Annotated in this window: 51 protein-coding genes and 1 tRNA gene (2 of these 52 cut by a window edge); 38 read left to right on the top strand and 14 right to left on the bottom strand. The window is 64.2% G+C overall.

Translation table 11 applies throughout. The features are described 5' to 3' along the window. Window positions 1-654 precede the first annotated feature (654 nt). Window positions 655-1,806, bottom strand: coding sequence for a ceramide glucosyltransferase (locus tag V8U06_RS15745; protein ID WP_427141457.1), 1,152 nt, complete (start codon window positions 1,804-1,806; stop codon window positions 655-657). Window positions 1,807-1,973: 167 nt separating this feature from the next. After that, window positions 1,974-2,519, bottom strand: a complete 546-nt coding sequence (locus V8U06_RS15750) for a cysteine hydrolase family protein (protein ID WP_427141458.1) — start codon at window positions 2,517-2,519, stop codon at window positions 1,974-1,976. 101 nt (window positions 2,520-2,620) lie between these two features. On the opposite strand from V8U06_RS15750, the gene V8U06_RS15755 reads away from it, so the two are divergent. Further along, complete coding sequence (locus V8U06_RS15755; protein ID WP_427141459.1) at window positions 2,621-3,580, top strand: GlxA family transcriptional regulator; 960 nt, start codon at window positions 2,621-2,623, stop codon at window positions 3,578-3,580. Window positions 3,581-3,588: 8 nt separating this feature from the next. Here V8U06_RS15755 and V8U06_RS15760 read toward each other — a convergent pair whose 3' ends face one another. The 3 genes from V8U06_RS15760 to V8U06_RS15770 all read right to left on the bottom strand — a co-directional run bounded on the left by V8U06_RS15760 (window position 3,589) and on the right by V8U06_RS15770 (window position 7,040). After that, window positions 3,589-4,989 (bottom strand): protein kinase domain-containing protein, encoded by a 1,401-nt coding sequence (locus V8U06_RS15760; RefSeq protein WP_427141460.1) that lies wholly within the window; start codon window positions 4,987-4,989, stop codon window positions 3,589-3,591. Between the two features lie 3 nt (window positions 4,990-4,992). Beyond that, entirely contained in the window at window positions 4,993-5,733 is a 741-nt protein-coding gene (locus tag V8U06_RS15765) for a metallophosphoesterase family protein (RefSeq protein ID WP_427141461.1), read from the bottom strand. A 101-nt stretch (window positions 5,734-5,834) separates the two neighbouring features. Beyond that, the gene (locus V8U06_RS15770) at window positions 5,835-7,040 is read right to left on the bottom strand and encodes an NAD(P)/FAD-dependent oxidoreductase (protein WP_427141462.1); all 1,206 of its coding nucleotides are present in this window, start codon (window positions 7,038-7,040) and stop codon (window positions 5,835-5,837) included. Window positions 7,041-7,219: 179 nt separating this feature from the next. On the opposite strand from V8U06_RS15770, the gene V8U06_RS15775 reads away from it, so the two are divergent. The 14 genes from V8U06_RS15775 (at window position 7,220) to V8U06_RS15840 (ending at window position 20,866) form a co-directional block, all read left to right on the top strand. Continuing rightward, complete coding sequence (locus V8U06_RS15775) at window positions 7,220-8,110, top strand: VOC family protein (RefSeq protein WP_427141463.1); 891 nt, start codon at window positions 7,220-7,222, stop codon at window positions 8,108-8,110. 1 nt (window position 8,111) lies between these two features. Beyond that, the gene (kdsA, locus tag V8U06_RS15780; RefSeq protein WP_427141464.1) at window positions 8,112-8,951 is read left to right on the top strand and encodes a 3-deoxy-8-phosphooctulonate synthase; all 840 of its coding nucleotides are present in this window, start codon (window positions 8,112-8,114) and stop codon (window positions 8,949-8,951) included. Window positions 8,952-9,080: 129 nt separating this feature from the next. Then, complete coding sequence (eno, locus tag V8U06_RS15785; protein WP_427141465.1) at window positions 9,081-10,355, top strand: phosphopyruvate hydratase; 1,275 nt, start codon at window positions 9,081-9,083, stop codon at window positions 10,353-10,355. Between the two features lie 142 nt (window positions 10,356-10,497). Next, a complete protein-coding gene (locus V8U06_RS15790) occupies window positions 10,498-10,806 on the top strand; it encodes an FtsB family cell division protein (RefSeq protein WP_226919230.1) in 309 nt (102 codons plus the stop codon). A gap of 149 nt (window positions 10,807-10,955) precedes the next feature. Then, a complete protein-coding gene (gene pdhA, locus V8U06_RS15795) occupies window positions 10,956-12,002 on the top strand; it encodes a pyruvate dehydrogenase (acetyl-transferring) E1 component subunit alpha (RefSeq protein ID WP_226919229.1) in 1,047 nt (348 codons plus the stop codon). Window positions 12,003-12,019: 17 nt separating this feature from the next. Beyond that, window positions 12,020-13,411 carry a pyruvate dehydrogenase complex E1 component subunit beta gene (locus V8U06_RS15800; protein WP_427141466.1) on the top strand — a complete coding sequence of 464 codons (1,392 nt, stop codon included), beginning with the start codon at window positions 12,020-12,022 and terminating at the stop codon, window positions 13,409-13,411. A gap of 14 nt (window positions 13,412-13,425) precedes the next feature. Further along, complete coding sequence (locus V8U06_RS15805; protein WP_427141467.1) at window positions 13,426-14,796, top strand: pyruvate dehydrogenase complex dihydrolipoamide acetyltransferase; 1,371 nt, start codon at window positions 13,426-13,428, stop codon at window positions 14,794-14,796. Between the two features lie 15 nt (window positions 14,797-14,811). Next, entirely contained in the window at window positions 14,812-15,453 is a 642-nt protein-coding gene (locus tag V8U06_RS15810; RefSeq protein WP_226919226.1) for an SGNH/GDSL hydrolase family protein, read from the top strand. Window positions 15,454-15,672: 219 nt separating this feature from the next. Further along, window positions 15,673-17,118, top strand: a complete 1,446-nt coding sequence (gene lpdA / locus V8U06_RS15815) for a dihydrolipoyl dehydrogenase (RefSeq protein WP_427141468.1) — start codon at window positions 15,673-15,675, stop codon at window positions 17,116-17,118. Window positions 17,119-17,344: 226 nt separating this feature from the next. Further along, window positions 17,345-18,322: a lipoyl synthase gene (gene lipA / locus V8U06_RS15820; protein WP_427141469.1), complete on the top strand. Its 978-nt coding sequence runs from the start codon at window positions 17,345-17,347 to the stop codon at window positions 18,320-18,322. Between the two features lie 92 nt (window positions 18,323-18,414). Beyond that, window positions 18,415-18,993, top strand: coding sequence for an AAA family ATPase (locus V8U06_RS15825; protein WP_427141470.1), 579 nt, complete (start codon window positions 18,415-18,417; stop codon window positions 18,991-18,993). Window positions 18,994-18,995: 2 nt separating this feature from the next. Next, window positions 18,996-19,550 (top strand): AAA family ATPase, encoded by a 555-nt coding sequence (locus V8U06_RS15830; RefSeq protein ID WP_427141578.1) that lies wholly within the window; start codon window positions 18,996-18,998, stop codon window positions 19,548-19,550. A gap of 9 nt (window positions 19,551-19,559) precedes the next feature. Beyond that, window positions 19,560-20,012 carry a type II toxin-antitoxin system RatA family toxin gene (locus V8U06_RS15835; protein WP_427141471.1) on the top strand — a complete coding sequence of 151 codons (453 nt, stop codon included), beginning with the start codon at window positions 19,560-19,562 and terminating at the stop codon, window positions 20,010-20,012. A gap of 44 nt (window positions 20,013-20,056) precedes the next feature. Next, window positions 20,057-20,866 (top strand): hypothetical protein, encoded by an 810-nt coding sequence (locus V8U06_RS15840; protein ID WP_427141472.1) that lies wholly within the window; start codon window positions 20,057-20,059, stop codon window positions 20,864-20,866. Between the two features lie 97 nt (window positions 20,867-20,963). Here V8U06_RS15840 and V8U06_RS15845 read toward each other — a convergent pair whose 3' ends face one another. Further along, a complete protein-coding gene (locus V8U06_RS15845) occupies window positions 20,964-21,464 on the bottom strand; it encodes a CinA family protein (RefSeq protein WP_427141473.1) in 501 nt (166 codons plus the stop codon). Beyond that, on the bottom strand, window positions 21,461-22,684 hold the full coding sequence (locus V8U06_RS15850) for a bifunctional 2-C-methyl-D-erythritol 4-phosphate cytidylyltransferase/2-C-methyl-D-erythritol 2,4-cyclodiphosphate synthase (protein ID WP_427141474.1): 1,224 nt from the start codon (window positions 22,682-22,684) through the stop codon (window positions 21,461-21,463). Before V8U06_RS15850 ends, V8U06_RS15845 begins: the two co-directional genes overlap by 4 nt. Before the next feature lie 145 nt (window positions 22,685-22,829). On the opposite strand from V8U06_RS15850, the gene dusB reads away from it, so the two are divergent. From dusB to hflX, 9 genes are all read left to right on the top strand, one after another. Further along, window positions 22,830-23,855: a tRNA dihydrouridine synthase DusB gene (gene dusB, locus V8U06_RS15855; RefSeq protein WP_427141475.1), complete on the top strand. Its 1,026-nt coding sequence runs from the start codon at window positions 22,830-22,832 to the stop codon at window positions 23,853-23,855. Continuing rightward, window positions 23,852-25,000 carry a two-component system sensor histidine kinase NtrB gene (locus V8U06_RS15860; protein ID WP_427141476.1) on the top strand — a complete coding sequence of 383 codons (1,149 nt, stop codon included), beginning with the start codon at window positions 23,852-23,854 and terminating at the stop codon, window positions 24,998-25,000. Before dusB ends, V8U06_RS15860 begins: the two co-directional genes overlap by 4 nt. Then, entirely contained in the window at window positions 25,000-26,454 is a 1,455-nt protein-coding gene (gene ntrC, locus V8U06_RS15865) for a nitrogen regulation protein NR(I) (RefSeq protein WP_427141477.1), read from the top strand. Before V8U06_RS15860 ends, ntrC begins: the two co-directional genes overlap by 1 nt. 202 nt (window positions 26,455-26,656) lie before the next feature. Then, the gene (locus V8U06_RS15870; RefSeq protein WP_427141478.1) at window positions 26,657-28,927 is read left to right on the top strand and encodes an ATP-binding protein; all 2,271 of its coding nucleotides are present in this window, start codon (window positions 26,657-26,659) and stop codon (window positions 28,925-28,927) included. Continuing rightward, window positions 28,917-30,281: a sigma-54-dependent transcriptional regulator gene (locus tag V8U06_RS15875; protein ID WP_226919211.1), complete on the top strand. Its 1,365-nt coding sequence runs from the start codon at window positions 28,917-28,919 to the stop codon at window positions 30,279-30,281. The genes V8U06_RS15870 and V8U06_RS15875 overlap by 11 nt, the downstream gene beginning before the upstream one ends. A gap of 30 nt (window positions 30,282-30,311) precedes the next feature. Next, a complete protein-coding gene (gene trkA / locus V8U06_RS15880) occupies window positions 30,312-31,688 on the top strand; it encodes a Trk system potassium transporter TrkA (RefSeq protein ID WP_427141479.1) in 1,377 nt (458 codons plus the stop codon). Window positions 31,689-31,852: 164 nt separating this feature from the next. Next, on the top strand, window positions 31,853-32,716 hold the full coding sequence (locus tag V8U06_RS15885) for a D-amino-acid transaminase (protein WP_427141480.1): 864 nt from the start codon (window positions 31,853-31,855) through the stop codon (window positions 32,714-32,716). Between the two features lie 97 nt (window positions 32,717-32,813). Beyond that, a complete protein-coding gene (hfq, locus tag V8U06_RS15890) occupies window positions 32,814-33,056 on the top strand; it encodes an RNA chaperone Hfq (protein ID WP_023514954.1) in 243 nt (80 codons plus the stop codon). 76 nt (window positions 33,057-33,132) lie between these two features. Then, complete coding sequence (gene hflX / locus V8U06_RS15895; protein WP_427141481.1) at window positions 33,133-34,458, top strand: GTPase HflX; 1,326 nt, start codon at window positions 33,133-33,135, stop codon at window positions 34,456-34,458. Window positions 34,459-34,524: 66 nt separating this feature from the next. On the opposite strand, the gene mazG is transcribed toward hflX, so the two are convergent. Together mazG and V8U06_RS15905 are read right to left on the bottom strand one after the other, a co-directional pair. Continuing rightward, window positions 34,525-35,358: a nucleoside triphosphate pyrophosphohydrolase gene (mazG, locus tag V8U06_RS15900; protein WP_427141482.1), complete on the bottom strand. Its 834-nt coding sequence runs from the start codon at window positions 35,356-35,358 to the stop codon at window positions 34,525-34,527. A 7-nt stretch (window positions 35,359-35,365) separates the two neighbouring features. Next, window positions 35,366-35,953: a nucleoside deaminase gene (locus tag V8U06_RS15905; RefSeq protein ID WP_427141483.1), complete on the bottom strand. Its 588-nt coding sequence runs from the start codon at window positions 35,951-35,953 to the stop codon at window positions 35,366-35,368. A gap of 199 nt (window positions 35,954-36,152) precedes the next feature. Here V8U06_RS15905 and cysG point away from each other — a divergent pair, with 199 nt between their 5' ends. The 5 genes from cysG (at window position 36,153) to V8U06_RS15930 (ending at window position 41,119) form a co-directional block, all read left to right on the top strand. Beyond that, window positions 36,153-37,592 carry a siroheme synthase CysG gene (gene cysG, locus V8U06_RS15910; protein ID WP_427141484.1) on the top strand — a complete coding sequence of 480 codons (1,440 nt, stop codon included), beginning with the start codon at window positions 36,153-36,155 and terminating at the stop codon, window positions 37,590-37,592. A 1-nt stretch (window position 37,593) separates the two neighbouring features. Further along, window positions 37,594-37,902, top strand: coding sequence for a DUF2849 domain-containing protein (locus tag V8U06_RS15915; protein WP_226919204.1), 309 nt, complete (start codon window positions 37,594-37,596; stop codon window positions 37,900-37,902). A gap of 9 nt (window positions 37,903-37,911) precedes the next feature. Continuing rightward, a complete protein-coding gene (locus V8U06_RS15920; protein ID WP_427141485.1) occupies window positions 37,912-39,585 on the top strand; it encodes a nitrite/sulfite reductase in 1,674 nt (557 codons plus the stop codon). 11 nt (window positions 39,586-39,596) lie between these two features. Further along, window positions 39,597-40,097 carry a DUF934 domain-containing protein gene (locus V8U06_RS15925; RefSeq protein WP_427141486.1) on the top strand — a complete coding sequence of 167 codons (501 nt, stop codon included), beginning with the start codon at window positions 39,597-39,599 and terminating at the stop codon, window positions 40,095-40,097. 209 nt (window positions 40,098-40,306) lie between these two features. Beyond that, window positions 40,307-41,119 carry a ferredoxin--NADP reductase gene (locus tag V8U06_RS15930; protein ID WP_427141487.1) on the top strand — a complete coding sequence of 271 codons (813 nt, stop codon included), beginning with the start codon at window positions 40,307-40,309 and terminating at the stop codon, window positions 41,117-41,119. Window positions 41,120-41,173: 54 nt separating this feature from the next. Here the strand turns inward: V8U06_RS15930 and V8U06_RS15935 are convergent, their stop codons facing one another. After that, the gene (locus tag V8U06_RS15935; RefSeq protein WP_226919200.1) at window positions 41,174-41,794 is read right to left on the bottom strand and encodes a GntR family transcriptional regulator; all 621 of its coding nucleotides are present in this window, start codon (window positions 41,792-41,794) and stop codon (window positions 41,174-41,176) included. Between the two features lie 426 nt (window positions 41,795-42,220). Here V8U06_RS15935 and V8U06_RS15940 point away from each other — a divergent pair, with 426 nt between their 5' ends. The 6 genes from V8U06_RS15940 (at window position 42,221) to V8U06_RS15965 (ending at window position 51,282) form a co-directional block, all read left to right on the top strand. Continuing rightward, on the top strand, window positions 42,221-43,480 hold the full coding sequence (locus V8U06_RS15940) for a ferredoxin reductase family protein (RefSeq protein WP_226919199.1): 1,260 nt from the start codon (window positions 42,221-42,223) through the stop codon (window positions 43,478-43,480). Window positions 43,481-43,583: 103 nt separating this feature from the next. Further along, complete coding sequence (locus V8U06_RS15945) at window positions 43,584-46,916, top strand: c-type cytochrome (RefSeq protein ID WP_427141488.1); 3,333 nt, start codon at window positions 43,584-43,586, stop codon at window positions 46,914-46,916. A gap of 69 nt (window positions 46,917-46,985) precedes the next feature. Next, window positions 46,986-47,873 (top strand): OmpA family protein, encoded by an 888-nt coding sequence (locus V8U06_RS15950; protein WP_427141489.1) that lies wholly within the window; start codon window positions 46,986-46,988, stop codon window positions 47,871-47,873. Further along, entirely contained in the window at window positions 47,873-49,468 is a 1,596-nt protein-coding gene (locus V8U06_RS15955; RefSeq protein ID WP_427141490.1) for a caspase family protein, read from the top strand. Before V8U06_RS15950 ends, V8U06_RS15955 begins: the two co-directional genes overlap by 1 nt. After that, window positions 49,468-51,060, top strand: a complete 1,593-nt coding sequence (locus tag V8U06_RS15960; RefSeq protein ID WP_226919195.1) for a caspase family protein — start codon at window positions 49,468-49,470, stop codon at window positions 51,058-51,060. Before V8U06_RS15955 ends, V8U06_RS15960 begins: the two co-directional genes overlap by 1 nt. Window positions 51,061-51,206: 146 nt before the next feature. Then, window positions 51,207-51,282 (top strand) — tRNA-Lys (locus V8U06_RS15965). Window positions 51,283-51,625: 343 nt separating this feature from the next. Here the strand turns inward: V8U06_RS15965 and V8U06_RS15970 are convergent. Beyond that, window positions 51,626-51,976, bottom strand: coding sequence for a hypothetical protein (locus V8U06_RS15970; RefSeq protein WP_427141491.1), 351 nt, complete (start codon window positions 51,974-51,976; stop codon window positions 51,626-51,628). 293 nt (window positions 51,977-52,269) lie between these two features. Here V8U06_RS15970 and V8U06_RS15975 point away from each other — a divergent pair, with 293 nt between their 5' ends. Continuing rightward, entirely contained in the window at window positions 52,270-54,345 is a 2,076-nt protein-coding gene (locus tag V8U06_RS15975; protein ID WP_427141492.1) for an ATP-dependent nuclease, read from the top strand. A 121-nt stretch (window positions 54,346-54,466) separates the two neighbouring features. Here the strand turns inward: V8U06_RS15975 and V8U06_RS15980 are convergent, their stop codons facing one another. Continuing rightward, window positions 54,467-54,730 (bottom strand): type II toxin-antitoxin system RelE/ParE family toxin, encoded by a 264-nt coding sequence (locus V8U06_RS15980; protein WP_427141493.1) that lies wholly within the window; start codon window positions 54,728-54,730, stop codon window positions 54,467-54,469. Continuing rightward, the gene (locus V8U06_RS15985) at window positions 54,720-54,989 is read right to left on the bottom strand and encodes a type II toxin-antitoxin system ParD family antitoxin (RefSeq protein WP_427141494.1); all 270 of its coding nucleotides are present in this window, start codon (window positions 54,987-54,989) and stop codon (window positions 54,720-54,722) included. Before V8U06_RS15985 ends, V8U06_RS15980 begins: the two co-directional genes overlap by 11 nt. Before the next feature lie 232 nt (window positions 54,990-55,221). Between V8U06_RS15985 and V8U06_RS15990 the strand changes: the two genes are divergently transcribed. Both V8U06_RS15990 and V8U06_RS15995 read left to right on the top strand, forming a co-directional pair. Continuing rightward, a complete protein-coding gene (locus tag V8U06_RS15990; RefSeq protein ID WP_226919193.1) occupies window positions 55,222-55,971 on the top strand; it encodes a cytochrome c biogenesis CcdA family protein in 750 nt (249 codons plus the stop codon). 98 nt (window positions 55,972-56,069) lie between these two features. Then, on the top strand, window positions 56,070-57,012 hold the 5' portion of the coding sequence (locus tag V8U06_RS15995; protein ID WP_427141495.1) for an AEC family transporter. Its footprint extends 20 nt past the window's final position; only the first 943 of its 963 coding nucleotides appear in the window; it begins with the start codon at window positions 56,070-56,072; the stop codon falls past the right edge of the window. Continuing rightward, on the bottom strand, window positions 57,000-57,012 hold the 3' portion of the coding sequence (locus tag V8U06_RS16000; protein ID WP_427141496.1) for a UbiH/UbiF family hydroxylase. Its footprint extends 1,184 nt past the window's final position; only the last 13 of its 1,197 coding nucleotides appear in the window; its start codon lies off the right edge, out of view — the gene reads right to left on this strand; the stop codon is at window positions 57,000-57,002. The genes V8U06_RS15995 and V8U06_RS16000 overlap by 33 nt on opposite strands.

Raw genomic sequence — 57,012 nt, forward strand, 5'->3', positions numbered from 1 at the left:
AAAAGACCCGTCAATCTTCAAAGTTAATCCGCACCATCTCATTCCAGGACCACACACCTCGGCTCTGCCCCAATTCGTTTCCCACGGGCGCGTGTAGTTTGTGCGCCATAAAGCCATCTGACAGCTTGGGTGCAGTACCGTAGGGGATCATTTCGCCGAGGGCGTTCGGACGCCATTTAGGCTTGATGATGCAGAGCCCTCGTTCGCCGCAGGCGACGCATACGAAGCGCGCGCCAAGGGGTCTTTCGCTCTCAATAACGTTCGTTGGATCAAACGTGACCTCCTTGTCGCACTGGTAACAGTAGACCGTCACATTGCTTTCGGCGGCGATCTCCTCTCGAAGGGCCGCATTCCTTCGTTCTCTATGTGTTCATGTTGCCTCTTGGGCTACATGATCCAGGGAAGGGGAAGAGTCGATGGTAAGACCTGCCGCTATAAATTTCTTTTTTGATTTCATGGGGCGGTGTACAGATCCCACCGATCTCTAAGATGTTGATTTTGCCCAATAGTACCACAACTCCAGGGGTCGCCATTCGTTCCCGGATATCACAAGCGCACACCGATCGTTCGTCGTGTGCCTTGCACAAGAAAGCCGCGCGCCCAGCCTCTGGGACGCGCGGTTTCCCGTTTCAGGGATGCATTGTCAGCGAGCGCTTACGACCCCGCTGGCGCTTCCTTCAGTTCGCAGGTGCTGGTGCCGATGGTCATGGTATTGCCGCGCCAGTCGATGGTGCCGCTGAGCCAGGCGCGCAGCCAGATGGCGGGCATGAGGAGGTCGCGGACGATCATGGCGGGCAGCGAAAGCAGCGAGAGGCGCCAGCCCTTGGCAAGCGCGAGCGCGGCTTCCGGGAGATAGATCGCGGCCAGGACGAGGAGAGTTGCCGGCAGCAGCGCGGCGCCGGAAAAGAGGGCGGCAGCGAGCGCCAGGGCAAGCGGCGGCAGCACGCCAAGCAGGATTTCCGGCGCGAAGAAGCCGGGGAAGGTGACGCGGCGCAGGCGCGACCAGCGGCACTGGCGCGACCAGATCTCTTGGCCACTCCGCCGGCCGAGCGGCTGTTCGAAGGGCGAGGAGACGAGGTGGACCTGAAGGCCGAGACGGTTCACCAGTTTGGTGGAAGCGGCGTCTTCGGCGATTTCCGCGTTCAGCGCCTGGATGCCGCCATTGGCGTCGAGCATCGGCTTGTACCAGAGCATGCTCTTGCCCTGCGCGAAACCGAGGCCGAGCGCTTCGCCGGCATATTGCCAGCGCGCCTGCTGGGTGTTGAGGAACATGCATTCCACCTCCGCCCAGAAGCCTTCCGGGCGCGAGCCGAGCGGGGTCGAGCAGACGACGCCCGAATTGCGCCGCCAGCCGGCCATCAGGTGCTGGATATAGTCCGGCGGCATCAGTACGTTGGAATCGGCGAGGATGACCCAGTCGTGCCGGGCGGCCTGCCAGCCCTTGACGCAATTGTTGAGCTTCGGATTGGCGCTGACGCGGTCGTCGCCGATGAGGATGCGCGCCTCGACATCGGGGTGGGCGGCTGCCGTCCGCTCGATTTCCGCGACGATCGGGTCGCTGCCATGGGCGACGCAGAAGAGCAGTTCATAGCTTGGCCAGGTAAGGCGGAAGGCGCGCTCCAGCGTCTCGGCGGAAAAATTCTCGATGCCGCGGACGGGCACGACGACGGAGACGGGCGGCTTCTTGCGGATATCCGGCGGCGGGGCGCCGGCCGGTTTCAGTCGCTTGCCGGCGACGAGGATGCTGGCGAGGTTGGTCGCGACAAGAGCGCCCGAGGCAAGGGCGAGGGCCTGAGCCATGTCCATTCACGCGTACTCCGAAGGGCGCCGGCTTTTCGGGGCGGCTGCCGGTTCATTCACGCGGGAAGAGACACCATTGTCACATGACAGGCGAATGACGAGGCTGACTGGCGGCCTCTCGCGTCCGCGCCATGCCTCCGCCCGAAGGCGGAGACATGGCCGTTTTCGGGCGCTTACGACAGGAAGTCGGCGGTCGTCGTGACCGTGCCATAGCCGAATTCCAGCGCCGACATGATGGTGGCGTGAACCTGGGCGGCCGGCACGACCGAATCACCGAAAGCCTTGTCGCGGGTGGCGCAGGCATCGTGCACGACGGTGAGGTTGTAGCCGAGATCGGCGGCAGCGCGAGCGGTCGCGTCGATGCATACGTCGCTCATCGCGCCGATGACGACCACATCCTCGATGCCGCCGTCCTGCAGCGTCTTCTGCAACGTCGTTTCGCGGAAGGAGTTCGGGTAGTTCTTGATGATGACAGTGTCGCCGGCCTGCGGCGTGACGGCCGCGATGGGGTGGATGCCGTCCGTGTTGGGCGCAAAGAGCGGCGAATCGGCTTCCTTCGCGATGTGATGGACGTGGATGATGCGGTCGCCCTTGCCGCGGGCGGCGTCGATCACGCGGGCGGCATTGGCGGTGGCGGTGTCGATGCCGGCAAGGCCGAAGCTGCCGGAGGGGAGATAGTCGTTCTGCAGGTCGACGATGATGACGGCGCGTTTGCTCATGGGGGATCCTTTCTGCACGCTGCTGATGTCATGGACATATTGCCCCCAGCCTGCCATTCCTCGCCATTGGCGATACCGACATAATTCAGGGTGAAAGTGACATGGCTGCCTCGGCCGAAATCGGACTGGTGATCTATCCCGGCGTGCAGATGGCGGCCGTGCTCGGCATGACGGATCTCTTCAACGCGGCGATGGAGCTTGCCGGCCGCAAGGGCCGGGCAGGGCCGCGGCTCGGCGTCAGCCATTGGCGGCTGGAGGAGGGCAGGCCGGTGCGCATCGAGGCGAGCGAGACGCCCTGCGACGCGGCGCGGCCCTGCGTGCTCGTGCTGCCGCCGGCGCTTGGCGATCCCATCGCGCGGGAGGATGCTGCGCCCTTTGCGGCCTGGCTGCGGCAATGCCATGCGGGCGGCATCCAGCTCGCCTCGATCTGCGCCGGCGCCTTCCTGCTCGGCGAGACGGGTCTTCTGGCCGGGCGCACGATCACCACCAACTGGGTAATCGCCGAAACCTTCGAGGTGCGCTTTCCCGATGTGCGGGTGGATACGGACCGGTTGCTCAGCGACGACGGCGACATCGTCACCGCGGGCGGTGTCATGGCCTGGGTGGATCTCGGCCTCAAGCTGATCGACCGTTTCCTCGGCCCGACGGTGATGCTGGAGATCGCCCGGCAGTTCGTCATCGATCCGCCGGGGCGCGAGCAACGCTATTACAGCACCTTCTCGCCGCGCCTGTTGCATGGCGATGCGGCGATTCTCAGGGTGCAGCATTTCCTGCAGGCGAGCGAAGCGAAGGAGATCGGCCTCGATGTGCTGGCGGCCCAGGCGGGGCTGGAGGAACGCACGTTCCTGCGCCGCTTCCGCAAGGCGACGGGGCTGACGACGACGGATTACTGCCAGCGGCTGCGCGTGGCCAAGGCGCAGGAACTGCTGCAGTTCACCACCCGCTCGGTCGATCTGGTGGCGGTCGATGTCGGCTACAACGATCCCGGCGCCTTCCGCAAGGTTTTTGCCCGCATCGTCGGGCTGACGCCTGGGGACTACAGGAAGCGCTTCCGCTCGTAGGGCATCGGCTAGACTGTGTCGAAACGGTTGCGCACAACGGTGACGGTGCAGGGCGCATGGGCGGCAACCTCGCCGGAGACCGTGCCGAGCATGGAGCGCATGGCCGATTCGGCGCGCGCGCCCATCACGATATGGTCCACGTGGTTCTGGCGGGCATAGTCGAGGATGGCGTCGGCCGGCGAGACGGCCTCCAGCACGTGGAAGGTGATGCCGCCGCCGGGCACGGGCAGGCCCGTCGACCAGCTGCGCAGCTCCACCAGGCGCAGCACATGCTTGTTGCGGCCTTCCTCGTCCAGCGACGTGTCGATGGCGATGCGGTTGATCTTCAAGACGTTGAGGCAGGCTATGCGCGCGTTCGGCGTGTTCTCGATGATGCGGGCGACGGTCTTGTGGATCGCGGCGGCCCGTTCCGGCGTATGGGCGCCGAGGTCGATGGCGACGGCGATGATCGGCGCATCGGCAAGCTGGGCCTCCGCCTTCTGCGGCTTCACGGTTTCGATCGGCACGGGGTTGAAGCGGCGGCGCAGCACCATGCCGAGCGGATCGCGCTTCATCTTTTCCGCCCGCGCGGTCAGCTTGACGCTGGAAAGGTCCTGCAGGTCGAGGGCGAGCTGGGCGGCGCTCGGATAGCGCCAGGCAGGGTTCACCTCCAGGCAGCGCAGGATGATTTCCTGCAGCGCCGGTGGAATGGCGGCGTTGCGGGCGCGCGGCGGCAGCGGGTCGCGCCACAGTCGCCGCTTGAGGCCTTTCAGCCGCTGCGGATCGCCGAAGGGTCGTTCGCCGGTCGCGAAGAAATAGAGCAGGACACCGAGCGCGAAGAGGTCGCTGCGAAAGTCGCTGCGCGTGCCGAGCACCTGTTCCGGCGCCATATAGGGCGCCGTGCCGTAGGGCAGGCGGAACTGCTCGTCCATCAGGTCCGGCAGGTGCACGTGGCGGGCAAGGCCATAGTCGATCAGCACGGCCTCGCCGCTGTCGCGGAACATCACGTTGGACGGTTTCAGGTCGAGATGCACGACGTGCTGGCGGTGCAGCGAATCGAGGGCGACCGCGATCTTCGCGCCGATCACCGTCACCTCCTCGGGCGGCAGCGGCAGGCGCTCCAGCAGCGGATAGAGCGAGGCGCCGGGCAGGCGTTCCATGACGATATAAGGCAGGGTGGCGAAATCGCCATTGGCGATGAAGCGCGGCACATGCGGGCCGGAAAGGCGCGGCAGGATCATCTGCTCCATCTCGAAGCCGACGATGGCGGCGGGGTCGTCGCCCTCGCCGAGCACCGGCACCTTCATGAGGATCGGGCATTCGATGTCCGGCCGGCTCACCGTCCAGATGCGCGCCATGCCGCCATTGTGCGCGATGCCCTCGATGGTGAAGCCGTCGATGACGTCGCCGGGTTTCAGCCGTGTCTTCATGGCTCAGCGTCCCTCGAAAAGACGGTCGGCGAGGGCGGCCGGCAGACTGGCCGCCCGGATTTTCCCCGCTGCCGTCTCCACGTCATAGGCGACGCGCAGGAAACGTAAGTCGGTGCTTTCGGTGTCGTAGAGCGCGAAGGCGGCGGCCGGGTTGCCGTCGCGCGGCTGGCCGACCGCGCCCATGACGGCAAGCCAGCGCCGCTGCGGCAGAAGCGGCACCGGCGTTGCCGAGACGGGGCAGAAATGCGTGATCCTGCCGCCGGGCGCGGTGCAGTAGAGCGCCGGCTTGTGGACATGGCCGCAGAAGCTGACGCGCGCCTCGCAGGCGGCGAGATGCTGGCCGGCATCGCTGGTGTCGCGCACATAGTTCCAGTCGGACGGCGCGCTGGCATCGGCATGCACGAAGAGGCAGTCGCCCTCGCGGGCCTTCATCGGGCGGGCGGCGAGAAAGGCGCGCGTCTCGCGGCCGAGCTGCCGCCGCGTCCATTCGATGGCGAACATCGCCGTCGCGTTCATGGTGATGGAGCCATTGCCGACCGCATCGTCATGGTTGCCGCGCAGCACCACGGCGCCGGCCGCGGCAAGCTGCATGGCCCGCTCTGCGCACCATTCCGGGTCCGCGCCATAACCGACGATGTCGCCGAGCAGGACGTAGCGCGCCGCGCCGGCGGCCTCGGCGGCGGCCAGCACGGCCTCGAAGGCCTCGCGGTTGGCATGGATGTCGGAGAGGATGGCAAGCAGCATGGCAGTCCGAATTCGTTCGGGGATTGGCGGAGCATAACCCGCCTTCTCGCCCGCAACCATTCAACGGAAGGGGAATATTGCGCGTCCCGTCTGGCGTTTCGTCAAGACGTGCGGCTGGCGAAGGCGAAGAGGTCGGCGTCGGCATCGCCATGGCCGGCAATCTCGGCCGAGACGATCTCGGCGGCGATCTGGCTGAAGGTAATGCCATTGCCGCCAAAGCCCATGACGGCGAAGACATGGTCGAGGCCCGGAACGCGGCCGATCAGCGGCAGGCCGGTGCGCGTCGTGCCGAAGGGCGCGGCCCAGACATGATCGGGCTCGGGCAGGGCGATGCCGAGCAGGGCCTCCACCTTGCGGCGGATCGTGCGCGTTTTGGCTTTCAGCTTCTGCGGCGAGGCATAGGCATCCTCGCTCGCCTCGTCCTCGCCGCCGGCGATCAGCCGGCCGTCGCGCGAGCGGCGAAGATAGAGATAGGGATCGGCGCCCTCCCAGACGATGCAATCGTTCAGCCAGCCGGGCAGGGGCGTAGCGGGCGGCGTGGCGAGCGCCCAGGTCGAGACGATGGCGTGGTTCCGGTCGGCGACGGCCTCGAGGAACTCGTAGCCCGAGCAGAAGATGGTGTGGCCGGCGGCAAGAATCCCGCCGTCCGCGGTGGCGAGCACGACGCCGTCCGCCGTCGGGCGCAGATCGGTGATTTCGAGCGGCGTGACGATTTCGGCTCCGCGCGCCGCCGCCGCGCGCAGGATGCCGGCGGCCATCTGCGCGGGATTTGCCGAGGCGGAGATGTCGCTGAGGATGGCCCCGGTGCGGTCGATGGCGAAACGGTCGGCGAGAGTGGCCGCGCTCAGCATCTCCGCCCTTATGCCGGCGGCGAGTCGGGCTTCGGTCTCCATTCGTAAGGCACGGCTGCCATAGGCGTCGCCGGCGAGGAACAGCGTCTTCTTGCGCTCGAAGCCGCAGGCGATGCCGAGATCGGCGACGAGATGCGTCAAATGTTCGACGGCCGCGGCCGAGCGCCGCCAGGCGCGGCTTGCCTTTTCCCGGCCGATCATGCCGGCGAGCGAATGGAGGGGAATGTCGATTTCGTGCTGGATCATCGCCGTGCTGGCGAGCGTGCTGCCATGCACGGGCTGCCGGCGGTCGACGACGAGCACGCGGCGCTTTCCATCGGCAAGCGCGTGAGCCATCAGCGCGCCGGAAATGCCGGCGCCGACGATGATGACGTCGTAGTCGCTGCGGGAAGGCGTCTTTCGGGTGCGCAGGCCAATGCGCGGCGAGTCGGCCCACAGGGGGCGGGAGGTATGCAACGTGCGTTGGCGGGTGATGTCGCGGGATCTGGAAATCGGGCTGCTCCGGAACGGGACGTCCTGCGGAATGGGCGGCAGAGAGAAAAGTTCCCGTGCTCTTCCTGCCGCGCGCGGTGCTTGCATTGCGCGCCGAAAGCATGCAAAGCACGGGGCGCCTGAAACACGACAGGATTTCGCCCATGACCGTCCGTTCGAGAACGCCCCGCCCGATCGACCATCTGGTGCTGCCGGTGTCCGAGCTTGGAATTGCCCGCGAACGCCTCACTGCCCTCGGTTTCACGGTCGCCAGGGATGCGCGCCATCCCTTCGGCACGGAAAACTGTTGTGTCTTCCTTGCCGATGGCAGCTACCTGGAACCGCTCGGCATCGCCAATCGCGAGGAATGCGAAGACGCGGCCCGCGCGGGCAATGCCTTCATCGCGCGCGACCAGGCGTTCCGCTTCCGCCGCGGGCTCGAAGGGTTTTCCGCCATCGCCATGGCGACGAACGATGCGCAGGACGACGACCGGCGCTATTCCACTGCCGGCCTTTCCGGCGGCGACGTGCTGGAATTTTCGCGCGACATGCTGCTGCCGGACGGCACCGCAGCGACCGGCAGCTTCCGGCTCGCCTTCGCCGCCGACCTGCGCAGCCCCGATTTCTTCTTCTTCGCCTCGCAGCGCGTGCGCCCGCTGCCGTCCGACCGGGCGGCGCTGGAGGCGCATGAAAACGGCGTCGTCGCGCTTGCCGAAGTCGTGCTGTCGGAGCAGAACCCGACCGACTTCCAGTATCTGGTGCAGGAGGCGGCCGACGAGCGCGAGGTCGAGGCCCTGTCCTTCGGCATGTCCGTCGACACGCCCCGCGGCCGCATCACCGTGCTCAACGATGCCGGGCTTCAGGGCTTCTACGGCATCGCACCCGAAACCACCGACCGCGGCCTGAAGGGCCGGGCGATCGTTTTCAAGGTTTCCAGCCTCTCGGCATGCCGCCAGCTCCTCACCGGGCGCGGCATCGGCTACCGCGAACAGGACGAGCGCCTGTTCGTGCCGCCCGCACCGGGGCAGGGCGTCCTCTTTGTCTTTGGAGAATGAGATGAAAGCCAACACCACCGTCGTCGTCGGCGAAGGCGCAAGGAAAGTCACCTTCTCGCAGGCCGAACGCTTTTCGCTGATCGCCGGCCCCTGCCAGATGGAAAGCCGCGACCATGCCTACATGATCGCCGGCACGCTGGTCGAACTTTGCGACAGGCTCGGCATCGGCCTCGTCTACAAGTCCTCCTTCGACAAGGCCAACCGCACCTCGCTCTCCGGCAAGCGCGGCATCGGCCTCGACAAGGCGATGGAGATCTTCGCCGATCTCAAGAAGGATTTCGGCTTCCCCGTGCTGACCGACATCCATACCGAGGAACAGTGCGACCTCGTTTCCGGCACGGTCGATATCCTGCAGATCCCGGCCTTCCTGTCGCGCCAGACGGACCTGCTCGTGGCCGCCGCCAAGACCGGCCGCACGATCAACGTCAAGAAGGGCCAGTTCCTGGCGCCCTGGGACATGAAGAACGTGCTGGCGAAGTTCACCGAGAGCGGCAATCCGAACGTGCTGCTGTGCGAGCGCGGCGCCTCCTTCGGCTACAACACGCTGGTTTCCGACATGCGCTCGCTGCCGATCATGGCCTCGCTCGGCGCACCCGTGGTCTTCGACGCGACCCATTCCGTTCAGCAGCCGGGCGGGCAGGGCGGCTCCTCCGGCGGCCAGCGCGAATTCGTCGAGACGCTGGCCCGCGCGGCGATTGCCGTCGGCGTTGCCGGCCTCTTCGTCGAAACGCATGAAGATCCCGATCACGCTCCCTCGGACGGGCCGAACATGGTCCATCTCAAGGACATGCCGCGGCTTCTCGAAAAGCTTCTGGCCTTCGACGCCATTGCCAAGGCGTAAGACTTCAAACGGATGACATGGAGACGTGCCATCCGTTTTTTCTGGCGGCAATGCGCCGTTGTAATTTCCGCATCGTCGATTAAAAGTAGATTTTAATCGATTTATAAACCCCGAACCAGGACGATATCCATGACTGCTATCATCGACATCATCGGCCGCGAGATTCTCGACAGCCGCGGCAATCCCACCGTCGAAGTGGACGTGCACCTCGAGGATGGCAGCTTCGGCCGCGCGGCCGTTCCGTCAGGCGCCTCCACCGGCGCGCATGAAGCCGTCGAACTGCGCGATGGCGGCAAGCGCTATCTCGGCAAGGGTGTCGAAAACGCCGTCGCCGCCGTCAACGGCGAAATCTTCGAGGCCATCGGCGGTCTCGATGCCGAAGACCAGATCCATATCGACCAGACGATGATCGAACTCGACGGCACGGCGAACAAGTCGCGCCTCGGCGCCAATGCCATCCTCGGCGTCTCGCTCGCCGTCGCCAAGGCGGCCGCCGAAGCCGCCAACCTGCCGCTCTACCGCTATGTCGGCGGCCCGAACGCCCGCATCCTGCCGGTGCCGATGATGAACATCATCAACGGCGGCGCCCATGCCGACAACCCGATCGACTTCCAGGAATTCATGATCGTGCCGGTCGGCGCCGAAACGGTGCGCGATGCCGTGCGCATGGGCTCGGAAGTCTTCCACACGCTGAAGAAGCAGCTCTCGGCCGACGGTCACAACACCAATGTCGGCGATGAGGGCGGCTTCGCACCGGGCCTCGCTTCGGCGCCCGCCGCCCTCGACTTCATCATGAAGTCCATCGAGAAGGCCGGCTACCGTCCGGGCGAGGACATGTTCATCGCGCTCGACTGCGCCTCGACCGAATTCTTCAAGGACGGCAAGTACGTGCTGGAAGGCGAAGGCCGCACGCTGGAGCCGGGCGCCATGGCCGAGTATCTCGCCGAGCTGACCGCCAAGTATCCGATCTTCTCCATCGAGGACGGCATGGCGGAAGACGATTGGGACGGCTGGAAGCTGCTCACCGACAAGGTCGGCAAGAAGGTGCAGCTCGTCGGCGACGACCTGTTCGTCACCAACTCGGCGCGCCTGCGCGACGGCATCAAGATGGGCGTCGCCAACTCGATCCTCGTCAAGGTCAACCAGATCGGCTCGCTCTCCGAAACGCTCGACGCCGTCGAGACCGCGCACAAGGCCGCCTATTCGGCCGTCATGTCGCACCGTTCGGGCGAGACCGAGGATTCCACCATCGCGGACCTCGCCGTCGCCACCAACTGCGGCCAGATCAAGACCGGCTCGCTCGCGCGCTCCGACCGTACCGCCAAGTACAACCAGCTCATCCGCATCGAGGAGCAGCTCGGCGCCCAGGCCAGGTATGCCGGCCGCGGCATCCTGCGCGGCTGATCGCAAAACAGTTTTTCCGAAATGGAAAACAGGGAGCCCGCATCCTCGGATGCGGGTTTTTCTTTGCCCGCCGATCATGGTCAATGGTCGGTTAACCGCTTCCCGCTAGTGTCGTCTGCGTATTGCGTATCGGGGCACCAGCATGTGGACCAAACATCATAAGAAGCGGAAATTCGGCCGGCTGGCGCTGCCGGTAATTACCGTCGCATTCCTCTCCTACTTCGGTTATCATTCCGTCCATGGTGACTTCGGTCTGCGCGGAATGGAGGATTTCGAGCGGCAGAGAGTAGAGCGTCAGGCGCGTTTGGACGTGCTCGTGCGGCAGCGCCAGATCCTGGAAAAAGAGGTTGCCCTGATGAGTGACGGCTCGCTCGAACGCGACATGCTGGACGAGAAGGCGCGCTCTTATCTCAACATGTCCCGCGCCGACGAAATCGTCATTTTCCACTGAAAAGCTCGATTAACCGAAATCTGGTTAATCGTAAATCTTCCTTACTAATCAGCAACTTACAAAGAATATAAGCCATGCATTTATGGCATTGCTGAGGCGGACTTTCTCCCCTATGGTTTCCACAAAAGGGCAAACATAGGGAGGAACGAATGGCTCCGCGCAAAAACGCGTCCACGTCCAGCCGCAAGTTGGCGGCAAAGCCTGCAAGGAAAGACTTCAACGGTGGCACGATTGCCGACTTCTCCAAGGAAGACGACCTGAAGGCCTACCGCGAAATGCTGTTCATCCGGCGTTTCGAGGAAAAAGCCGGTCAGCTTTACGGCATGGGCTTCATCGGCGGCTTCTGTCACCTCTATATCGGCCAGGAAGCTGTCGTCGTCGGCATGCAGATGGCGCTGAAGGAAGGTGACCAGGTCATCACCGGTTATCGCGACCACGGTCACATGCTCGCTTGCGGCATGAACGCCCGCGGCGTGATGGCGGAACTGACCGGACGCCGCGGCGGCCTTTCCAAGGGCAAGGGCGGCTCCATGCACATGTTCTCCAAGGAGAAGCATTTCTATGGCGGCCACGGCATCGTCGGCGGCCAGGTCTCGCTCGGCACGGGTCTGGCCTTCGCCAACCGCTACCGCGGCAACGACAACGTCTCGCTGACCTATTTCGGCGATGGCGCGGCCAACCAGGGCCAGGTCTACGAAAGCTTCAACATGGCGGCCCTCTGGAAGCTGCCGGTGATCTACATCATCGAGAACAACCGCTACGCCATGGGCACGGCCGTTTCGCGCGCCTCCGCCCAGACCGACTTCTCGCAGCGCGGCACCTCCTTCGGCATTCCGGGCTACCAGGTCGACGGCATGGACGTTCGTGCGGTCAAGGCTGCGGCCGACGAGGCTGTCGAGCATTGCCGTTCGGGCAAGGGCCCGATCATTCTCGAAATGCTGACCTACCGCTACCGCGGTCACTCCATGTCCGACCCCGCGAAGTATCGCTCGAAGGACGAAGTGCAGAAGATGCGCTCCGAGCACGACCCGATCGAGCAGGTTCGCGCCCGTCTTCTCGAAAGGGGCTGGGCGAGCGAGGACGATCTCAAGCAGATCGACAAGGACATCCGTGACGTCGTCGCCGACAGCGCCGATTTCGCGCAGGCCGATCCGGAGCCGGATGCATCCGAACTCTACACCGACATCCTGCTGTAATCCGGGGAGGGACACCAATGCCAATCGAAATTCTCATGCCCGCCCTGTCTCCGACCATGGAAGAGGGCACGCTTTCCAAGTGGGTCAAGAACGAAGGCGACACCGTGAAGTCGGGTGACGTCATTGCCGAAATCGAGACCGACAAGGCGACGATGGAAGTCGAAGCCGTCGACGAAGGCGTGATCGGCAAGATCCTGATCGCCGCCGGCACCGAAGGCGTCAAGGTCAACACGGCCATCGCCGTGCTGCTCCAGGACGGCGAAAGCGCCGATGCCATTGCCGCGCCGAAGGCTGCCGCCGCCGAAAAGCCGGCAGAAGTTTCCGCGCCGGCCCCGGCTGCCGCACCCGTTCCGGCCGCTGCCGCGCCCGTTCCGGCTGCGCCGAAGGGTGAAATCGCCGCCGATCCGGATATTCCGGCCGGCACGGAAATGGTGATGACGACGGTGCGTGAAGCGCTGCGCGACGCCATGGCCGAAGAAATGCGCCGCGACGGCGACGTCTTCGTCATGGGCGAGGAAGTGGCCGAATACCAGGGCGCCTACAAGATCACCCAGGGCCTCCTGCAGGAGTTCGGCGACCGTCGCGTCATCGACACCCCGATCACCGAACACGGCTTTGCCGGCGTCGGCGTCGCCGCGGCGATGACGGGCCTGAAGCCGGTCGTCGAGTTCATGACCTTCAACTTCGCCATGCAGGCGATCGACCACATCATCAACTCCGCCGCCAAGACGCTCTACATGTCCGGCGGCCAGATGGGTGCCCCGATCGTCTTCCGCGGTCCGAACGGTGCGGCCGCACGCGTCGCCGCCCAGCACTCGCAGTGCTATGCGGCATGGTACAGCCACGTTCCCGGTCTCAAGGTCGTCATGCCCTACACGGCTGCCGACGCCAAGGGCCTGCTCAAGGCCGCCATCCGCGACCCGAACCCGGTCATCTTCCTCGAAAACGAAATCCTCTACGGCCAGAGCTTCGAAGTGCCGAAGATGGATGACTTCGTCCTGCCGATCGGCAAGGCGCGCATCCACAAGAAGGGCAACGACGTCACCGTCGTCTCCTTCGGCATCGGCATGACCTATGCCATCAAGGCGATTGCGGAACTCGAGAAGGACGGCATCGACGTCGAACTGATCGACCTTCGCACCATCCGCCCGATGGACCTGCCGACCATCATCGAATCGGTCAAGAAGACCGGCCGTCTCGTCGTCGTTGAGGAAGGCTTCCCGCAGTCCTCCGTCGGCACCGAGATCGCGACCCGCGTCATGCAGCAGGCCTTCGACTATCTCGATGCGCCGATCCTGACGATCGCCGGCAAGGACGTTCCTATGCCCTACGCCGCCAATCTCGAAAAGCTGGCGCTTCCGAATGTCGGCGAAGTCGTCCAGGCGGTCAAAACCGTCTGCTACAAGTAAGGGAGGGCTGAGGTATGCCGATCAACATTACGATGCCGGCCCTTTCGCCCACCATGGAAGAGGGCAATCTTGCCAAGTGGCTCGTCAAGGAAGGCGACACCGTGAAATCCGGTGACGTCATCGCCGAGATCGAGACCGACAAGGCGACGATGGAAGTGGAAGCCGTCGACGAGGGCGTTGTCGCCAAGCTCGTCGTGCCGGCCGGCACGGAAGGCGTGAAGGTCAACACCCTCATCGCCATCCTCGCCGCCGACGGCGAAGACGTGGCCGCTGCCGCTGCCGGCGGTGGTTCGGCTCCCAAGGCCGAAGCGCCGAAGGAAGCCGAAAAGCCGGCTGCCGCAGCGCCTGCTGCTGCCGCACCTGCACCCGTCGCCGCCGCGCCTGCGGCTGCGGCTGCCCCGAGCACGGCGACCAGCACGGCCAGCAGCCATGGTGGCTCCGGCCTGTTCTCCTCGCCGCTCGCCCGTCGCATCGCCAGGGATGCCGGCCTCGACATCAAGGCGGTCACCGGCTCCGGCCCGCATGGCCGCGTGGTCAAGAGCGACGTTGAAAAGGCCATCGCCTCCGGCGGTGCCAAGCCCGCTGCCGCTGCTGCCGCAGCGCCGGCTGCTGCCGCTTCCGCGGCACCCGCCACCGCGCCGAAGGGCATGTCGGAAGATGCCGTGCTCAAGCTCTTCGAGCCGGGCTCCTACGAGCTCGTGCCGCATGACGGCATGCGCAAGACCATCGCCAAGCGCCTGCAGGAATCCAAGCAGACGATCCCGCACTTCTACGTCTCGGTCGACGTGGAGCTCGACGCGCTGCTGGCGCTGCGCGCCCAGCTCAACGACAGCGCGCCGCGCAAGGAAGACAAGCCGGTCTACAAGCTCTCGGTCAACGACATGGTGATCAAGGCCATGGCGCTCGCGCTGCGCGACGTGCCGGACGCCAACGTCTCCTGGACCGACAGCAACATGGTCAAGCACAAGCATGCGGATGTCGGCGTCGCCGTCTCCATTCCGGGCGGCCTGATCACCCCGATCATCCGCAGCGCCGAGCTGAAGACCCTGTCCGCCATCTCCAACGAGATGAAGGACCTCGGCAAGCGCGCGAAGGAACGCAAGCTGAAGCCCGAGGAATACCAGGGCGGCACGACCGCGGTCTCCAACATGGGCATGATGGGCGTGAAGAACTTCGCCGCCGTCGTCAACCCGCCGCATGCGACGATCCTGGCGGTCGGCGCGGGCGAGGAGCGGGTCGTCGTCAAGAAGGGCGAGATGGTGATCGTCAACGCGATGACCGTGACGCTCTCCACCGACCATCGCTGCGTCGATGGCGCGCTCGGCGCCGAGCTTCTCGGTGCCTTCAAGCGCTACATCGAGAACCCGATGGGGATGCTCGTCTGATAGCGGGGTGCGGCCATGAAGACGGTTCTCTGCTATGGCGACAGCCTGACCTGGGGCTATGACGCGGAAACGCTCGACCGGCATTCCTTCGCGGACCGGTGGCCGAGCGTTCTCGCCAAGGCTCTCGGGCCTGATGTCACCGTCATCGCAGAGGGCCTCAACGGCCGCACCACCGCCTATGACGACCACCTGGCGGATTGCGATCGCAACGGCGCGCGCATCCTGCCGACCATCCTGCACAGCCACGACCCGATCGACCTCGTCATCCTCTTCCTCGGCGCCAATGACATGAAGCCGGTGATCTGCGGGACGGCCTTCGGGGCGGTGCAGGGCATGGAGCGGCTGGTGCAGCTCGTGCGCCATCATGCCTGGTCCTTCGGCGAGGCGGAGGGACCGGAAGTGCTCATCGTTTCCCCGCCGCCGCTCTGCGAAACGGCGAACACCGCTTTCGCGGCGATGTTTGCCGGCGGCGTGGAGCAATCGGCCATGCTGGCGACGCTTTATGCGGACCTTGCGGACGAAACCGGCTGCGGCTTCTTCGATGCCGGCTCCGTGGCGGAAACGACGCCGCTCGACGGCGTGCATCTCGACGCGAAGAACACGCGGGCGATCGGCAAGGGTCTCGAGCCGGTCGTGCGGATGATGCTGGGACTGTAAAGCTACTCCAGCAAAAGTGCGTAGCGGTTTTGCGTCCGGGATTGCGGTGAACTGAACAAGGAAGCAATTCCAGCAAAAGTGCGCAGCGGTTTTGCGTCCGGAATGCGGTGAAATTGAACAAGAAAGCAATGCCAGCGAGAGTGTGAAGCGGAATTGCTTTGGAACTGAACAGAAAGACGCGGCGCTCGTTCCCGCGCAACAAGTGAGGCAGGAAACGACATGGCTCAATCCTACGACGTCATCGTAATCGGTTCGGGTCCGGGCGGCTACATCGCCGCGATCCGTGCGGCGCAGCTGGGCCTGAAGACGGCCATCGTGGAGCGCGAGCACCTCGCCGGCATCTGCTCCAACTGGGGCTGCATCCCGACCAAGGCGCTGCTGCGCTCGGCGGAAATCTTCCATTACGCCCAGCATCCGGGCGATTACGGCGTGAAGATCGAAGGCGCCGTCACGCCGGACCTGAAAGCCATCGTCGCCCGCTCGCGCGGCATCGCCCAGCGCATGAACGGCGGCGTCGGCTTCCTGATGAAGAAGAACAAGGTCGACGTCATCTGGGGCGAAGCCAAGATCACCAAGCCGGGCGAGATCGTCGTGTCCAAGACGACCAAGGCGATCCAGCAGCCGCAGGCGCCGGTGCCGAAGAACGTTCTGCCCGAGGGCACCTACAATGCCAAGCACATCGTCATCGCCACGGGCGCCCGTCCGCGCGCGCTGCCCGGCATCGAGCCGGATGGCAAGCTGATCTGGACCTACTTCGAATCGATGAAGCCGGAGGAAATGCCGAAGTCGCTGCTCGTCATGGGCTCGGGCGCCATCGGCATCGAATTCGCCTCCTTCTACCGCACGCTCGGCGTCGACGTGACGGTCGTCGAAGTGATGAAGACGGTCATGCCGGTCGAGGATGCGGAAATCTCCGCGCTCGCCAAGAAGCAGTTCGAAAAGCAGGGCATGAAGATCCATCTGGAGGCCAAGGTCGCCAAGGTGGAGAAGGGCGCCAACTCCATCACCGCCCATGTCGAGATGAAGGACGGCAAGGTCGAGAAGATCACCGCCGACCGCATGATCTCCGCCGTCGGCGTGCAGGCCAATATCGAGAATATCGGCCTTGAGGCGCTCGGCGTGAAGACCGACCGCGGCTTCATCGCCATCGACGGCTACGGCAAGACCAACGTGCCGGGCATCTACGCCATCGGCGACGTCGCCGGCCCGCCGATGCTCGCCCACAAGGCCGAGCACGAGGCCGTCATCTGCATCGAGAAGATCGCCGGCCTGCCGAACGTTCATCCGATGGACAAGTCCAAGATCCCGGGCTGCACCTACTGCCACCCGCAGGTCGCCTCCGTCGGCCTCACGGAAGCCAAGGCCAAGGAACAGGGCCGCGACGTGCGCGTCGGCCGCTTCACCTTCGCCGGCAACGGCAAGGCCGTGGCGCTGGGCGAAGACCAGGGCATGGTCAAGACGATCTTCGACAAGAAGACCGGCGAACTGCTCGGCGCGCATATGGTGGGCGCCGAAGTGACCGAAATGATCCAGGGCTTCGTCGTCGCGATGAACCTCGAGACGACCGAGGAAGAACTGATGCACACGATCTTCCCGCATCCGACCATTTCGGAAACGATGAAGGAAAGCGTGCTCGACGCCTATGGGCGTGCACTCAACGCTTGAACGTGCTAGAGCCCACCTCCACATGGGTGGGCTCAGGCTGCTGAAAAAATGCCGCGAACCTCTCTTTCGTCATGGTCGGGCCTGTCCCGACCATCCATAAGCGCTGGAGCTGCATGGATCCTCGGCGCGGGCCCGGGAGTGACGGCAGGGTGGGACAGGGTTTGACGGCGACCTGACGCCTTCTTCGGACAAGACGGGCATGTGCCCGCAGGAAAGTGGAATCGACATGGTCACCATTCTCGACCGTACCAATCCCGACCCCAACGCGCCGCGCGCGCGCCATCCGGAAAAGGCCCACCGGCCGGATACGGAAGTGCTGCGCAAGCCGGAATGGATCCGCGTCAAGGCGCCGGTGTCCAAGGGCTATCAGGAAACGCGCGATCTGGTGCGTTCGCACAAGCTGGTGACGGTCTGCGAGGAAGCGGGCTGCCCGAACATCGGCGAGTGCTGGGACAAGAAGCACGCCACCTTCATGATCATGGGCGAGATCTGTACCCGCGCCTGCGCCTTCTGCAACGTGGCGACGGGCAAACCCAATGCGCTCGACATGGAAGAGCCGGAAAACGTCGCCAAGGCCGTCAAGCAGATGGGCCTCAGCCACGTCGTCATCACCTCCGTCGACCGCGACGACCTGGAAGACGGCGGCGCCGAGCACTTCGAGAAGGTGATCTGGGCGATCCGTGCGGCATCCCCCTTGACCACCATCGAGATCCTGACGCCGGACTTCCTGAAGAAGCCGGGCGCGCTGGAACGCGTTGTCGCCGCCAAGCCCGACGTCTTCAACCACAATATGGAAACCGTTCCGGGCAACTACCTGACGGTTCGCCCGGGCGCGCGCTACTTCCACTCCGTCCGCCTGCTGCAGCGCGTGAAGGAACTGGACCCGACCATGTTCACCAAGTCGGGCATCATGGTGGGCCTCGGCGAGGAGCGCAACGAAGTGCTCCAGCTGATGGACGACCTGCGCACCGCCGACGTCGACTTCCTGACCATCGGCCAGTATCTCCAGCCGACCCGCAAGCACCACAAGGTGGACCGCTTCGTGACGCCGGACGAGTTCAAGTCCTACGAGACCGTCGCCTATACCAAGGGCTTCCTGATGGTGTCCTCGAGCCCGCTGACGCGTTCCTCGCACCATGCCGGCGACGACTTCGCCCGCCTGCGCGCCGCGCGCGAGCGCAAGCTTCTCGCCGCCGCGGAATAGGCTTTTCCGCCGCGGAATGGACTTTTTCGCAGCCTTCCTTTAAGCCCCGCGGTCCCCAGGGTCGGCGGGGCTTTTGCGTTTCGGGGATGGCGATGACGGTTTCGATCACGGTCGGGGAGGCGGGCAGGCGGCTGGCGACGGCGCGGCGCGTGCTGGTCATCGGCTGCTCGGGCGGCGGCAAGTCGACGCTGTCGCGAATGCTCGCCGCGCATTTCGGCCTTGACTATCAGTCGATCGACCGTGACGTGCGCTGGCTGCCCGGCTGGCGGGAGCGCGATGCGGCCGCGCGCCGGGAAATCCTCGAAGAACTGGTGTCGCGCGAGCGCTGGGTGATGGACGGCAGCAATCCCTCGACCTTCGATCTGCGCGTGCCGCGCGCCGATCTCGTCATCTGGGTGCGCATGCCGCGGCTGACCTGCCTCCTCGGCGTGGCGCGCCGCGTCTGGCGCTACCACGGCACCGTGCGCCCGGAAATGGCGGCGGGATGCCCCGAACCGCTGCCGGACCGTTCCTTTCTCGACTATATCTGGAATTTCGAGCGCAAGAGCGCGCCGGGGTTCATCCGCATGCTGGAGCGGCATGGCGACGGCGTGCCGCTCGTCACGCTGCGTTCCCGCAAGGACACCCGCGCCCTTCTACAAGCCGCCGGCCTGGAAGGAAGCACGCCGTGACGATGTCTCCGGAGGATGCCGCCGAACGGTTGAAGACGGCGGAACGGGTGCTGGTGATCGGCTGCTCGGGCAGCGGCAAGAGCACGCTGGCAAGAAAGCTCGCAATGCGGCTTGGCCTGCCTTACGTCTCGATGGACCGCGAGATCTTCTGGCTGCCGGGCTGGCAGGTGCGGCCGCGGGCCGACGCCCTGGCGCGGCTGGAAGAGATCGTCGCGCGGGAGCGCTGGATACTCGACGGCACCAGCCCCGGCACCCTGCCGCTGCGGTTGCCGCGCAGCCATCTCGTGCTGTGGCTGCGCCCGCCGCGCTGGCTGTCGCTCTATGGCGTCGTGTCGCGCTGGCTGCGCTATCGCGGGCGGTCGCGGCCGGAAATGGCGGATGATTGCCCGGAGAAGATCGACCGTGAATTCCTGACCTATGTCTGGGACTTCGAGAAGACCGAGAGCCCGGAGATCGCGCGGAACCTTGCGGCCTATGGCCGCGACGTGCCGGTTTGCGTGTTGAAATCGCGGCGCGATGCGCGCCGCCTACTTGCAAGTGTCGCGGCGGTTCATTAGCTCTCGGCCATGCCCCAGTTCGAGACCCGCAGGCCCGTTCCCCATACGCCCCAGCAGATGTTCGACCTCGTCGCCGACGTCGAGCGCTATCCGGAATTCCTGCCGCTCTGCGAGGGGCTGACCGTGCGCTCGCGCAAGGAGCGCGACGGCAAGGAACTGCTCGTCGCCGACATGACGGTCGGCTACAAGGCGATCCGCGAGACCTTCACCACGCAGGTGCTGCTGAACCCCGCAGAGCGGGCAATCGACGTCAAATATATCGACGGGCCGTTCCGCTATCTCGACAACCGCTGGCGCTTCGAGGCGCTGCCGGACGGCGGCTGTTCCGTGCATTTCTTCATCGACTACGAATTCAAGAGTCGCATTCTCGGCGCGCTGATGGGCTCGATGTTCGACCGTGCCTTCCGCATGTTCACGGAGGCCTTCGAGAAGCGCGCGGCGGCGATCTATCCCGCCGCCTGAACTGCCGGATTGAATTTTCCGGCCGGTTCGCCCGTTACCGGGTCATGATCACCCGGCTTGCTCCCTTCGTCCTGATCGTCCTCGCCTGCGCGCCCGCGGCGGCGCAGGAAAAGCCGGGCGAGTACATCCTGCTGCTCGACAAGGACGATCATCCGCTCGCCGGCAGTTACCGGATCGGGCCGGATGTGAAGATGGTGATGAAAAGCAGGAATGGCGGCCTGCCTGGCAATCCCGTTTATCTCGACCGCGCCTTCTTCCCGGCGCGCGAAGCCGAAATGCTCGCCTTCTACAACACCCGTCACGCCTATTCCCCCGATCCTGATACCGCCGATGTCGGCGAGACGGTCGAGATCGTCGACCGCGAGACGCTGCTGCCGCCACTCTTCAAGGACCAGAATCCGGAACGGAAGCAGGCCCTGAAGCTGACGGTTTCAGGACGGCAGGTTTTCGAGGCCGGCGGGCAGAAGCTGGTCGGCAAGGCCTACCGCGTGGAGGGCGTCGAGCCCGGCGGGGACGACCTGCGCTTCGGCGACTATGTCTACATCGAAACCCTGGATATCGTTCTGTCGGCCGAAGCCGCGCCGGCCATTGCCGCGGTGGAGCGGGGCACGGCGACGGGCTCCGGCGATTTTCAGGCGCTCTATGTGGAGCGGGTCGGCGTGATCCCGGATTTCGTGAAATGCATCGCCGACACGCGCAGGACGCCGGACTACAAGGCGCGGGCCGAAAAGCAGCGGGCGAGCGTCGATGCCTTCCTTGCGAAGAATTTCGGCGCCGGCCAGACCTTCTGGGCCGACACGGCGCTCTACGAGATCAACCATGCCATGAACATCTACGCGCTCTGCCCGAACTAGAGTTCGTCAGGGAGAAGTGGAAACCGGTTTTCCCGAAAAGACAAACGAAAACAAAAGAATTTAGAGCATGTCCGGTTCAATCTGAACCTGACATGCTCTAATCCCTGCCGACCTCGATCAGCATATCCAGCGCGGTGCGCACCGTGGCCAGCCTGACGGCGTTGCGGCCGATATCGCCGTAGCGCATTTCCCGGTGCAGGGTGGCGCGGCCGGTGCGGGCGGCGGCGAGGTGGACCAGACCGACGGGCTTTTCTTCCGAGCCGCCACCGGGGCCGGCAATGCCCGTCACGGCGACGGAGATATTGGCCGCCGAATTTCCGATCGCGCCCTCGGCCATTTCGAGAGCGGTCGGGCGGGAGACGGCGCCATGGGCCTTCAGCGTGGCATTGGCAACGCCGATCATCTCGCGCTTGGCCTCGTTGGAATAGGTGACGAAGCCGCGGTCGAAGACGGCCGAGGAGCCGGCGATCTCGGTGATGACGCCGGCGATGAGGCCGGCGGTGCAGGATTCGGCCGTGGCGATCAGCAGTTTGCGGTCGGCGAAATCCGTGACGATGCGCCGGGCGGCGTCCTCGATATCCTCTGGCCAGAAGCTCATGCCTCGCCTCCCTTGTCGGCCACGGTGTAGACCACGGTGGCGGTGGCGATGGCGGCGATGCCCTCGCGGCGGCCGACGAAGCCGATCTTCTCGTTGGTCGTTGCCTTCACCGAGCAGCGGTCGACGGAAATGCCGAGGAATTCGGCAAGGTTCCCGCGCATCGCGTCGCGATGCGGGCCGACCTTCGGCGCCTCGGCGATCAGCGAGACGTCGGCGTTCATGATCGTGCCGCCCCGGGCGCGCACGATGGCGGCGGCGTGTTCGAGGAAGATGCGCGAGGCCGCGCCCTTCCACTGCGGGTCGGACGGGGGGAAGTGATCGCCGATATCGCCGGCCCCGCAGGTGGCGAGCAGGGCGTCCGTCAGGGCATGCAGCGCGACGTCGGCATCGGAATGGCCGGAGAGTTTCTGGTCGTGCGGGATGAACAGGCCGCAAAGCGTCACGCCGTCGCCCTCGACAAGCTGGTGCACGTCGTAGCCGTTGCCGGTGCGGACATCCGGCAGGCCGTGGGAGAGGCGCTGGTCGGCCATGGCGATATCTTTCTGCAGGGTGAGCTTGACGTTGCCGGCGCTGCCTTCGACGAGGTGCACCTGCACGCCGGCCCATTCGGCGATGGCGGCGTCGTCGGTGAAATCGGCGCGGCCCGAGGCGCCGGCGCGGCGGTGCGCTTCCAGAATGGTGGCGAAATGGAAGGACTGTGGCGTCTGCGCGGCGAAGAGGCCGGAACGCGAGACGGTTTCCGTGACATTACCATTGGCGTCGGCGCGCTTCAGCGTGTCGGCGACGGCGATGGCCGGCAGCACGGCCCGGGCGCCGTGATGGAAGGCGGTGAGCGTGCGTTCCAGCATCACGGGTTCGACGAAGGGCCGCACGGCATCCTGGATGAGCACATGGCTGATAGCGTGTCCGGCAAGGGATTCGAGGCCGGCGCGCACGGATTGCTGGCGGGTCGCCCCGCCATGCACCACCGTCAGGCGGCCCTCGGCGGGCAGGGCGGCGGCGCGCGCCGCCGCGAACAGCGCTTCGTCATCGGGATGAATCACGACGACGATATGCCGGGCATGCGGCCATTTGACAAAGAGATCGAGCGTATGGGAGATGACCGGCCTTCCGCCGATGCGGCGATACTGCTTGGGGCCTTCGGCATGGCTGCCGGCCCGTTCGCCCCGCCCGGCGGCAACGATCACCACACCGCAGGATAGTGCATTTTCCGCCTGCATTCGGCTTCACAGCTCCCGTTTCAAAGCGTTTTGAGGTGGTTTAGCCGGAAGGATGCCGCAATTCCAGCGCTGTTCGGAAAATTGCGGCCATGCGAGATTGCGGCTTGGCAAGAACGGTAACTCTGTCTAAAAATAGTGCAACGACATGACCTGCTTGAAAGATAAGCATTTGACGCCTCCCACCCTGTCAGCGCCCTTGGCGATCGGCGGTCAAACCTTCCGGAACCGGGTGGTTCTGGCGCCGATGTCCGGCGTCACCGACCTGCCGTTCCGCGATCTCGCCTGGCGTTTCGGCGCGGGACTGGTGGTGACGGAGATGGTGGCGAGCCGCGAGCTGGCGCTGAACGCGCGGGAAAGCTGGTCGCGCATCCGCAATTGCGGCATCCGTCCGCACATGGTGCAGCTTGCGGGGCGCGAGGCGCACTGGATGGCCGAGGCCGCGCGCATCGCCGAGGGCGAGGGCGCCGATATCATCGACATCAACATGGGCTGCCCGGCCAAGAAGGTCATCGGCGGCTATTCCGGCTCCGCGCTGATGCGCGATCCCGATCACGCGCTCGGCCTCATCGAGGCGACCGTCAATGCCGTGAAGGTGCCGGTAACGGTGAAGATGCGGCTCGGCTGGGACCATGATTCGCTGAATGCGCCGCATATCGCATCGCGCGCCGAGGTGGCCGGGGCGGCAATGATCACCGTGCACGGCCGCACGCGCATGCAGTTCTACGAGGGCAGGGCGGACTGGGACGCCATCCGCGCGGTGCGCGACGTGCTGACCATTCCGCTCGTCGCCAATGGCGACGTGGATACGCCCGAGGACGCGGAAGAGATCCTGCGCCGTTCCGGCGCCGATGCCGTGATGGTCGGCCGTTCCGCGCAGGGGCGACCGTGGCACCCGGCCGTGCTGGGCGGCGCCTGCGTGCATCCGGCCATCGAACAGATCGCGGAGATCGCGGTGGAGCATTACCGCATGATGCTCGATTTCTACGGCGTCGAGGCGGGCCTTCGCCATGCGCGAAAACATGTCGGCTGGTATCTGGAGCGCTTCGCCCCCGGTTTCACCGGGCCAGCCAAGGCGGAGATCATGACGGCGCGCGACAGCGATTTCGTCGCCGAGCGCCTTGCCGCGGCGCTATCGTCCGGCGGCACCGCGACGCTGGGAGAAGCGGCATGACCGGCAAGGGCCCAGACCAGAATGCCGCCAAGGCGCCGGACCTGGCGCTGGCCGTGCTCAACGCCATCCAGAACCCGGTGATCCTCGTCGATGCCGAAGGCCTGATCGCCTTTGCCAACTGGGAGGCCGAATCCTTCTTCGGCGCCAGCGCCAACCATCTTTCCCGCCACAAGGTCTCGACCTTCATTCCCTTCGGCAGCCCGCTTCTGACGCTGATCGACCAGGTGCGCGAGCGCCGCGCGCCCGTCAGCGAATACCGGGTGGACCTGAGTTCGCCGCGGCTCGGCGCGGAAAAGCTGGTCGATATCTATGTCGCGCCCGCCACCACGGAGCCGGGCTCGGTCGTGGTCGTCATCCAGGAACGGTCCATGGCGGACAAGATCGACCGCCAGCTCACCCATCGCGGCGCGGCCCGGTCCGTCACCGGCCTTGCCTCCATGCTGGCGCATGAAATCAAGAACCCGCTCTCCGGCATCCGCGGCGCTGCGCAGCTTCTCGAGACGGCCGTCACCGACGAGGATCGGGCGCTGACGCGCCTCATCTGCGAGGAGACGGACCGCATCGTCTCGCTGGTCGACCGCATGGAGGTCTTTTCCGACGAACGGCCGGTCGACCGCGTGCCGCTCAACATTCACGCGGTGCTCGACCATGTGAAGGCGGTCGCCAAGGCGGGCTTCGGCCGCAACATCCGCATTTCCGAGCTCTACGACCCGTCGCTGCCCCCGGTCTATGCCAACCGCGACCAGCTCGTGCAGGTCTTCCTCAACCTCATCAAGAACGCCGCCGAGGCGATCGGCGACCGGGCGGACGGCGAGATCCAGCTGACGACCGCCTACAGGCCCGGTATCCGCCTCTCGGTCGCCGGCACGCGCGAGAAAATCTCGCTGCCGCTGGAATTCTGCGTGCATGACAACGGCCCGGGTGTCCCGGCCGACCTCCTGCCGCATCTCTTCGACCCCTTCATCACCACCAAGACCAACGGTTCCGGCCTCGGTCTCGCCCTGGTCGCCAAGATCATCGGCGGCCATGGCGGCATCGTCGAATGCGACAGCCAGGGCAACCGGACAACCTTCCGCGTGCTGATGCCGGCCTCCCGCGGCGTCAGCGAAGATGACGACTTTCCCAAGACCAAAGGACAGATTTGATGACAGGCGCCACAGTCCTCGTTGCCGATGACGATGCCGCGATCCGCACGGTGCTCAACCAGGCCCTCAGCCGCGCGGGATATGACGTGCGCATCACCTCCAACGCAGCGACCCTGTGGCGCTGGATCGCCGCGGGCGAGGGCGATATCGTCGTGACCGACGTGGTCATGCCCGACGAAAACGCCTTCGACCTGCTGCCGCGCATCAAGAAGGCGCGGCCTGATCTGCCGGTGCTTGTGATGAGCGCGCAGAACACCTTCATGACGGCGATCAAGGCCTCGGAAAAGGGCGCCTACGACTATCTGCCGAAGCCCTTCGACCTGACCGAGCTGATCGCCATCATCGGCCGCGCGCTCGCCGAGCCGAAGCGCAGGCCCGCCCATGCCGAGGACGACGCGCAGGACGGCATGCCGCTGGTCGGCCGCTCGGCGGCGATGCAGGAAATCTACCGCGTGCTCGCGCGCCTGATGCAGACGGACCTGACGCTGATGATCACCGGCGAATCGGGCACCGGCAAGGAGCTTGTCGCCCGCGCGCTGCACGACTACGGCAAGCGCCGCAACGGCCCCTTCGTCGCCATCAACATGGCCGCGATCCCGCGCGACCTCATCGAATCGGAACTTTTCGGCCACGAGAAGGGCGCATTCACCGGGGCGCAGAACCGCTCGACCGGCCGCTTCGAGCAGGCCGAGGGCGGCACGCTCTTCCTCGACGAGATCGGCGACATGCCGATGGATGCGCAGACCCGTCTGCTGCGCGTGCTCCAGCAGGGCGAATACACCACCGTCGGCGGCCGCACGCCGATCCGCACGGACGTGCGCATCGTCGCGGCGACCAACAAGGACCTGAAGCAGTCGATCAACCAGGGCCTCTTCCGCGAAGATCTCTATTATCGCCTCAACGTGGTGCCGCTGCGCCTGCCGCCGCTGCGCGACCGGGCCGAGGACATTCCCGATCTCGTGCGCCACTTCGTGCAGCAGGCGGAAAAGGAAGGGCTGGACGCCAAGCGTTTCGACCAGGAAGCGCTGGAACTGATGAAGGCCCATCCCTGGCCGGGCAATGTGCGCGAACTGGAAAACGTCGTGCGGCGCCTCACCGCGCTCTATCCCCAGGACGTCATCACCCGCGAGATCATCGAGACGGAGCTGAGGGCCGACATTCCCGACAGCCCCATCGAGAAGACGGTGACCCGCACGGGCTCGCTGTCGATCTCCCAGGCCGTCGAGGAGAACATGCGCCAGTATTTCGCCAGCTTCGGCGATGGCCTGCCACCGGCCGGGCTCTATGACCGCGTGCTGGCCGAAGTGGAATATCCGCTGATCCTCGCCGCGCTCACCGCCACCCGTGGCAACCAGATCAAGGCGGCCGATCTTCTCGGCCTCAACCGCAACACGCTGCGAAAGAAAATTCGCGAATTGGGTGTATCGGTCTATAGAAGCTCCCGCTCTGCTTGACTTTACGGCAAGGGGCGTTGCATTTTGGCCACAATCTGTTGCTTGAGGGTAACAGAGGGGTTGGCGGCCGAATAGGTCCGCGCGCCTGACCGTCAGGAATGCGGATGCAATGCGGCCGCTTTTCCGCGCCGTCGGCGATCCCGAAAACAAGACAGAAATGCCGGCATCCGCTGGATGCACGGCCGGGGAAGCGATGCGGCGCATGAACGAGGACGAAGGCCTGCTCTCGGAAGGACAGGACGTTGGGGCGACCGCCGACCGGCGCGCGTCCTTTGCCTTGCCCGGCCTGCTGCTGGCGGGCGGCGCGCTCGTTGCCGCCACCATCTCGCTCTTCATCCTGCTCGGCCTGACGCCGATCAAGCCGGAAGCCAATGTCGTCATCGCCTCGGCGGCGATCAACGCGATCTTCATCGTCGGCCTGGTGTTCCTGATCGGCCGGGAAATCCTCAGGCTCCTGCGCGCCCGCAGCCGCGGCCGCGCGGCGGCCCGGCTGCATGTGCGCATCGTCGCGCTCTTCTCCATCGTCGCGATCACGCCGGCGGTGCTGGTCGCCATCTTCGCCTCCATCACGCTCGATGTCGGCCTCGACCGCTGGTTCTCCATCCGCACCCAGTCCATCGTCAGCTCCTCACTGAACGTGGCGCAGGCCTATGTGCTGGAAAACGCCAGCTACCTTCAGGGCCAGACGGCCTCGATGGCCAACGACCTCGACCGCAACCGCCAGCTCTACAGCCTCGACCGCACCGGCTTCATCGAGTTGATGACGCGGCAGGCGCGCGGGCGCGGCATGCTGGGCGCGTTCCTTCTGCGCGCCGACGGTTCTCCCATCCTGCAGGCCAGCATTCCGACCGAAAATCCCCTGCCGCCGGTGCCGGAGGATGCGCTGAAGGCATCGGCCGCCGGCCAGCCGACCCTCATTCCGCCGGGCACCACCAATCTCGTCGGCGCGATCATCAAGCTCGAGAACGTGCCGGATGCGTTTCTCTACACGATCCGCACGGTCGATCCCGAAGTCATGCGCTCCATGCGCCTGATGGAGGAGAACACGGCCGAGTATCGCGCGCTGGAAGCCGGGCGCACCACGCTGCAGATTGCCTTCGGCGTGCTCTATCTCGGCTTCGCGCTGATCGTGCTTTTGGCCGCGATCTGGACCGCCATCGCGGTCGCCGACCGCATCGTGCGGCCGATCCGCCAGCTCATCGGCGCGGCCGACAGCGTGGCCTCGGGCAATCTCGACGTGACGGTGCCCGTGCGCGTCGCCGACGGCGACGTCGGCAATCTCTCGCGCACCTTCAACAAGATGATCGCCGAAATCCGGGCGCAGCAGGGCCAGATCCTCGACGCCAAGGACGAGGTGGACCATCGCCGCCGCTTCATCGAAGCGGTGCTGTCGGGCGTCACGGCCGCCGTCATCGGCGTCGAGGGCGACGGCTGCATCACCATCGCCAACCTTTCGGCGGAAATCCTGCTCGGCCGCGACACCAGCGATCTGCTCGGCCGGCCGCTCGCCGAGGTCGCGCCGGAAATCGCCGCGGTTCTGTCGGAAGGTTCCACCCGTCACCGCAACGACTACCGCAAGCAGATCAACATCATGCATGGCGGCAAGGAGCGGACGCTGAACGTGCAGGTGACGCGCGAGGAGGCGAAGGATGCGCAGGAATCCTACGTCGTCACCATCGACGACATCACCGATCTCGTCATCGCGCAGCGCTCGACCGCCTGGGCGGACGTGGCGCGCCGCATTGCGCACGAGATCAAGAACCCGTTGACGCCCATCCAGCTTTCCGCCGAACGCATCCGCCGCCGCTACGGCAAGCAGATCGACCAGGAGGACCGCGCGGTCTTCGACCAGTGCACCGACACGATCGTGCGCCAGGTGGAGGATATCGGCCGCATGGTCGACGAGTTCTCCGCCTTCGCGCGCATGCCGAAGCCGACCAAGGAGCGCTCGGACCTGCGCGGCATCCTGAAGGATGCCGTCTTCCTGCGCGAGATGGGCAACAACCACGTCGCCTTCCAGAAGGATCTCGGCGACGTCGCGCTGACCGGTCTCTTCGATGCGCGCATGCTCGGCCAGGCCTTCGGCAATCTCATCAAGAATGCGGTGGAGGCCATCGAGGCGCTGCCGCCGGATGCCGCGCGCTCCGATCACAAGATCATGGTGCGGGCGAACGCCGACGACGCGGGCCGCCGTTTCGTCGTCGACGTCATCGACAACGGCAAGGGCCTGCCGACCGAGAACCGGCATCGCATTCTGGAACCCTACATGACCATGCGCGAGAAGGGCACCGGCCTCGGTCTCGCCATCGTCAAGAAGATCATCGAAGACCATGGCGGGCAGCTGGAATTGCACGACGCCCCCGCGGATTTCGACAACGGCCACGGGGCAATGATCCGGGTGATCCTGCCTTACGAGGAAACCGCGGCCGTCGATGCGGACAATAAGAGCAAGGAAATGAGCCATGGCCTCTGACATTCTTGTGGTTGATGACGAGGAGGACATCCGCGAGATCGTCTCCGGCATCCTTTCCGACGAGGGGCACGAGACGCGCACCGCCTATGACAGCGACAGCGCGCTGGCCGCCATCAGCGACCGCGTGCCGCGTCTCGTCTTTCTCGACATCTGGATGCAGGGCAGCAAGCTCGACGGTCTTGCACTGCTCGACGAGATCAAGAGCCGCCATCCCGACCTGCCGGTCGTGATGATCTCCGGCCACGGCAATATCGAGACGGCCGTCTCGGCGATCCGCCGCGGCGCCTACGATTTCATCGAGAAGCCCTTCAAGGCCGACCGGCTGATCCTGATCGCCGAGCGCGCGCTGGAAAATTCCAAGCTGCGCCGCGAGGTGACGGAACTGAAGAAGCGTTCGGGCGACCCGGCCGAGCTGATCGGCACCTCCGTCGCCGTCTCGCAGCTTCGCCAGACCATCGAAAAGGTCTCGCCCACCAACAGCCGCATCATGATCCTAGGCCCCTCCGGCTCCGGCAAGGAACTGGTGGCGCGCATGATCCACCGCAAGTCGAGCCGCGCCAACGGCCCCTTCGTGGTGCTAAACGCCGCCGCCATCACGCCCGAACGCATGGAGATCGCGCTGTTCGGCACGGAAGGCACGCCCGGCCAGCCGCGGCGGACCGGCGCGCTGGAAGAGGCCCATGGTGGCATCCTCTATCTCGACGAGATCGGCGAAATGCCGCGCGAGACGCAGAACAAGATCCTGCGCGTGCTGGTCGACCAGCAGTTCGAGCGCGTCGGCGGCTCCAAGCGGGTGAAGGTCGATGTGCGCATCATCTCCTCCACCGCCTACAATCTCGAAAGCCTGATCGCCGAAGGCGGTTTCCGCGAGGACCTCTATCATCGCCTCGCCGTCGTGCCGGTGCGCGTGCCGCCGCTGGCCGAGCGGCGCGAGGACATTCCCTTCCTCGTCGACATGTTCATGCGGCAGGTCAGCGAGCAGGCGGGCATCCGGTCGCGCAAGATCGGCGACGACGCGCTCGCCGTGCTGCAGGCGCACGACTGGCCGGGCAACATCCGCCAGCTGCGCAACAATATCGAGCGCCTGATGATTCTCGCGCGCAGCGACGGTCCCGATACGCCGATCACCGCCGACATGCTGCCGACGGAAGTGGGCGACATGCTGCCGAAGATCTCGACGCAGGGCGACCAGCACATCATGACGCTGCCGCTGCGCGAGGCGCGTGAAATGTTCGAACGCGACTACCTCATCGCCCAGATCAACCGCTTCGGCGGCAACATCTCCCGCACGGCGGAATTCGTCGGCATGGAACGCTCGGCGCTCCATCGCAAACTGAAGTCGCTTGGCGTATAAGGCCCTCAGGGACTTGAGGGATTCGGCGATATGAAGGTCATCATCTGCGGCGCCGGCCGCGTCGGTTACGGTATCGCGGAACGGCTCTCGGAAGAGGGCAACGACGTTTCGGTGATCGACAACCAGCCCTCGCTGATTGCCGCCATCACCGAGACGCTCGACGTCAGCGGCATCGTCGGCCACGGCGCGCATCCGGAGGTGCTGGCGAAAGCCGGCGCGGACCAGGCGGACATGCTGATCGCCGTCACCCTGTTCGACGAGATCAACATGGTCGCCTGCCAGGTCGCCCATTCGCTCTTCAACGTGCCGACCAAGATCGCCCGCATCCGCTCGCAGAACTATCTGGCGCCGGAATATTCCGACCTCTTCTCGCGGGATAACCTGCCGATCGACGTCACCATCTCGCCGGAGGTGGAAGTGGGCAAGATGGTGCTGCGGCGCATCTCCTTCCCCGGCGCGACGGATGTCGTGCGCTTCGCCGATGACCGCATCGTCATGGTGGCCATCGAATGCATGGAGGATTGCCCGGTCGTCGAGACGCCGCTGAAGCAGTTGAGCGAGCTTTTCCCCGATCTCAACGCCACCGTCACCGGCATCTTCTCCAACGGCAAGCTCTTCGTGCCGAATTCGTCCGACCAGCTGCATTCGGGCGATCTCGCCTATGTCGTCTGCGACAAGGGGCATGTACGCCGCACGCTGGCGCTCTTCGGCCATGAGGAGCAGGAGGCGGCGCGTATCGTCATCGCCGGCGGTGGCAATATCGGCTATTTCGTCGCCAAGGCCATCGAGGACTACCAGCCCAAGACCCGGCTGAAGATCATCGAGAGCGACCGCGAGCGCGCCGTGGCGGTGGCCGAGAAGCTGCGCAACACCGTCGTCCTGCATGGTTCGGCGCTCGACCAGAAGATGCTGCTCCAGGCCGATATCCAGGATGCCGACCTGATCGTCTCGCTCACCAACAACGACCAGATCAACATTCTCGGCAGCGTCATGGCCAAGCGCCTCGGCTGCAAGCAGAACCTCGTGCTGATCAACGATCCCGCCTATGAGGATTTCACCAAGACGCTCGGCATCGACGCGCATATCAATCCGCGCGCCGTGACGATCTCCGGCATCCTGCAGCATGTGCGCAAGGGGCGTATCCGCTCGGTCTATGCCGTGCAGAAGGGTTCTGCCGAAGTGATCGAGGCCGAGGCGCTGGAGACCTCTCCGCTCGTCGGCAAGCCGCTGCGCGAGATCGAGCTGCCGCCCGGCATCCGCGTCGGCGCGATCTATCGCGACAAGACGGTGATCCGCCCGGACGGCAACACGAAGATCAAGGCCAAGGACCGCGTCGTGCTCTTTGCTGCCGCGGCCTCCGTTCGCCATGTCGAACAGCTTTTCCGCGTCAGCATCCAGTATTTCTAGAGTTTGTCAGGGAAAAGTGGGAACCGCTTTTCCCGAAAAGACAAACGAAAACAAAAGAATTGAGAGCATGCCTGGTTCAATGTGAACCTGACATGCTCTAGCACAGCTCCAGCAAACCGCGCGGCCGGCCCCGCATCCGGCCCGGCGCGACCACAGGACCCTTCATGCCCCGCTTTGCCTATGTCAACGGCCGCTATGTCCGCCATGCCGAAGCCGCCGTCTCCATCGAGGATCGCGGCTTCGTCTTCGCCGACGCGGTCTACGAGGTCTGCCAGGTGCAGCAGGGCCATATCGTCGACCTGACGCGCCATCTCGACCGCCTCGACCGCTCGCTCGGCGAGATTCGTATCCGTCCGCCGATGCCGCGGGCGGCGCTGGTGGGCATCATGCGCGAGGTCCTGCGCCGCAACCGCGTCGTCAATGGCATGGTCTATCTTCAGGTGACGCGCGGTGTCGCGCGGCGCGATCATGTCTTCCCGTCGCCGGACGTGCGCGCCGCGCTTGTCGTCACGGCGAAATCGCTCAATCCCGCGGTGAACGCGGCGAAATATGCCGCCGGCATCAAGGCGGCGACCGTGCCGGACAACCGCTGGGGCCGGGTCGACATCAAGACCGTCGGCCTTCTGCCGAACGTTCTCGCCCGCCAGCAGGCGAAGGAGGCGGGGGCGCAGGAGGCGATCTTCGTCGATGCGGACGGCAACGTCACGGAAGGCGGCGCGACGAACCTGTGGATCGTCGACAAGGCCGGAACGCTTGTCACACGCCCGGCCGATCATTCGATTCTGCGCGGCATCACCCGCACCACGCTGATGGATGTCGCGGAAAAGCTCGGCGTGAAGGTCGAGGAACGGCGCTTTTCCGTCGCCGAGATGCTGGAAGCGCGGGAAGTCTTCATTACGGGGGCGACGACGATCTGCCTGCCGGTGGTTTCCATCGACGGTCAGACGATCGCCAACGGCCATCCCGGCATGACGGCGCAGAAACTCAGGGATGCTTTTTTCGCCGTTGCGGAGAAGACCGCGATTTGATACCAAAATCGGCGGTCCGGGAGTTTCTGCCGGGCCGGGGGGCATTTATTTTCAGTCAACCGGTCTCAAGGGCCGGCAATCAGAAAGAAGCGGCGCCATGGCGGAACGTTCTCAGAACCTGCAGGATCTTTTTCTTAATACCGTTCGCAAGCAAAAGATTTCTCTGACGATCTTTCTCATCAACGGGGTCAAGCTGACCGGGGTTGTCACCTCCTTCGACAATTTCTGCGTGCTGCTCCGTCGCGACGGTCACTCGCAGCTCGTGTACAAGCACGCGATCTCGACCATCATGCCCGGCCAGCCGCTGCAGATGTTCGAGACCGAGGAAAGCGGCTCCTGACAGGACCACGAACATTAAAAAAACCGATATAAGCAAGGACTCTATCGTTCCGGAGGCTGAAAAGCACCGGGACGATATGCGCGCCGTCGTCATCGTTCCGGTGCTGAAGGCGCAGCGGTCGAAGCCCGATCCGGCAGCGCCGGCCACGCGTTCCGACGAGGCGCGCCTGGAAGAGGCCGTCGGGCTTGCCCGCGCCATCGACCTGACCATCCCGCATGCGGCCGTCGTGACCGTCAGCCAGCCGAAGCCCGGCACGCTGCTCGGCACCGGCAAGATCGCGGAAATCAAGGCTGCGCTCGACGAACACGATGCCGGCCTCGTCATCGTCGACCATCCGCTGACGCCGGTTCAGCAGCGCAACCTCGAGAAGGAATGGGCCGCCAAGGTCATCGACCGCACGGGCCTCATCCTCGAAATCTTCGGCCGCCGCGCCTCCACCAAGGAAGGCACGCTGCAGGTCGAGCTTGCGCATCTCAACTACCAGCGCGGCCGTCTCGTCAGAAGCTGGACCCACCTCGAACGCCAGCGCGGTGGCGCGGGCTTCATGGGCGGTCCGGGCGAAACGCAGATCGAAGCCGACCGCCGCCTGCTGCAGGACAAGATCGTCAAGCTGGAGCGCGAACTGGAGCAGGTGCGCCGCACCCGCCAGCTTCACCGCTCCAAGCGCAAGAAGGTGCCGCACCCGATCGTGGCGCTGGTCGGCTATACCAATGCCGGCAAGTCGACGCTGTTCAACCGCATCACCGGGGCAGGGGTTCTGGCCGAGGACATGCTCTTCGCCACGCTCGATCCGACCTTGCGCCGCATGAAGCTGCCGCAGGGCCGCACCGTCATCCTGTCGGACACCGTCGGCTTCATCTCGGACCTGCCGACCCACCTCGTCGCCGCCTTCCGCGCGACGCTGGAAGAGGTGCTGGAAGCCGACCTGATCCTGCATGTGCGCGACATGTCCGACCCGGACAACGGCGCGCAGTCGGCCGACGTGCTGCGCATCCTCGCCGATCTCGGCATCGACGAGAAGGACGGCGCGGAGCGCATTCTCGAAGTCTGGAACAAGATCGACCGGCTGGAGCCCGAGGCGCGCGACGCCCTCGTACAGAAGGCCGGGAGCCAGCCGAACGTCATCGCCGTCTCGGCTATTTCGGGCGAGGGCGTCGACACGCTGCTCGGCGAGATCAACCAGCGGCTTTCCGGCGTGCTGGTCGACCGCGACGTCATCGTTCCGGTGACGAAGCTGCAACTTCTGCCGTGGATCTACGATCATTCCATCGTCGATGCGCGCGAGGACCTGGAAGACGGCAATGTGCGCGTGGAACTGCGGCTGACGGAAACGGAAGCGGCGGAACTCGACCGGCGGCTCGGCATCGGCGGCAAGCCGGCGCGCGAGGACTGGGAGCGCTGACGGCGGGGGCGGTTTTGTTCGCCCCTCGTCCTGCTCGTCTTTCCGGCAAATCCGGGGAAATGTGCCCTATTTCAACTGCCGTTCGATCTGCTTGGCCGCCTGCCAGAGCGCTTCCATGCGCTCCAGCGTCGCCGCCTCCAGGCTTTCGCCATTCGCCGCAAGGCTCTCCTCGATATGCGAGAAGCGGTTGCGGAACTTGGTGTTGGTGCCGCGCAGCGCCATTTCCGGATCGGCGCCGACATGGCGGCCGATATTGACCAGCGCGAAGATCAGGTCGCCGAGTTCGTCGGCGACGGCCGTCTGGTCGCCATCGCGCAAGGCTTGCCGCAATTCGCCGACCTCCTCCTCGATCTTGTCGAGGATCGGCGCCGGCTCCGACCAGTCGAAACCGACCTTGGCCGCGCGCTCCTGCAGCTTCAGCGCCTCCACGAGGGCCGGGAAGGAGCGTTGCACGGAACCGAGATGGCCGCGCAGCGGATCCTCCGGCAGGCCGCGCCGGGCGCGGCGCTCCTCGCGCTCGCGCTTTTCCGCCTGCTTGATTTCGTCCCATTGCAGCTTCACCGCCGCGGGCGTGTCGGCATCGGACCTTGCGAAGACATGCGGATGGCGGCGGATCATCTTGCGCGTCACGGCCTCGACGACGCTGCCGAAATCGAAGTCGCCCCGTTCCTCCGCCATGCGGGCATGGAACACCACCTGCAGGAGCAGATCGCCCAGTTCCTCGCAGAGGTCGTCCATGTCGTTGCGCTCGATGGCGTCGGCGACCTCGTAGGCTTCCTCGATCGTATAGGGCTTGATCGTCTCGAAGGTCTGCACGATGTCCCACGGGCAACCGGTTTCAGGCTGGCGCAGGGCCGCCATGATGTCGATCAGGCGTTCGATGTCGCGGCTCGGCTCCATGCGGTCCTCAATTCAATGGAATGGCATTGCCGGCCTTGCCGGACTGGTAGGCGTCTGACAGCGCGTCATAGGCGGCGCGGATGTCGCGGTCCTGTTTCTTGAGGCCCGCTTTGGCGGCATCGTCGGCCGTGGCGATGAGATCGGCGATGGCGGCGGAGCGCCAGAAGGCGTTCGTCCTGGCATAGCCGCCCGGATCGAGCCGGAAGACTTCCTTCAGGATGCGCAGGTCATGGGGAATGGCGAAGCTGTCGCGCGAATCCTCATGGCTGAAGAAATAATAGAAATTGTCGAAGCCGGCCCAGGTGATGGCCGAAAGGCACATCGAGCAGGGCTCGTGCGTCGAGAGGAAGACGTAGTCTTTGGTATTGGGCTTTTCCACGCGCTCGTAGAGGCGCTTCAGCGTGTGCACCTCGCCATGCCAGAGCGGGTTTTCCGTCTCGTTGTTCGTCTCGGCGAGCACGAGCGACAGGTCGGCCTTGTTGAGGATGGCCGCGCCGAAAACCTTGTTGCCATCAGCCACGCCCTTGCGCGTCAGCGGCAGGATGTCGAATTCCATGACGTCGAGCAGACGTTTGGCGAGAGCGGCCTCATCCATGGCGGGATTCCTTATCCGGCGTCGTGCGGCAATCCTTAGCGGGCGCCGTGGCGGGCAGGCAAGGGCGGCCGGTGACTTATGCTCAAAATGCCGGGTGCCGGAGCAAAACAATACGCCCCTCCAAGGCCAATGGAATTTCTGTTTCTTTTGTTTCTGGCGGATTTTCGCGATAGTGCGCACACTTCAACCGGACCCGATCATGAGCGCAGCCCAGCACAAGCTTTCGACGTTCCCCGCCTTCTTCCGCGTCAGCGGCAGGACGGTCGTGGTCGTGGGCGAGGGCGACGAGGCCTTCGCGAAGGCGCGGCTGCTGTTCAACACGGACGCCCGGATCGTCGTGCTGGCCGAGGCGCCGGACGCCGATTTCGCCCGCTTCATCACTGAAAAGGACCTCGTCCTCGTGCGCGCCCCCTTCTCGAAGGAGGCCATTGCCGACGCGACCCTCGTCTTCGCCGCCACCGGCGATGCCGCCGCCGACCGCGCCATTTCCACGGCCGCGCGCGACCTGCGCATCCCGGTCAATGCCGTCGACCAGCCGGACTATTGCGACTTCTTCACTCCGGCGCTCGTCAACCGCGCGCCGGTCGCCGTCGCCATCGGCACGGAAGGCGCGGGGCCGGTGCTGGCGCAGATGATCCGCGCGCAGGTCGACCAGATCCTTTCGCCCTCGCTCGGCCGGCTGGCGCGCCTTGCCAACGGCTACCGCGAGGCCGTCGACCGCGTGCTGCCGCGCGGCGTGACGCGCCGCGTCTTCTGGCGCCGCTTCTTCCAGGGCGCTGTCGCCGACGCCGTCAACAACGGCGATATCGATCTGGCGCGCCGCGCCGCCACCACGCTGCTGAACGCGCAAGGACGGGCCGCCGGCCATGTCTGGCTGGTCGGCGCGGGTCCCGGCGCGGAAGACCTTCTGACGCTGCGCGCCCAGCGCGTCATGATGGAAGCCGACGTCATCGTCTTCGACGCGCTCGTGCCGCAGGCCATCGTCGACATGGGCCGGCGCGATGCCGAGCGCCTTTCCGTCGGCAAGCGCAAGGGCTGCCATTCCAAGTCGCAGGACGAGATCAACGACCTGCTGGTGGACCTCGGCAAGGCCGGAAAGCGCGTCGTGCGCCTGAAGTCCGGCGATCCGCTCGTCTATGGCCGCGCCGGCGAGGAAATGGCCGCGCTCCGCCAGGCGGGCGTCACCTACGAGGTCGTGCCGGGCATCACCTCCGCCTTCGCCGCCGCCGCCGATTTCGAACTGCCGCTGACGCTGCGCGGCGTTGCCTCCTCGCTCGTCTTCACCACCGGTCACGACCTGACGGGCTCGGTGCTGCCCGACTGGGCGCGGCTTGCCATTTCCGGCGCCACCATCGCCGTCTATATGGGCCGCACGGTCGCCGCCTCCGTCGCCGCACGGCTGATGGAAGCCGGCCTGCCGGCGGAAACCACCGTCGCCGTCGTGGAAAGTGCCAGCCGCCGCGAAAAGCGCCTGCTTCACGGCACGCTGAAGGACCTGCCGGGTCTTCAAAGCCGCGACGAACTGGACGGTCCCGTCATGGTGATCATCGGCGATGCCGTCGCCGGCGCCAATTTTGAACATTCCGAGCCGCTCGCCGCCCGTGCGCCGGCTCGCGCCACCGCAGCATTGGGAGCATGAGATGGCCGACAAGGTTCTGACAGCCAACCGCCTTTCCGACGGCATTTCCGTCTGGCTGGACGCCGCCGGCAACTGGAACGAACGGCTCCAGGCCGCCTTCGTCGCCCGCCACAAGGAAGCCGTCGAGGCGCTGGAAGCCACCGGCAAGCAGGCCTTCGCCGATAACAAGGTGGTGGACGTCAACGTCGTCGAGGTGGAGGAGATCGACGGCGTGCTGCGGCCGCTGCGCATGCGCGAGCGCATCCGCGCCGAAGGCCCTTCCATTGCCTATGCCGCCGGCTATGCTGGCCTTGCCGCCACGGCCGCCTGAGGATCTTGCATGTACCGTTACGACGAATTCGATCACGCCTTTGTCTCCGACCGCGTGGAGCAGTTCCGCGATCAGGTCAGCCGCCGCCTCTCGGGTGAACTGGCCGAGGATGCGTTCAAGCCGCTGCGCCTGATGAACGGTGTCTACCTGCAGCTTCACGCCTATATGCTGCGCGTCGCCATTCCCTACGGCACGCTGAATTCGCGCCAGATGCGCATGCTGGCCTATATCGCCCGCAAGTACGACCGCGGCTACGGTCACTTCACCACGCGCCAGAACATCCAGTACAACTGGCCGAAACTGTCCGAACTGCCGGATGCGCTGGCTGACCTTTCCACCGTCGAGATGCACGCGCTGCAGACCTCCGGCAACTGCATTCGCAACGTGACGGCCGATCACTTCGCCGGCGCTGCGGCCGACGAGGTCGCCGATCCGCGTCCCTATGCGGAAATCCTGCGCCAGTGGTCGTCCGTCCATCCGGAATTCTCCTTCCTGCCGCGCAAGTTCAAGATCGCCGTCACCGGCGCCGAGCGCGACCGCGCGGCGATCCAGGTGCACGACATCGGCCTGCACCTGAAGAAGAACGAGAAGGGCGAGATCGGCTTTGCCGTCTATGTCGGCGGCGGGCAGGGGCGCACGCCCATGGTCGCCAAGAAGATCCGCGACTTCCTGCCGGAAGAGGACCTCCTGTCCTACACGACGGCGATCATGCGCGTGTACAATCTGCACGGCCGCCGCGACAACAAGTACAAGGCGCGCATCAAGATCCTCGTGCACGAGACCGGCGCGGAAGAACTGGCGCGGCAGGTGGAGGTCGAGTTCGCGGACCTGAAGAACGGCGAGCTGAAACTGCCCGAGCAGGACATCGCCGCCATCACGGCCTACTTCGCGCCGCCGGAGCTGGCGCCCCGCGCCGAGGGCTGGACGAGCCTTGCGCAGTGGAAGAAGGCCGATGCGGACTTCGCCCGCTGGGTGCAGCAGAACGTGCAGCCGCACAAGCATCCCGACTACGGCATGGTGACGATTTCGCTGAAGCCGATCGGCGGCATCCCGGGCGACGCCACCGACACGCAGATGGAAGCCGTCGCCGATATCGCGGCAGAATACGCCTTCGACGAGATCCGCGTCAGCCACGAGCAGAACCTGATCCTGCCGCATGTCGCGCTCGCCGATCTGGAGCCGGTCTATCGCGGCCTCGTCGCGGCGGGCCTTGCGACGGCCAATGCCGGCCTCATTACCGATATCATCGCCTGTCCCGGGCTGGACTACTGCGCCCTGGCCAACGCCCGCTCGATCCCGGTCGCGCAGGAGATCTCCACTCGTTTCGGCGCGCCCGAGCGCCAGGCCGAGATCGGCGAACTGAAGATCAAGATTTCCGGCTGCATCAATGCCTGCGGCCACCACCATGTCGGCCATATCGGCCTGCTCGGCGTCGAGAAGAAGGGTGAGGAACTCTACCAGATCACGCTCGGCGGTTCGGGAGACGAGAACACGTCGATCGGCGAGATCATCGGCCGCGGCTTCGAACCGGAAAAGGTGACGGACGCCATCGAGGTCATCGTCGACACCTATCTCGGCCTTCGCCTCGATCCCTCGGAAATCTTCCTGGACGCCTATCGCCGCGTCGGGCCGCAGCCCTTCAAGGATGCGCTCTACGGCGACAAGTCGGCAGCGGCGGCCTGAGGAGAACGATGATGACGAAAATCTGGAACGAAGCCGGTTTTGTCTCGGACGATCCGTGGATCCTCGAAACGGAAGAAACCAAGGCGGGCTCGAACGAGAAGGCTATCCTCGGCCTCGAGGATTTCCTTGCCCGCGTTTCCGCGACGGACGAAAGCGGCCTCGGCGTGCTGATCAACCCGGCGGACGACGTGCGCCGGCTGGAAGGCCATCTCGATCGCATCGCGCTGGTCGCCGTCGCTTTCCCGGCCTTCAACGACGGCCGCGCCTTCAGCCATGCCTCGCTGCTGCGCTCGCGCCTCAATTTCACGGGCGAGGTGAGGGCGGTGGGTGACGTCCTGATCGACCAGATCCCGCTAATGCTGCGCTGTGGCATCGACAGCTTCGCCGTCACCAATGCGACGGCGCTGAAGCGACTGGCGGAAAACCGCCTGCCGGGCATCGACAACCATTACCAGCCGGCTGCCCGCGCCTCCACGGATGTGGGTTCCTATAGCTGGCGCCGCCGGGCCTGATTTCGGGGCCCGACCGGCGAAAGGCCGCAATTGCGTGACAGTCTTGAGGCAGATCAAGGACACGCATTGCGGCTTGCGGGAAAAGAGACGCGCGGCAAACTATTGCGCGGCCAATTGGCGCATTGGAACGGAATACCTTCCTTTGCCTCTCAACATGTAATATCTGCCTATCGTCAAGATTTTCCGACGCAGCCAGGATCGATCCCGAAATGAACGCACCTGCCAAGACCGAAGACTTTGTGGCATCCGTACCCGCCGGCGTGTTCGCCGAGACGGTGACGAGCGTACAGCACTATACGGATCGCCTGTTCCGCTTCCGCATGACGCGCCCGGAAAGCTTCCGCTTCCGGTCCGGCGAGTTCGCGATGATCGGCCTGATGGTCGGCGAGAAGCCGGTCTACCGCGCCTATTCGATCGCAAGCCCGGCCTGGGACGAGGAACTGGAATTCTTCTCGATCAAGGTGCCGGACGGTCCGCTGACCTCGCATCTCCAGCAGATCAAGGCGGGCGACACCGTGCTGATGCGCAAGAAGCCGACCGGCACGCTGGTGCTCGACGCGCTGACGCCCGGCAAGCGGCTTTACATGTTCTCCACCGGCACGGGCATCGCGCCCTTCGCGAGCCTCATCCGCGACCCGGAGACCTACGAGAAGTATGACGAGGTCATCCTCACGCACACCTGCCGCGAGGTTTCCGAACTGCAATATGGCTTCGATCTCGTCGAGGAGATTCGCAACCACGAATTCCTGTCGGAAGTCGTCGGCAACAAGCTGCGCCACTATGCGACGGTCACCCGCGAGGACTATCCGTTCCAGGGCCGCATCACCGACCTCATTCGCAACGGCAAGATGTTCGCGGATCTCGGCGTGCCGCATTTCGACCCGGCGGTCGACCGCGGCATGATCTGCGGCTCCTCGGCCATGCTGAAGGAAACCAAGGTGTTGCTGGAGCAGGCCGGCCTGACGGAAGGCGCCAATAACAAGCCGGGCGAATTCGTCATCGAGCGCGCCTTCGTCGACTGAGCGAACGGGCATTCTCATCAGAAAAGGGCGGTCTTCGGGCCGCCCTTTTCGTTTTCAGCCCGAGAGATAGTCGAGAAGATCCGTCATCGCGCCCGCGGCGGCGGCGCCGTCGCCGTTGCGGATGGCGCGGATGACCTTCACATGCAGGTCCACCGAGCGGTCCATGTGCCGGTTGTCGGCGCGCGCGAACCACAGGCGGCGGGCATGGGTCTGCAAGGGGGCGAGGGCGGCGGTCAGGAATCGGTTCGGGCAGGCCTCTTCGAGAATCTCGTCGAACGCCTTGTCGGCGGCGAGGAACCCTTCCATGTCGGAGCGGATGGAGCAGGCGGTCATCGTCTGAGCGCAGGCGACGAGCTGTTCGCGATGCCGCTCGTCCGCGTGATCGGCGACGAGGCTGGCGGCCAGCGGCTCCAGTTGCCGGCGCGTCGTCATTACCTCGGCGTGGTCTTCCGGCCGAATCGCCGCGATCTGCAGGCCGGCGCGCGGGCGCACGGCAATCAGGCCCTGCCATTCGAGCTTCTGGATCGCCTCGCGCACCGGCGTGCGGCCAAGGCCCGCAAGGTCGATCAGCTGGCGTTCCGTCACCATCGAGCCGGGTTTCAGCTTGAGCGTGACGATGAGCCCTTCGAGGGTGAGATAGGCGAGGTGGGCCTGCGAAGCCGCGGTTTCCGTCATTCCAGAAGTCCAATTGATATATCACATGCTGCCATGTCGCAAAACGGATGGCAAGCCGACTGATATATCAGAGACGGCGGCGCGGCGGACGGGAGGGCCATTTGCCTGCTTTTGAAGGCCTTGGCCGGTTGTCCTGGTGGATGGCTTGCGGAGGAGCGCCGGCGCGTCGGCCGTCGCATAGCGTGAAGAAACGGGCGGCGGAAGACAACCTGCGATAAGGGATCTGTGCCGTTTCGCGTCTATTTCTATGTGTCTCGTTCCATTGCCATATTAGGCTTTTGCCGCAGTTTTTTCTGCCTTCGGAAAATGCACCCGAATAAAGCCGTGGGGCCGTCCGTCGATAGGAGGATTGCGGTTGACGAATGCCATGGGCCTTGCCAGCATGCCCACGCTCGGACCGTCCAGTTGCATTTGTGGGGGCATACGTTGACTGCGGGTTCAATCGTCGCGACACTTTTGATCGTTTTCGCCGGTCTGCTGGCCGTACCGGCCGTCAGCCATACCAATCTCGGCACCACGCTATCGCTGATGGCGTCGTCCATGGCCTTTGTCGCCATGGGCATCGCGCAGTTCATGGCGACGCGCCCGCCGTTCATCGAGAAGCTCTTTGGCGGCCTCGACCGTATCTACCAGTTCCACCGGAAGATCGGCATCGCGGTGCTCTGTCTTATCCTGGTGCACTATTTCGTGGCGCCGGACTTCCAGGGGCTTTCCCTGACGAGCGGCCTCAACGTGCTCGCCAAGACCGCGGGCGAATGGGCCTTCTACGGCTTCGTCTTCCTGCTCATCTTCAGCCTGGTGAAGGTGATCCCCAAGACGCGCTTCCAGATTCCCTACCAGTACTGGCGCATCACGCACCGTTTCATCGGCCTGCTCTTCGTGCTGGTCGCCTTCCACCAGATGTTCATCAAGCGGCCCTACGAGGGCACCGCGCTGCTGGCAACCTATCTCAACCTCTTCGCGCTGATCGGCATCGCCAGCTACGCCTATACCCAGCTTCTGCCCTGGCTGCGCACGCGCAAATACGAGGTCGCCGACGTGGTGCGCCACGACGGGGCGACGATCATCACGGGCAAGCCGAAGGGGCGCAAGCTCAACGCGATGCCCGGCCAGTTCGGCTTCTTCCGCGTCGACAAGTCGGGCCTGCGCGAGCCGCATCCCTTCACCATCGCGGGCATCGATGACGACGGCACCGTGCGCTTCGCCATCAAGCCGCTCGGCGACTATACCAAGGCGCTGCGCGAGGGCGTGGCGGTCGGCGACGAGCTGACGCTGGAAGGCGGCTACGGCCATTTCAATCACAAGCGCGGCGGCAAGAAACAGATCTGGCTTGCCGGCGGCATCGGCGTCACGCCGTTCCTCGCCATGGCGAGCCGGCTGAAAGGCGACGAGGGGCAGGATATCCACATGGTCTACTGCGTGCGCGACGGCGCCGAGGCGATCGGCCTCGATACCTTCCGCGCGCAGGCCGAAAAGCTCGAGAACTTCAGCTTCGTGCTGCACAACTCGGCAACCGACGGCCGCTTCGACGCCTCGAAGCTCGTCTCCGGCACCAGCATGAATCCGGCGGAAGCCGACCTGTGGTTCTGCGGCCCGCCGCCGTTGCGGATGGCCATCGAAAAGGGATTGAAGGAACTCGGCAAGGCCCCGCGGCGAGTCGAGTTCGAGCGTTTCGAGTTCCGGTAAAGGCAGTTCCCGAAGAAACTGCAAAACGGTTCTTCATCCGGAATTGTGTGAAAGTCGACTATCCAGCCGGTGCGCCGGCCTCTTGGAGCGAAGGGAACAAGCCATGCGCGTGTTCAGCACATCATTCATCCGACCGGGCACGCGCTTTGCCGCCGTGCTCGGCCTTGCCATGGCGGTCTTCTGTCCTGCCGGGGCGTTCGCCATCGACCAGTTCGCTTCGGATGCCTATGGCACCTACAAGGGCGACCCGGAAAACGGCAAGGTCCTGTTCGGCGCCGCCGGCTGCGGCGCCTGCCATGGCTCCGGCGACAATATCGAACTGCTGTCCGGCGGCATGGAAATGCAGACCGCGATCGGCAAGTTCTTCGCGCCGAACATTTCCGCCCATCCGAACGGCATCGGCGGCTGGTCCAATGCGGACTTCCTGAACGCCGTGATGGTCGGCCTCAAGAAGGACGGCGACAACCTCTATCCGGTCATGCCCTACACCTCCTATGGCGGCATGAAGCCGGAGGACGTACTGGATATCAAAGCCTATATCGAGACGCTGCCGCAGTCGGACGCCGCCTCGAAGGAACACGAGATCGCCTTCCCCTTCAGCCGCCAGACGACGATCACGCTCTGGAAGCGCAGCCACTTCACCGTGCCGGCCTTCCAGCCGCGCGAGGAAACGCAGATGGAGCGCGGCCGCTACCTCGTCGAAAATGTCGGCGGCTGCGGCGATTGCCACACCCCGCGCACCACGACCTACGGTCTGGATCTCGCGCGCGCCTATGAGGGCGAGAAGGGCCTGACCGGCGCCGTCGCGCCCGATATCACCAAGGCCCGCATGGGCGGCCTTGCCTCGCACGAGGTCTTCACCAAGGGCCTGATCGAGGACGGCAAGAAGCTTTCCGGTTCGCCGCTCTCCGATCCGGTCATGCGCCGCATCGCCCACGGCCTTTCGGCGCTCTCCGACGAGGACAAGCAGGCGATGTACGCCTTCCTTTCGGATCGTGAAGTCAAGGTGACGCCGGTCGAGACCAGCCCCACGCCGGTTTGCAGCGAGGCGACGGCCGAAACCGCGCTCGGCGCGGGCGGCGGCAATGCCGAGCTCGCCTCGGCCGCGGATGCCTTCATCGGCAAATATTGCCGCAACTGCCATGGCCCGGGCGAAAGCTCGCAGGGCTCCTTCCCCTCGGGCGACCTTGCCTCGATCGCGGCCAACGCTGCCTTCGTGACGCCGGGCGATGCCTCCAAGTCGCTGCTCTACACCTCCGTCACCAGTGGTCGCATGCCGCTCGGCAAGCGTCCCGCCGATGCCGAAGTGCAGGGCCTTGCCGACTGGATCAACTCGCTGAGCCAGTCGGCCATTCCGACCGCGGTCTCCGCGACGAAGACCGAGCGCGCCCGTCCGATGTTGAAATATCTCGACTTCGTGGAACTTGCGCTACGCGATATTTCCAAGGTCGACGAGCACGACCAGCCGTTTATGCGCTACTTCAGCTATCGCGACCAGTATAACGGCATGATGAGCTGCGAGACGCACGAAACCTTCCTCAAGCGCATGAAGGTTCTCGCCGGTGGCTTCAAGAAGCTCCTGAACTCGCTGTCCTACGGTCCGGAACTCGTCCTGCCCGAGGAAGTGGAAGGCTCGGACGGCCTGCTCGTTCGCGTCGACCTGCGCGATCTCGAATGGAGCCAGGAAGACTACGACTTCCTGATCAACGAGTACTTCTATGGTGTCGATCCGCAAAGCGATGCGCAGCTGCATTCGCTCGCCAAGGCGACCCAGACCCAGCTTCCGATCATGCGCGTCGACTGGTTCATGAGCAACGGTGCCCGGCCGAAGGTCTACAACCGCCTCATGAAGTTGCCGACCAACATCATCGAGCTGGAAACCCGCTTCGGCGTCAACGTCAACCAGAACATCGAACGCCGCCGCATCGTTCGCGCCGGTTTTGCCGATGGCTCCTCGGGCGTTTCCGACCATAACCGCATGCTCGAACGTCACGACATGCCCTTCGGTGGCTACTACTGGAAGTCCTACGACTTTGCGGGCGATGTCGGCCGCCAGGTGCTCAAGCGCTTCCCGGCAGGTCCCGACGGCGTTCGTCTCAAGGCCGGCCTGCTCCCCTTCGAGCATGACGGCGGCGAAATGATCTTCTCGCTCCCGAACGGCATGCAGGGCTACTATCTCTCGACCAACAAGGGCGACCAGCTCGACGTCGGTCCGACGACGATCGTCTCCTTCCGCAAGCGGCCGATCGGCAAGGGTGTCGAGATCGTCAATGCCCGTTCGTGCTTCGACTGCCACTTCGACGGCATCCTGTCCAAGCGCGACCAGCTGCGCGAGCATATCGAAACCTCCACGCTGTTCTCCAAGGACCAGCAGGACGAGTTGCTCGCGGTCTACGTGCCGCAGGAAGAACTGAACGAGGTCTACAAGCGCGACACGGACCGCTTCGTCGCCGCGCTCGACCGCCTCGGCATCACCGAACCGACCTCCGGTGGTGGCAAGACGGGCCTCAAGGCACCCGGCGGCGCGGAGATCTTCACCTACTTCGCCGACAAGTACGAGGATGAGCTGAACTTCGAGCAGCTGGCTTCCGAGTTCGACATGACGCCGGAAGAGTTCGCCTCCGACATTCGCCGCCTGACCGACGTCGACGCCCTGCGCATCGGCATCGACTGGGTCGCGACGCTCGAATCGGGCGCCACGGTTCCGCGTGTCGAGGTGGAAGAACAGTATGCCTTCATGCTGGAACCGCTGCTGCAGCTGCGTCCGCTGAAGCGCGGCGTCAACACCGAGGTGGCGGCCACGAACAATGGCTATGTCCTGCCGAAGGTCGACAACACCGCATACCAGCAGCCGGAGCAGAAGCAGGACCAGCAGGCCTACCAGCAGCCGGACCAGACGCAGCAGGGCCAGACGCAGGGGCAGGCCTCCGGCACGGACCAGTATGCGACGCAGACCAACACGGCCTATGTCGTTCCCGCCTACAAGCAGGACGATAAGGCCCAGGCCGACAAGGTGAAACTCGCCTTGCATGTGCCTTCGACCACGGCCAAGGTGGGTGACTATCTCAGCTTCGAGCTGAGCACCAACCATGCCTGCGAACTGCAGGTGGTCTATGTCGAGGATACCGGCAATGTCGAGATCATCCCGGACGTGATGGTCGGCAACACGACGCTGAACCCGGGTGAGCGCCGCCTCATTCCGCAGCCGGGCACCGGCAACCTGACCTTCGATTCGCCGTCTGCCGGCGAAACGATGATCGCCGTGTGCAAGATCGGCGGCCTCGGCGACCAGAAGCTGACGGCGGAAAAGGCCAAGGAACTGGTGGCAAGCTCGAAGCAGCCGGCGACCCGTGGCCTCAGCGTCAACCTCGCCAAGCAGGCCGAGCAGAGCAACGGCGCGAGCGGCATCCAGATGGTGACGTTCGAGATCAAGTGACGAACAGGGCAGGGGCTCTCGGGCCCCTGCCGTTCTTTTGGGACTATGGGGGCTGAACCGACAATGTTGATGCGATCCTTAGCGGCGACACTCTTCGTCCTGGCCGGCGCCGCACCGGCCGCCGCGGCCTGCGACGCCATGACCGGCGTCACCGAGGCGTTCAACGCAGGCGACGAACAGCAGGCGAAGTCCTTCGCCGCGACGGCAGGGACTGCGAATTGCACGGCGGACGAGCGCGCGCTCGTCGGTCGCATCGCCTCGCTCACGGCCTTCAACAACATCGCGGCCGATGTCGGCAATGGCGGCCAGCTCTCCAGCCACCGGCAGGCGCTGGAAGCGCTCAGCGACAATTACGGTGGCCCCTGGCAGGTCTTCGACGCGCTGGGCGATCTCGCCCGCGAGCGCAAGGAGTACGAGGCCGCCGCGAAATTCTACCAGATCGCGCTGGAAGACGGCTCGAACAAGACGATGACGCCGGACTGGATGGCGCCGGACGAACAGTACATCCTGCGTCTCGACAAGCTGGCCGGCGAAATGCGCCTTGCAGCGCCGCGCCCGGTCAAGCTCGCCCTGCGCGGGCCCTGCAAGGTCTCCTTCCGCGGCGTGTCGATCAAGAAGAAATCGACGCCGGTGCGCTATGTCTTCGGCACGGCTGATTTCACGCCCGAGGGCATGGAGGCGGCAAAGGACGTCTGGGAATGCCTGAAGTCGGTCAAGCCGGCCTCGATCAAGCTCATCGGCCACACCGACCCGGTCGGTTCGGCGGACGCCAACTACAAGCTTTCGCTGGCCCGCGCCGAAACGCTGAAGGTCTATCTCGCCAATGCCGGCTATGCCGGCTCGATCACCACGATCGGCAAGGGCGAGGACGAGCCCTTCAAGCCGGACGATGCCAGCGCCTACGACACGGAGACGCGGAACCAGCTCAACCGCCGGGTGGAAGTGGACGTCGACTGATGAAGGCAATTCCCCGGCTTCTCGCGCTTTCCCTCGCCGTGGCGCTGCCCGTTCCCGCCTTCGCGGCGCAGACCTATGCGCTCGTCGTCGGCGTCGACCAGTATCCGAACGATGTCAGCCTCGACGGCGCGGTGCGGGATGCGGAGGACGTCTACCGCTCCATGAGCGCGGCCGGCTTCAAGGTCGTCAAGTTCACCAATGATCAGGCGCGCAAGGACGATATCCGCAAGGCCTGGACGGACATGGTGGCGGAAGCCGCCTCCGGCGACACGATCATCTTCACCTATGCCGGCCACGGCGCGCAGATGCCGGAACTCATCGCCGGCGACGAGGCGGACGGGCTCGACGAGTTCCTGCAACTGCCGGGCTTCGACCGCAACCGCTATCAGGAAACCTCGAACGAGATCATCGTCGACAACGAGATGAACGCCTGGTTCGCCGAGGCCGAAGGCAAGGGCGTGCATGTGCTCTTCGTGTCCGACAGCTGCTTTTCCGGCGGCATGAGCCGGTCGATCAAGGGCAAGAGCCGGCTGGCGCCGGCCGTCAAGGTCAAGCTCGCGCCGCCCTCCCAGGAGGCGATCGACGGCGCGAACCTCAAGGACAATGCCTTCAAGCAGGTCACGGTGCTCGCCGCCTCGCTGGAAAGCCAGCCGACGCCGGAGGTCATCATCGACGGCGAGCCGCGCGGCGCGCTGAGCTGGAGCTTCGCCCGGGCTGTAGAGGGCAGCGCCGACCGCGACGGCGACGGCATCATCACGCGCATCGAGCTGGAGGACTACATCTTCTCCAACGTGAAGAACCGGTCCGAGGCGCTGCAGGTGCCGAACTTCATGCCGCAGGTCGCCCGCTCTGAGAGCGAAGTGGTCGTGCGGCTGACGCGCGGCATTCCGGTCGAGACCGCGACGGCCGACACCGGAACGGCGGCCGGCACCGCGACGACGAACGATACCGCCAGCACCACGGCAACCGACAAGGCGATCAAGCCGGCGAGCGATCTCGGCTGGACCGGCAAGATCGCGTTGCAGATCGACGGCGAGGCCAAGCGGCCGGCCAGGGCCGACGGCACCGGCACGCCCTTCCGCTGGGACGTGGCGAGCGGCGTGTTCTACACGCCGAACGGCGACGTCGCCGCCGAAAATGTCGGTCAGGACCGCATTCAGGCCGTGGTGGACAAATTCGTCCTGCTCGATTTCCTGAAGGCCATGGCAAGCCAGAATCCCGGCTCCGTCTCGCTGACGCCGGCAAAGGACATCTACGCCGCCGGCACCCGGCTGCGCTTCGACGCACCGCCCGGCCGCTATCCGAACATGCTCGTCTTCAACCTCGCCAATACGGGCGAAGTACAGTTTCTCGACATGCAGGCGGCGGGCACCAACAGCTCGCAGTTCAAGCTGACCGATGTCGAGGTGGTCAAGCCCTACGGCGCCGACCATCTGATCACCATCTGGACCACCGAACCGGTCGACGCCATCGGCGCGGTGCTCTCCGACCGCAACGTCAACGCCGCGACGCTGCTCGATGCGCTGAAGACGCGCCTCGACGGCAAGGAGGCGAGCGTCGCCATTCAACCTCTCTACACGCGGGAAACGCTCTGATGATCCGTTACGCCGCCGCCCTCCTGCTGTCGCTTTCGGCCCTCTCGGGCGCGAAGGCCGCCGACCGTGCCCTAGTCATCGGCATCGGCACCTATGCCTCGCTGCCGGAGAAGATGTTCCTCGAAGGGCCGAAGAACGATGCGCCGCTGATCGAGAAGTTCCTCAAGGAAAAGCTCGGTTACCCCGCCGATTCGATCCGCGTGCTGCGCGACAAGGAAGCCACCCGTGCCGGCATTCTCGCCAGCATCGATGAATGGCTGATCAACGGCACGCAGCCCGGCGACCGCGTCTATATCTATTTCTCTGGCCACGGCCTTCAGGTGAAGGATGTGAGCGGCGACGAGGAGGACGGTCTCGACGAGGCGCTCTCGACCTATGACATCGCCGCCGGCGACGGCGACTGGACGAATGTCATTCTCGACGACGATATCGACGCGATGCTGGCCAAGCTGAAAGACCGTGCCGTCTCCATCGTCATCGACGCCTGCCATTCCGGCACGATCTCGCGTTCGCTTTCCACGCAGGTGGGCGAGGCGATGGAAAGCGCGCGCTTCCTGCCGCGTCCCCATGCGAAACCCGTGGAGCAGGTGAAGACGCGCGGCCTGCGCGTCGACGTCGCCGTGGTCGACAAGCCGGAAATCGCGAAGCAGAACGGCGTCGAAGCCTGGAGCGCCGCCTCGTCCTACCAGGTCGCCTGGGACGATACCCGCCTGCCGCCGGAAGAGCGCCACGGCGTCTTCACACTCTCCTATGTCAACGGCCACGAGATTTCCGCCGCCGACAGCAACGGCAACGGCATCGTCTCCAATGCGGAGCTGCTGGAGTTCGTGAAGAAGCAGTCGCAGACCTATTGCGCGGCGCAGAGCGCCTGCCAGGGCCTCGACCCGCAGCTCGAGGTCAACTACGCGCTACTCGGCGCCAGCGCCGTCACGCCCGCCGACGCCGGCACGGGCCAGCAGACGCAGCAGTACCAGCAGCCGCAGACGGGTGGCGACACCCAGCAGCAGACGCCGGATTACAGCCAGCAGCAGACCCAGAGCGCGAGCTACGGCAAGGTCGAAGAGGTGAAGGTCGAAAACACCGCGCAGACCGCCTATGTCGCGGCCGATCCGGTCGACGCCGTAGGCGATATTCTCGGCAAGCCGCAGACCGGCGACGTCAAGGTGGCGCTTTCCTCGGACTACCTGAAGAGCGGCGATTCCTTCCGCATCACCGTGACGAGCACGACGAGCGGCCACCTCATTCTCTACGATGTCGCCAAGGACGGGAAGGCGACGCAGATCTTCCCGAACGAGGCCGCCAAGAAGATCACGCCGCTGACGGCGAATTCCCCGCTGACCATCCCGGACGACTACTACGGCTTCGATTTCGAGGCCGACGGCCCGAGCGAGAACGTCCTCGTCGCCATCGTCGTCGCCGACGACGTCGACCTCACCAAGGTCGCCCCGAACGACTATGGCCTCACCAAGGAACTCGACGCTCGCACCACCATCGCCGAGATCGCCGACACCCTGAAACAGACCTGGACGCGCGACACCGAAAACCGCAGCGTGAACTGGTCGCTGGGTCTGTTGAAATACCAGGTCTACTGAGCAAAACGGCCGCCTTGTTTCCTTGGCGAGGCGGGGCGGCAGAAGGCCTTTGCAAAAGCTGTTTTTCCATGCATTTTCTGGGTTGACCGGACCAAACCTCCTGCCTATGTTCCGCGCACTTCCGCGGGGCTTGGTTTCCCGCCTGGGAGCGCGTAGCTCAGCCGGTAGAGCAACTGACTTTTAATCAGTAGGTCCAGGGTTCGAATCCCTGCGCGCTCACCACTCGAACCCTCGATCCCGCTGGTTTTTCAGGCTTTCCCGCCGATCCCATTCGACCGTCCGACCTTTTTACGACATTCGTCCGACATGTCCGATGGCGAAATGTCGGACGAATGTCGGACGGTTTTCGCGCGCTACGCGGCCTCCTGCGCCTGCAGCCAGTCCACCATCTTGTCGATGCCGTTGTCGGCCATCTCCTGGTGCAGGGCGAGGTAGTGCTTCAGAATTGTATTGATGCTTCCAAAGCTGTGGCCGGTGATTGCCGCGATCTCGTAGGGGGTGGCGCCGCGCTAGCCTTGGTATAAAAGGCCGGGGCAACGACAGAGCGGGAACGGCTGCGGGAAACTTAAGCAGGCCGATCGAAGAAGCGGATGTAGTCGCCGGAGCGGAATTCAAGCAGGGCCCTGTCGATCGTTTCAAGGAACCCGCGGTCGCGTGACGTTGCCTCTCGGATTCGGAGCGCGCCGTGGGGAGGTACGTCGAACGGTACACCAACAACGGTGATCTCAACGTTGCCGATATAGATTACAAATCGGTAGAGGGCACAGTTCCATCTTGCGGCGACCACATTACTCAAGTCAGTGATGACGGGTTCTACTTCGCGATACAGATCGTTGAACGGCACTGCATTTTTGAGCCCGAGCGCAACGATCACTATGGGTGCCTCATTCTTCGCGACGTAGAGGACAACCATCATGTTGACCGCCTGACGGCATGTATGCGCGCACCTTCATATAGGGCCGGCTAGCCATAGCTGGGTCGGATCGAGGCTGAATATGAGAAAGCGAAGCGTAAACGTGACGCTCCGAAGCTGGTAGGCCGGACCCGGGTGCTGTTGGCCGCGAATAAGGCGCCGGGATCAAGTATATGAAATGCCAAGGATGAGAAGGGGGCCCATCGCTGGGTAAAATGTACTGCCGCTGTTTGATAGCCCCTCTAGACAACCTACGGCACGTCGGAGACACTTCCCCTCAAAGTTGAGGGGCCGACATGCGCTACACAAAATTTCGCATTCAAAATTTCAAAGGTATTAAAGATACAACAATCGATTTGAGTTCAAGCGCTGGGGCGTCGGTTTTTCCGCTTGTTGGGTTGAATGAGAGCGGCAAGACAACCATTCTGGAAGCAATCTACAGCTTCTCGCCCGACCTCGGCACACGGGATTTGATAGACCGCGGCGTGTCTTCTGAAGACGATAGTGTTCCTAGGCACCTACTATCCAGCTTCACCGGCACAATCAGCGTAGCCGCGACTCTTGCCGTTGATGAACATGACCGCAAATTTATCACGCGGATGCTTGCGCCCGAAATTACCTTAGAGAACATTCCAAATGAAATCACAATGTTCAAGGAGAGGAATTACAAAAATGGCGACAAACAGGCGTCGAAAGACCGAATTGAGCCGCTACTTAGAGTAAAAAAGAAAGGGGAACGAAAATTCAGAACCCCAAGCGATGAAGAATTTGCTAAAGTGTGGCGATGGATATTTTTTAGAATACCAAGCATAGCTTACTATCCGACTTTTGTATTCGATTTTCCTAAAAAAATATACTTGAGTGGAAAATTTGGAGCGAAAGATTCTTTGTATCGACGGGTATTTCAAGATATTCTTGATCAAGATGGGCAGGGTCACACCATTGATGAATCCATCATGCAGAGAGTTCAAAATGAAGATTTTGTTCTCTCTTGGACGAGCTTTCTTTCACTTTGGTCCAACCATCGCGATCGCGACAAGATACAGCAAGTTATGGATAGGGCGAGCTCTATAGTAACAAAATTTGTTCTTGGAAGGTGGAATGAAATATTTGGAGAGAAGTCCGCCGGTAAGGAAATAGTGATTAGCTACGATGTAGTGGAAGGTGAGGAGATAAATAAAGCAGGTGTTTCCGAGAAGACGCAAAAACATAATGTTGTTATAAAATTCAATATACGTGATGGAACACGACGATTTGAGGTTAATGACAGGTCTCTAGGCTTTAGGTGGTTTTTCGCTTTTATGCTGTTTACACAGTTTCGGGTGGCACGGGACACTGTCCGCCCAGTGTTGTTCCTTTTCGACGAGCCCGCGGCGAATTTGCATGCGGCCGCCCAGCAGAAGCTTATCGACAGTTTCCCAGAGATCGCGAAACATCAGCACGTTCTGATATACACAACGCATTCTCATTATATGATCGAGCCGAAGTGGCTTGAGCAAACATTCATTGTCACTAATAGGGCAGATGCGCCGGCGTCTTCGATTATGGACGCTGTATCGTTAGACGACGAATCGCTCGATATTCAAGCAACAAAGTACCGTACCTTTGTAAATGAACACCCCAGTCAGACAAGCTACTTTCAGCCAATTCTCGACAGATTGAATGTCGTTCCTTCCAAATTTGATAGCAGAAAGCAATCTGTAATACTCGAGGGTAAATCCGACTATTACATCATGAGATATGCTAGCCGGCTCATGAATATGAAGGATTTAGCTTTGCTGCCTGCTATGGGGGCGGGGACGCTGGACGCTCTTCTCAGCATTCATATGGGATGGGGGCTCGATTTCCTCTTCATTCTCGATTCTGACAAGCAAGGAAAGGCAGAACGGGAGAGATATTTGACCGAATTCGCCGTTCCTCCAGCTGATATTGTGGGGATTGGTGATCTGGTACCTGGCCTCGCTGAAATTGAGAATTTGCTGGATAAAGCTGCCCTAGACCTCATAGCTGCGGAAGTTGGCTCGACGACGAAACCGACGAAAAATCAGATTCGTCGATTTTTCCAAGAACGCTTAGCAGCCGACAACGTTGTTGAACTCTCTCCAAAGTTTAAGGACGATGCGAAAAAACTGCTTGAGGCCGTACAGAAGTGCTTAAGTCAGAAAGGCTCCCAATATCTTCGACCGCCACCCTTTCAAGTTCCGACAGCCCCACCGCTGTGGGGGCGCTGGCCGCGAAGGCGAGTCGATCCGCGGGACGGACAGCGTATAGCCGCCCTACCGCCTGATCAGCGCGCAGCCAAGCAGTGCGAGTTAGCCGACTGTCGCGGTGAAGGTAGCGGCAACTTGCTGGAGCAGAGTGCAGGTTGGTGATTGACATCACGCGTGGCCACGCAGAAACGCGCGGCCGCGCTGGGGCGTGGTCATGATGGTCATGTTGGGATGTGGCGGTTGGCGGGGTGGACATTGCGTGCCAGCAGTCTAGCTCAGCTCCTCAGGCGATGTGAATGTCGCCATCGTCGGTATCAGGCGTGGTCTCGTACAGAATGACATACGGCGCTTCGACCAGCATGCGGGCCGAGCGGAAAATTTCCGTATGACGCTCGCCCAGGCGCGGATGCTCCCTTAAAAGCTCGGCCTTATTGCGGAACCGCTCGAAATAGCGTTCGGCGGCCTTGGGTTGCTCTCTGCCGATCTCGACGTAGATAGCCTTCACGTCGGCGCGGGCCTTCGGGGGCCAGAGAAGTTTAGCGGGCATGAGGCTTTACGGACGTCAATTCCTTGCGGGCCTCGTCGCGCAGTTCATCGAAATCGACTTCGGTCGCTTCGCCGCTGGCCTTGCCTTCTTCCCACATGGCTTTCAGCGTGGCGATGTTGCCGCGTCGCTGCTGCCATTCACGCAAAGCCTCGCGAATGACCTCGCTGCCACTGGCGTAAGCACCGCTCGCCACGGCATTGCGCAGCAGATCGGCATGCTGGGTCGTCATCGAGACGCTGATCTTTTCCACATTTGCCATGATTTTACCTCCGCAGACTTTCGGTAGTAATAATTACCACCAGGTGGCGGGCGCGGCAAGTTTTCCATGGAGGGTAGGTCCGCAGGTTCCCCACACCTTCCCCCAACGACATTTCGCCGCGTTCTCCAAAAGGTGATTGGCAGGAGAGGGTGGGCGGGGCTATCTGAGGGCGCAAATGGAGATGCGGGCGGGCTGCCGTAATCGCTTCCTCCGGTCGTCCTGGAGTAACCCCTTGTCGATTGCCGATATTTCCCTGTTGAGCGCGCTTCTTGCCGGCGCCCTGTCGTTCCTGTCGCCCTGCGTGCTGCCGCTCGTGCCGCCCTACCTGTGCTACATGGCGGGCATTTCGGTGGACCAGTTCCGCGGCAACGAGGCGGTTGCGGTGCGGCGGGATGCGCGGGGGGCGGTGCTCCTGGCGGCGTTCTTCTTCACGCTCGGCTTCGCCACGGTCTTCATCGCGCTCGGCGCGGGGGCTTCGACGATCGGCATGGTGCTGCGCAGGCATCTCGATGTGCTCGCGCAGATCGGCGGCGTCATCATCATTCTCATGGGGCTGCACTTCCTCGGCATCCTGCGCATCGGACTCTTCGCGCGCGAAGCGCGGTTCCAGGGCGGCGGCAAGCCGGCGACGGCCTCCGGCGCCTATGTCATGGGGCTTGCCTTCGCCTTCGGCTGGACACCCTGCATCGGCCCGGTTCTGGGCGCGATCCTCGGCGTTGCCGCCGCCCGCGAGACGGTGGGCGACGGGGCCGCGCTGCTGGCCGTCTACTCGCTGGGGCTTGCCGTGCCGTTCTGGATCGCCGCCGGCTTTTCCGGCGCCTTCATGCGTTTCCTCGTGCGCTTCCGCCGCCATCTCGGCACGGTGGAGAAGCTGATGGGCGTGCTGCTCATCCTGACGGGCCTCGCCTTCATCTTCGGCTATATCAGCGCCGTCGCCATCTGGTTCCAGCAAACGTTTCCCATTCTCTCGCAAATCGGCTAGAGCATCTTGAGCCGGTGCGGCGCCGCGCCGGCGTCGCATCCGGCGACAAAGGGAATGCCAGGGCATCGGCCCGATCAGGCGGGAGCAGGCTTCAGCCCATGGCGGACATCATCGGACTGGTGCTGCCGTTCTTCGGCATGATCTTCCTCGGTTACGTGGTCGCGCGCATCACGAAGCAACCGGTGGAAGCGCTCGGCTGGCTCAACACCTTCATCATCTACATCGCGCTGCCGGCGCTGTTCTTCAAGCTGGTGGCGAAGACGCCGATCGAGCAATTGACGCGCGTCGATTTCATCCTTGCCGATATCGGCGCGACCTATCTCGTCTTCACCCTGATCTTCGCGGTCGGCCTGTGGCTGCGCCGCGCGACCATCGGCGAGGCGACGATCCAGGGACTGGCGGCGGCCTATGGCAATATCGGCTATATGGGGCCGGGGCTCGCCTTGCTCGCCTTCGGCGAGCCGGCGGCGGTGCCCGTCGCACTCGTCTTCTGCTTCGAGAACATGCTGCATTTCATGGTCGCGCCCGCGCTGATGGCGCTGGCCGGCGGCGAGAAGCGGCCGATAATCGCGGTGATCGGCGGCATCGTGCAGAAGATCGTGACGCATCCCTTCATCATCGCCACGGCGGCCGGTTTCGTCGCCGCCTTTGCCGGCTTCGAACCGCCGCTTCCCTTGCAGCGGTTGATCGACTATCTCGCGCAGGCGGCGGCGCCCTGCGCGCTCTTTGCCATGGGGGTCACGCTGGCGCTTCGCCCGCTGAAGCGGGTGCCGGTCGAAATCGGCTATATCGTGCCGGCAAAGCTGCTGCTGCTGCCCGTCACCATGTATCTGGTGCTGGGCTTCTTCGGCAATTTCGATCCGGTCTGGGTGTTCACCGCCATGCTGCTCGCCGCGCTGCCGACGGCGACGAATGTCTTCGTCATCGGCCAGCAATACGGCGTCTGGCAGGAGCGGGCCTCGGCGACCATCCTCATCACCACGGTGCTGTCGGTCGCGACGGTGACGGTCCTGCTCTACCTGATCAAGTCAGGCCTGCTTC

The sequence above is a fragment of the Shinella sp. G-2 genome (assembly GCF_050172695.1).
Classification (GTDB): Bacteria; Pseudomonadota; Alphaproteobacteria; order Rhizobiales; family Rhizobiaceae; genus Shinella.

What these genes read in the sequence shown, in the direction of transcription:
- V8U06_RS15760 (WP_427141460.1), bottom strand. Translation starts at nt 4,989, where the DNA reads ATGAAGACACGGCTGAAACCCGGCGACGTCATCGACGGCTTCACCATC.
- V8U06_RS15960 (WP_226919195.1), top strand. Translation starts at nt 49,468, where the DNA reads ATGATCCGTTACGCCGCCGCCCTCCTGCTGTCGCTTTCGGCCCTCTCG.
- V8U06_RS15930 (WP_427141487.1), top strand. Translation starts at nt 40,307, where the DNA reads ATGAACGCACCTGCCAAGACCGAAGACTTTGTGGCATCCGTACCCGCC.
- V8U06_RS15925 (WP_427141486.1), top strand. Translation starts at nt 39,597, where the DNA reads ATGACGAAAATCTGGAACGAAGCCGGTTTTGTCTCGGACGATCCGTGG.
- V8U06_RS15915 (WP_226919204.1), top strand. Translation starts at nt 37,594, where the DNA reads ATGGCCGACAAGGTTCTGACAGCCAACCGCCTTTCCGACGGCATTTCC.
- V8U06_RS15810 (WP_226919226.1), top strand. Translation starts at nt 14,812, where the DNA reads ATGAAGACGGTTCTCTGCTATGGCGACAGCCTGACCTGGGGCTATGAC.
- V8U06_RS15745 (WP_427141457.1), bottom strand. Translation starts at nt 1,806, where the DNA reads ATGGACATGGCTCAGGCCCTCGCCCTTGCCTCGGGCGCTCTTGTCGCG.
- V8U06_RS15905 (WP_427141483.1), bottom strand. Translation starts at nt 35,953, where the DNA reads ATGGATGAGGCCGCTCTCGCCAAACGTCTGCTCGACGTCATGGAATTC.
- V8U06_RS15980 (WP_427141493.1), bottom strand. Translation starts at nt 54,730, where the DNA reads ATGCCCGCTAAACTTCTCTGGCCCCCGAAGGCCCGCGCCGACGTGAAG.
- kdsA (WP_427141464.1), top strand. Translation starts at nt 8,112, where the DNA reads ATGAAAGCCAACACCACCGTCGTCGTCGGCGAAGGCGCAAGGAAAGTC.
- V8U06_RS15850 (WP_427141474.1), bottom strand. Translation starts at nt 22,684, where the DNA reads ATGCAGGCGGAAAATGCACTATCCTGCGGTGTGGTGATCGTTGCCGCC.
- V8U06_RS15830 (WP_427141578.1), top strand. Translation starts at nt 18,996, where the DNA reads ATGTCTCCGGAGGATGCCGCCGAACGGTTGAAGACGGCGGAACGGGTG.
- V8U06_RS15835 (WP_427141471.1), top strand. Translation starts at nt 19,560, where the DNA reads ATGCCCCAGTTCGAGACCCGCAGGCCCGTTCCCCATACGCCCCAGCAG.
- V8U06_RS15950 (WP_427141489.1), top strand. Translation starts at nt 46,986, where the DNA reads ATGCGATCCTTAGCGGCGACACTCTTCGTCCTGGCCGGCGCCGCACCG.
- hfq (WP_023514954.1), top strand. Translation starts at nt 32,814, where the DNA reads ATGGCGGAACGTTCTCAGAACCTGCAGGATCTTTTTCTTAATACCGTT.
- V8U06_RS15765 (WP_427141461.1), bottom strand. Translation starts at nt 5,733, where the DNA reads ATGCTGCTTGCCATCCTCTCCGACATCCATGCCAACCGCGAGGCCTTC.
- V8U06_RS15945 (WP_427141488.1), top strand. Translation starts at nt 43,584, where the DNA reads ATGCGCGTGTTCAGCACATCATTCATCCGACCGGGCACGCGCTTTGCC.
- V8U06_RS15935 (WP_226919200.1), bottom strand. Translation starts at nt 41,794, where the DNA reads ATGACGGAAACCGCGGCTTCGCAGGCCCACCTCGCCTATCTCACCCTC.
- dusB (WP_427141475.1), top strand. Translation starts at nt 22,830, where the DNA reads ATGACCTGCTTGAAAGATAAGCATTTGACGCCTCCCACCCTGTCAGCG.
- trkA (WP_427141479.1), top strand. Translation starts at nt 30,312, where the DNA reads ATGAAGGTCATCATCTGCGGCGCCGGCCGCGTCGGTTACGGTATCGCG.
- ntrC (WP_427141477.1), top strand. Translation starts at nt 25,000, where the DNA reads ATGACAGGCGCCACAGTCCTCGTTGCCGATGACGATGCCGCGATCCGC.
- mazG (WP_427141482.1), bottom strand. Translation starts at nt 35,358, where the DNA reads ATGGAGCCGAGCCGCGACATCGAACGCCTGATCGACATCATGGCGGCC.
- V8U06_RS15975 (WP_427141492.1), top strand. Translation starts at nt 52,270, where the DNA reads ATGCGCTACACAAAATTTCGCATTCAAAATTTCAAAGGTATTAAAGAT.
- eno (WP_427141465.1), top strand. Translation starts at nt 9,081, where the DNA reads ATGACTGCTATCATCGACATCATCGGCCGCGAGATTCTCGACAGCCGC.
- lpdA (WP_427141468.1), top strand. Translation starts at nt 15,673, where the DNA reads ATGGCTCAATCCTACGACGTCATCGTAATCGGTTCGGGTCCGGGCGGC.
- V8U06_RS15845 (WP_427141473.1), bottom strand. Translation starts at nt 21,464, where the DNA reads ATGAGCTTCTGGCCAGAGGATATCGAGGACGCCGCCCGGCGCATCGTC.
- V8U06_RS15985 (WP_427141494.1), bottom strand. Translation starts at nt 54,989, where the DNA reads ATGGCAAATGTGGAAAAGATCAGCGTCTCGATGACGACCCAGCATGCC.
- V8U06_RS15775 (WP_427141463.1), top strand. Translation starts at nt 7,220, where the DNA reads ATGACCGTCCGTTCGAGAACGCCCCGCCCGATCGACCATCTGGTGCTG.
- V8U06_RS15840 (WP_427141472.1), top strand. Translation starts at nt 20,057, where the DNA reads ATGATCACCCGGCTTGCTCCCTTCGTCCTGATCGTCCTCGCCTGCGCG.
- V8U06_RS15920 (WP_427141485.1), top strand. Translation starts at nt 37,912, where the DNA reads ATGTACCGTTACGACGAATTCGATCACGCCTTTGTCTCCGACCGCGTG.
- V8U06_RS15875 (WP_226919211.1), top strand. Translation starts at nt 28,917, where the DNA reads ATGGCCTCTGACATTCTTGTGGTTGATGACGAGGAGGACATCCGCGAG.
- V8U06_RS15790 (WP_226919230.1), top strand. Translation starts at nt 10,498, where the DNA reads ATGTGGACCAAACATCATAAGAAGCGGAAATTCGGCCGGCTGGCGCTG.
- cysG (WP_427141484.1), top strand. Translation starts at nt 36,153, where the DNA reads ATGAGCGCAGCCCAGCACAAGCTTTCGACGTTCCCCGCCTTCTTCCGC.
- V8U06_RS15750 (WP_427141458.1), bottom strand. Translation starts at nt 2,519, where the DNA reads ATGAGCAAACGCGCCGTCATCATCGTCGACCTGCAGAACGACTATCTC.
- V8U06_RS15870 (WP_427141478.1), top strand. Translation starts at nt 26,657, where the DNA reads ATGAACGAGGACGAAGGCCTGCTCTCGGAAGGACAGGACGTTGGGGCG.
- V8U06_RS15860 (WP_427141476.1), top strand. Translation starts at nt 23,852, where the DNA reads ATGACCGGCAAGGGCCCAGACCAGAATGCCGCCAAGGCGCCGGACCTG.
- pdhA (WP_226919229.1), top strand. Translation starts at nt 10,956, where the DNA reads ATGGCTCCGCGCAAAAACGCGTCCACGTCCAGCCGCAAGTTGGCGGCA.
- V8U06_RS15885 (WP_427141480.1), top strand. Translation starts at nt 31,853, where the DNA reads ATGCCCCGCTTTGCCTATGTCAACGGCCGCTATGTCCGCCATGCCGAA.
- V8U06_RS15805 (WP_427141467.1), top strand. Translation starts at nt 13,426, where the DNA reads ATGCCGATCAACATTACGATGCCGGCCCTTTCGCCCACCATGGAAGAG.
- V8U06_RS15800 (WP_427141466.1), top strand. Translation starts at nt 12,020, where the DNA reads ATGCCAATCGAAATTCTCATGCCCGCCCTGTCTCCGACCATGGAAGAG.
- V8U06_RS15955 (WP_427141490.1), top strand. Translation starts at nt 47,873, where the DNA reads ATGAAGGCAATTCCCCGGCTTCTCGCGCTTTCCCTCGCCGTGGCGCTG.
- V8U06_RS15825 (WP_427141470.1), top strand. Translation starts at nt 18,415, where the DNA reads ATGACGGTTTCGATCACGGTCGGGGAGGCGGGCAGGCGGCTGGCGACG.
- lipA (WP_427141469.1), top strand. Translation starts at nt 17,345, where the DNA reads ATGGTCACCATTCTCGACCGTACCAATCCCGACCCCAACGCGCCGCGC.
- V8U06_RS15755 (WP_427141459.1), top strand. Translation starts at nt 2,621, where the DNA reads ATGGCTGCCTCGGCCGAAATCGGACTGGTGATCTATCCCGGCGTGCAG.
- hflX (WP_427141481.1), top strand. Translation starts at nt 33,133, where the DNA reads ATGCGCGCCGTCGTCATCGTTCCGGTGCTGAAGGCGCAGCGGTCGAAG.
- V8U06_RS15970 (WP_427141491.1), bottom strand. Translation starts at nt 51,976, where the DNA reads ATGATGGTTGTCCTCTACGTCGCGAAGAATGAGGCACCCATAGTGATC.